The organism is Nostoc sp. FACHB-152, assembly GCF_014697475.1.
Lineage (GTDB): Bacteria > Cyanobacteriota > Cyanobacteriia > Cyanobacteriales > Nostocaceae > Nostoc_B.
The window spans coordinates 1-48,426 of the sequence record NZ_JACJRV010000053.1; the positions used below are offsets into that span (position 1 = coordinate 1).

General features: G+C 41.1%; 56 protein-coding genes. 45 read left to right on the forward strand and 11 right to left on the reverse strand.

The features are described 5' to 3' along the window. Positions 1-71: 71 nt before the first annotated feature. The 3 genes from H6G76_RS37275 to acsF form a co-directional block, all read right to left on the reverse strand. Positions 72-353 carry a hypothetical protein gene (locus tag H6G76_RS37275; RefSeq protein WP_242056513.1) on the reverse strand — a complete coding sequence of 94 codons (282 nt, stop codon included), beginning with the start codon at positions 351-353 and terminating at the stop codon, positions 72-74. Between the two features lie 2 nt (positions 354-355). Next, positions 356-1,426, reverse strand: a complete 1,071-nt coding sequence (locus H6G76_RS25270) for a DNA cytosine methyltransferase (protein ID WP_242056514.1) — start codon at positions 1,424-1,426, stop codon at positions 356-358. A 484-nt stretch (positions 1,427-1,910) separates the two neighbouring features. Next, positions 1,911-2,987, reverse strand: a complete 1,077-nt coding sequence (gene acsF, locus H6G76_RS25275; RefSeq protein WP_190707251.1) for a magnesium-protoporphyrin IX monomethyl ester (oxidative) cyclase — start codon at positions 2,985-2,987, stop codon at positions 1,911-1,913. A gap of 843 nt (positions 2,988-3,830) precedes the next feature. Here acsF and H6G76_RS37280 point away from each other — a divergent pair. After that, a complete protein-coding gene (locus H6G76_RS37280; protein WP_313934831.1) occupies positions 3,831-4,319 on the forward strand; it encodes a TM2 domain-containing protein in 489 nt (162 codons plus the stop codon). On the opposite strand, the gene H6G76_RS25285 is transcribed toward H6G76_RS37280, so the two are convergent. Together H6G76_RS25285 and H6G76_RS25290 are read right to left on the reverse strand one after the other, a co-directional pair. After that, on the reverse strand, positions 4,316-4,936 hold the full coding sequence (locus H6G76_RS25285; RefSeq protein ID WP_190707253.1) for a DUF2996 domain-containing protein: 621 nt from the start codon (positions 4,934-4,936) through the stop codon (positions 4,316-4,318). The two genes, H6G76_RS37280 and H6G76_RS25285, sit on opposite strands and share 4 nt — an antisense overlap. 290 nt (positions 4,937-5,226) lie before the next feature. Then, entirely contained in the window at positions 5,227-6,264 is a 1,038-nt protein-coding gene (locus H6G76_RS25290; protein ID WP_190707379.1) for a low specificity L-threonine aldolase, read from the reverse strand. A gap of 288 nt (positions 6,265-6,552) precedes the next feature. On the opposite strand from H6G76_RS25290, the gene H6G76_RS25295 reads away from it, so the two are divergent. Next, the gene (locus H6G76_RS25295; protein ID WP_190707256.1) at positions 6,553-6,900 is read left to right on the forward strand and encodes a hypothetical protein; all 348 of its coding nucleotides are present in this window, start codon (positions 6,553-6,555) and stop codon (positions 6,898-6,900) included. A 94-nt stretch (positions 6,901-6,994) separates the two neighbouring features. Here the strand turns inward: H6G76_RS25295 and H6G76_RS25300 are convergent, their stop codons facing one another. The 3 genes from H6G76_RS25300 to H6G76_RS37815 form a co-directional block, all read right to left on the reverse strand. Continuing rightward, positions 6,995-7,270, reverse strand: a complete 276-nt coding sequence (locus tag H6G76_RS25300) for a MoaD/ThiS family protein (RefSeq protein ID WP_190707259.1) — start codon at positions 7,268-7,270, stop codon at positions 6,995-6,997. Between the two features lie 69 nt (positions 7,271-7,339). Then, complete coding sequence (gene thrC, locus H6G76_RS25305; RefSeq protein WP_190707261.1) at positions 7,340-8,644, reverse strand: threonine synthase; 1,305 nt, start codon at positions 8,642-8,644, stop codon at positions 7,340-7,342. Beyond that, a complete protein-coding gene (locus tag H6G76_RS37815) occupies positions 8,641-8,772 on the reverse strand; it encodes a hypothetical protein (RefSeq protein WP_277883126.1) in 132 nt (43 codons plus the stop codon). The genes thrC and H6G76_RS37815 overlap by 4 nt, the downstream gene beginning before the upstream one ends. Positions 8,773-9,203: 431 nt before the next feature. Between H6G76_RS37815 and H6G76_RS25310 the strand changes: the two genes are divergently transcribed. The 7 genes from H6G76_RS25310 (at position 9,204) to H6G76_RS25340 (ending at position 22,471) form a co-directional block, all read left to right on the forward strand. After that, a complete protein-coding gene (locus H6G76_RS25310) occupies positions 9,204-11,762 on the forward strand; it encodes a hypothetical protein (RefSeq protein WP_190707264.1) in 2,559 nt (852 codons plus the stop codon). A 24-nt stretch (positions 11,763-11,786) separates the two neighbouring features. Beyond that, positions 11,787-12,350 carry a DUF11 domain-containing protein gene (locus H6G76_RS25315; protein WP_190707267.1) on the forward strand — a complete coding sequence of 188 codons (564 nt, stop codon included), beginning with the start codon at positions 11,787-11,789 and terminating at the stop codon, positions 12,348-12,350. A gap of 170 nt (positions 12,351-12,520) precedes the next feature. Next, positions 12,521-14,038: a DUF11 domain-containing protein gene (locus tag H6G76_RS25320; protein ID WP_190707270.1), complete on the forward strand. Its 1,518-nt coding sequence runs from the start codon at positions 12,521-12,523 to the stop codon at positions 14,036-14,038. Between the two features lie 3 nt (positions 14,039-14,041). After that, the gene (locus H6G76_RS25325; protein ID WP_190707273.1) at positions 14,042-17,713 is read left to right on the forward strand and encodes a TonB-dependent receptor; all 3,672 of its coding nucleotides are present in this window, start codon (positions 14,042-14,044) and stop codon (positions 17,711-17,713) included. A 75-nt stretch (positions 17,714-17,788) separates the two neighbouring features. Next, positions 17,789-18,133: a transposase gene (locus tag H6G76_RS25330; RefSeq protein WP_242056515.1), complete on the forward strand. Its 345-nt coding sequence runs from the start codon at positions 17,789-17,791 to the stop codon at positions 18,131-18,133. Between the two features lie 24 nt (positions 18,134-18,157). Then, positions 18,158-21,430, forward strand: a complete 3,273-nt coding sequence (locus H6G76_RS25335; RefSeq protein ID WP_190707276.1) for a lamin tail domain-containing protein — start codon at positions 18,158-18,160, stop codon at positions 21,428-21,430. Between the two features lie 99 nt (positions 21,431-21,529). After that, on the forward strand, positions 21,530-22,471 hold the full coding sequence (locus H6G76_RS25340) for a hypothetical protein (protein ID WP_190707279.1): 942 nt from the start codon (positions 21,530-21,532) through the stop codon (positions 22,469-22,471). Positions 22,472-22,599: 128 nt separating this feature from the next. Here H6G76_RS25340 and H6G76_RS25345 read toward each other — a convergent pair whose 3' ends face one another. Beyond that, on the reverse strand, positions 22,600-23,802 hold the full coding sequence (locus H6G76_RS25345) for a phosphoglycerate kinase (protein ID WP_190707283.1): 1,203 nt from the start codon (positions 23,800-23,802) through the stop codon (positions 22,600-22,602). A gap of 88 nt (positions 23,803-23,890) precedes the next feature. Here H6G76_RS25345 and H6G76_RS25350 point away from each other — a divergent pair, with 88 nt between their 5' ends. The 3 genes from H6G76_RS25350 to H6G76_RS25360 all read left to right on the forward strand — a co-directional run bounded on the left by H6G76_RS25350 (position 23,891) and on the right by H6G76_RS25360 (position 26,757). Next, entirely contained in the window at positions 23,891-24,298 is a 408-nt protein-coding gene (locus tag H6G76_RS25350; protein WP_190707286.1) for a universal stress protein, read from the forward strand. 286 nt (positions 24,299-24,584) lie between these two features. Further along, positions 24,585-25,574, forward strand: coding sequence for a DUF389 domain-containing protein (locus H6G76_RS25355; protein ID WP_190707289.1), 990 nt, complete (start codon positions 24,585-24,587; stop codon positions 25,572-25,574). Between the two features lie 169 nt (positions 25,575-25,743). After that, positions 25,744-26,757, forward strand: coding sequence for a mechanosensitive ion channel family protein (locus tag H6G76_RS25360; protein ID WP_190707292.1), 1,014 nt, complete (start codon positions 25,744-25,746; stop codon positions 26,755-26,757). A gap of 65 nt (positions 26,758-26,822) precedes the next feature. On the opposite strand, the gene H6G76_RS25365 is transcribed toward H6G76_RS25360, so the two are convergent. After that, on the reverse strand, positions 26,823-27,860 hold the full coding sequence (locus H6G76_RS25365; protein ID WP_190707294.1) for an NADP(H)-dependent aldo-keto reductase: 1,038 nt from the start codon (positions 27,858-27,860) through the stop codon (positions 26,823-26,825). Positions 27,861-28,244: 384 nt separating this feature from the next. Here H6G76_RS25365 and H6G76_RS37820 point away from each other — a divergent pair, with 384 nt between their 5' ends. Together H6G76_RS37820 and H6G76_RS25370 are read left to right on the forward strand one after the other, a co-directional pair. Continuing rightward, positions 28,245-28,367 (forward strand): hypothetical protein, encoded by a 123-nt coding sequence (locus tag H6G76_RS37820; protein WP_277883127.1) that lies wholly within the window; start codon positions 28,245-28,247, stop codon positions 28,365-28,367. A gap of 112 nt (positions 28,368-28,479) precedes the next feature. After that, positions 28,480-28,707, forward strand: a complete 228-nt coding sequence (locus tag H6G76_RS25370; protein ID WP_190707297.1) for an RRXRR domain-containing protein — start codon at positions 28,480-28,482, stop codon at positions 28,705-28,707. A gap of 160 nt (positions 28,708-28,867) precedes the next feature. On the opposite strand, the gene H6G76_RS25375 is transcribed toward H6G76_RS25370, so the two are convergent. Next, complete coding sequence (locus H6G76_RS25375; protein WP_190707300.1) at positions 28,868-29,356, reverse strand: NAD(P)H-quinone oxidoreductase subunit N; 489 nt, start codon at positions 29,354-29,356, stop codon at positions 28,868-28,870. A gap of 934 nt (positions 29,357-30,290) precedes the next feature. On the opposite strand from H6G76_RS25375, the gene rplC reads away from it, so the two are divergent. From rplC to prfA, 31 genes are all read left to right on the forward strand, one after another. Then, positions 30,291-30,926 carry a 50S ribosomal protein L3 gene (gene rplC, locus H6G76_RS25380; protein WP_190707302.1) on the forward strand — a complete coding sequence of 212 codons (636 nt, stop codon included), beginning with the start codon at positions 30,291-30,293 and terminating at the stop codon, positions 30,924-30,926. A gap of 90 nt (positions 30,927-31,016) precedes the next feature. After that, positions 31,017-31,649: a 50S ribosomal protein L4 gene (gene rplD, locus H6G76_RS25385; protein WP_190707305.1), complete on the forward strand. Its 633-nt coding sequence runs from the start codon at positions 31,017-31,019 to the stop codon at positions 31,647-31,649. Next, on the forward strand, positions 31,642-31,956 hold the full coding sequence (locus tag H6G76_RS25390) for a 50S ribosomal protein L23 (RefSeq protein WP_190707308.1): 315 nt from the start codon (positions 31,642-31,644) through the stop codon (positions 31,954-31,956). The genes rplD and H6G76_RS25390 overlap by 8 nt, the downstream gene beginning before the upstream one ends. A 6-nt stretch (positions 31,957-31,962) precedes the next feature. Further along, positions 31,963-32,826: a 50S ribosomal protein L2 gene (gene rplB / locus H6G76_RS25395; protein WP_190707311.1), complete on the forward strand. Its 864-nt coding sequence runs from the start codon at positions 31,963-31,965 to the stop codon at positions 32,824-32,826. Between the two features lie 97 nt (positions 32,827-32,923). Further along, entirely contained in the window at positions 32,924-33,202 is a 279-nt protein-coding gene (rpsS, locus tag H6G76_RS25400) for a 30S ribosomal protein S19 (RefSeq protein ID WP_190684187.1), read from the forward strand. A gap of 87 nt (positions 33,203-33,289) precedes the next feature. Next, positions 33,290-33,649: a 50S ribosomal protein L22 gene (rplV, locus tag H6G76_RS25405; protein WP_096584545.1), complete on the forward strand. Its 360-nt coding sequence runs from the start codon at positions 33,290-33,292 to the stop codon at positions 33,647-33,649. Positions 33,650-33,675: 26 nt separating this feature from the next. Beyond that, a complete protein-coding gene (gene rpsC / locus H6G76_RS25410; protein ID WP_190707314.1) occupies positions 33,676-34,431 on the forward strand; it encodes a 30S ribosomal protein S3 in 756 nt (251 codons plus the stop codon). A gap of 102 nt (positions 34,432-34,533) precedes the next feature. Further along, a complete protein-coding gene (rplP, locus tag H6G76_RS25415; protein WP_190707317.1) occupies positions 34,534-34,962 on the forward strand; it encodes a 50S ribosomal protein L16 in 429 nt (142 codons plus the stop codon). A 3-nt stretch (positions 34,963-34,965) separates the two neighbouring features. Beyond that, positions 34,966-35,193, forward strand: coding sequence for a 50S ribosomal protein L29 (gene rpmC, locus H6G76_RS25420; protein WP_190707320.1), 228 nt, complete (start codon positions 34,966-34,968; stop codon positions 35,191-35,193). Between the two features lie 6 nt (positions 35,194-35,199). Then, positions 35,200-35,448: a 30S ribosomal protein S17 gene (gene rpsQ / locus H6G76_RS25425; protein WP_015113422.1), complete on the forward strand. Its 249-nt coding sequence runs from the start codon at positions 35,200-35,202 to the stop codon at positions 35,446-35,448. Positions 35,449-35,487: 39 nt separating this feature from the next. Continuing rightward, positions 35,488-35,856, forward strand: coding sequence for a 50S ribosomal protein L14 (gene rplN, locus H6G76_RS25430; protein ID WP_062291728.1), 369 nt, complete (start codon positions 35,488-35,490; stop codon positions 35,854-35,856). After that, positions 35,856-36,200: a 50S ribosomal protein L24 gene (gene rplX / locus H6G76_RS25435; protein WP_190707323.1), complete on the forward strand. Its 345-nt coding sequence runs from the start codon at positions 35,856-35,858 to the stop codon at positions 36,198-36,200. The genes rplN and rplX overlap by 1 nt, the downstream gene beginning before the upstream one ends. Positions 36,201-36,298: 98 nt before the next feature. Beyond that, on the forward strand, positions 36,299-36,847 hold the full coding sequence (rplE, locus tag H6G76_RS25440) for a 50S ribosomal protein L5 (RefSeq protein WP_190707325.1): 549 nt from the start codon (positions 36,299-36,301) through the stop codon (positions 36,845-36,847). Positions 36,848-36,867: 20 nt separating this feature from the next. Then, complete coding sequence (gene rpsH / locus H6G76_RS25445) at positions 36,868-37,269, forward strand: 30S ribosomal protein S8 (RefSeq protein ID WP_190707328.1); 402 nt, start codon at positions 36,868-36,870, stop codon at positions 37,267-37,269. Positions 37,270-37,362: 93 nt separating this feature from the next. Further along, positions 37,363-37,911: a 50S ribosomal protein L6 gene (gene rplF, locus H6G76_RS25450; protein ID WP_190707331.1), complete on the forward strand. Its 549-nt coding sequence runs from the start codon at positions 37,363-37,365 to the stop codon at positions 37,909-37,911. A 2-nt stretch (positions 37,912-37,913) separates the two neighbouring features. Further along, the gene (gene rplR, locus H6G76_RS25455; RefSeq protein ID WP_190707335.1) at positions 37,914-38,276 is read left to right on the forward strand and encodes a 50S ribosomal protein L18; all 363 of its coding nucleotides are present in this window, start codon (positions 37,914-37,916) and stop codon (positions 38,274-38,276) included. A gap of 92 nt (positions 38,277-38,368) precedes the next feature. Continuing rightward, on the forward strand, positions 38,369-38,893 hold the full coding sequence (gene rpsE, locus H6G76_RS25460; RefSeq protein ID WP_096584530.1) for a 30S ribosomal protein S5: 525 nt from the start codon (positions 38,369-38,371) through the stop codon (positions 38,891-38,893). A gap of 45 nt (positions 38,894-38,938) precedes the next feature. Continuing rightward, positions 38,939-39,385 carry a 50S ribosomal protein L15 gene (rplO, locus tag H6G76_RS25465; protein WP_190707338.1) on the forward strand — a complete coding sequence of 149 codons (447 nt, stop codon included), beginning with the start codon at positions 38,939-38,941 and terminating at the stop codon, positions 39,383-39,385. A gap of 70 nt (positions 39,386-39,455) precedes the next feature. After that, a complete protein-coding gene (secY, locus tag H6G76_RS25470; RefSeq protein ID WP_190707341.1) occupies positions 39,456-40,769 on the forward strand; it encodes a preprotein translocase subunit SecY in 1,314 nt (437 codons plus the stop codon). Continuing rightward, positions 40,769-41,323 (forward strand): adenylate kinase, encoded by a 555-nt coding sequence (locus tag H6G76_RS25475; protein ID WP_190707343.1) that lies wholly within the window; start codon positions 40,769-40,771, stop codon positions 41,321-41,323. Before secY ends, H6G76_RS25475 begins: the two co-directional genes overlap by 1 nt. A gap of 202 nt (positions 41,324-41,525) precedes the next feature. After that, the gene (gene infA, locus H6G76_RS25480; RefSeq protein ID WP_006276978.1) at positions 41,526-41,750 is read left to right on the forward strand and encodes a translation initiation factor IF-1; all 225 of its coding nucleotides are present in this window, start codon (positions 41,526-41,528) and stop codon (positions 41,748-41,750) included. 135 nt (positions 41,751-41,885) lie between these two features. Continuing rightward, positions 41,886-41,999 carry a 50S ribosomal protein L36 gene (gene rpmJ / locus H6G76_RS25485; protein ID WP_015113411.1) on the forward strand — a complete coding sequence of 38 codons (114 nt, stop codon included), beginning with the start codon at positions 41,886-41,888 and terminating at the stop codon, positions 41,997-41,999. A gap of 120 nt (positions 42,000-42,119) precedes the next feature. Then, positions 42,120-42,500, forward strand: coding sequence for a 30S ribosomal protein S13 (gene rpsM / locus H6G76_RS25490; RefSeq protein ID WP_190707346.1), 381 nt, complete (start codon positions 42,120-42,122; stop codon positions 42,498-42,500). 54 nt (positions 42,501-42,554) lie between these two features. Continuing rightward, positions 42,555-42,950 carry a 30S ribosomal protein S11 gene (gene rpsK / locus H6G76_RS25495; protein ID WP_015113409.1) on the forward strand — a complete coding sequence of 132 codons (396 nt, stop codon included), beginning with the start codon at positions 42,555-42,557 and terminating at the stop codon, positions 42,948-42,950. Positions 42,951-43,269: 319 nt separating this feature from the next. Next, positions 43,270-44,217: a DNA-directed RNA polymerase subunit alpha gene (locus H6G76_RS25500; RefSeq protein WP_190707350.1), complete on the forward strand. Its 948-nt coding sequence runs from the start codon at positions 43,270-43,272 to the stop codon at positions 44,215-44,217. A gap of 33 nt (positions 44,218-44,250) precedes the next feature. Then, positions 44,251-44,601: a 50S ribosomal protein L17 gene (gene rplQ, locus H6G76_RS25505; protein ID WP_190707353.1), complete on the forward strand. Its 351-nt coding sequence runs from the start codon at positions 44,251-44,253 to the stop codon at positions 44,599-44,601. A gap of 63 nt (positions 44,602-44,664) precedes the next feature. Further along, positions 44,665-45,486 carry a tRNA pseudouridine(38-40) synthase TruA gene (truA, locus tag H6G76_RS25510; protein WP_190707356.1) on the forward strand — a complete coding sequence of 274 codons (822 nt, stop codon included), beginning with the start codon at positions 44,665-44,667 and terminating at the stop codon, positions 45,484-45,486. Between the two features lie 92 nt (positions 45,487-45,578). Next, positions 45,579-46,034 (forward strand): 50S ribosomal protein L13, encoded by a 456-nt coding sequence (gene rplM / locus H6G76_RS25515; protein WP_190707358.1) that lies wholly within the window; start codon positions 45,579-45,581, stop codon positions 46,032-46,034. Continuing rightward, positions 46,034-46,450 (forward strand): 30S ribosomal protein S9, encoded by a 417-nt coding sequence (gene rpsI / locus H6G76_RS25520; protein ID WP_190707360.1) that lies wholly within the window; start codon positions 46,034-46,036, stop codon positions 46,448-46,450. Before rplM ends, rpsI begins: the two co-directional genes overlap by 1 nt. 115 nt (positions 46,451-46,565) lie before the next feature. Next, complete coding sequence (gene rpmE, locus H6G76_RS25525; RefSeq protein WP_190707364.1) at positions 46,566-46,805, forward strand: 50S ribosomal protein L31; 240 nt, start codon at positions 46,566-46,568, stop codon at positions 46,803-46,805. Positions 46,806-46,901: 96 nt separating this feature from the next. Beyond that, entirely contained in the window at positions 46,902-48,002 is a 1,101-nt protein-coding gene (gene prfA / locus H6G76_RS25530) for a peptide chain release factor 1 (protein WP_190707367.1), read from the forward strand. Positions 48,003-48,426 lie beyond the last annotated feature (424 nt).

Below are 48,426 nucleotides of genomic sequence, written 5' to 3' on the forward strand. Positions count from 1 at the left end.
ATTCGGTTTATAGCTTGGGTTTTCTCTATTAACCAATCTAAATTATCTAAGTTTTATTTAATTTTCTTATATTATTTTACCATAGTTACTCTGGGAGAGCCATATTTTTTATCTAAATCTCTTCCTCCAAAACCGTTTGGCAGTTCAGCTTTGTGATACCTAATATCCTGAGATGGGTGTAAAATTTTATGCACTAAAAGAGTAATTAATACAGTATAGACTGCCTTTCTTTCAAAGCATTTTTTAGCAACTTCCGCTACATAATTTTGATATTCTTCAGGTAATTGAATTTGATTAATTTCAAATTCAGATAGATTTTGATAAATTTCTAGTAGTTTTTCTCTATGATTCATTATTAAAGGGGCGATTCTAGTTGAATAGGTGACTCAATATGAGAGTTTTCATAATCATGAGAGATGACATTTTCAATATCTGAATGGTAAAAAAATTGTTTCTTAATTTGATTAGCAAGTTCATACATTACTGGTATAGCAACGGAATTACCTATTTGCTTATAACACTCTCCTAAATTACTATGGATTTTAAAACTAGTAGGGAAACCCATAATTCTATAACACTCTTTAATAGTTAATTTCCGAACAGCTTTTTCTTCAGGGATATAAATAAAAAATCTACCGGAAGTCTCTTGAGAAGGTATTGTTGGATGTACACCTTTAATAGAATATATTCTATTCGGTTGATGATGAACCCTAGATAAATGTTCTGTGTTTGGTCTAATACCTGTTTTCCAAATATTTTTATTGCGATAACCTACAAAAATTAAGCCAGATGCTTGTTGTTTTGGGTTTTCTATCATTGTGTAGTCTTGAGGATTTAAATATTCAAAATCTCCCCCAGTACACAAAAATTCTTTTAGAGTAGGAAACGGATAAGTTTTTTTGAGAAGACCAAAATCAAATTTTCTATTTTTCGTAGCAACAAATACTACTCTTTCTCTATTTTGTGGAAGTCCGAAATCTTTAGAGTTAAGTATCTCATAATTTACTACATAACCTATATCTTCCAAAGAATATAATATAGTCTCTAATGTTCTTCCTTGATTGTGATGTAATATATGCTTAACGTTTTCAAGTACAACCACAGGAGGCTTAATATATTCAATAATTTCGCAAATATGAAAAAATAGAGTACCTCTAGTATCGTGAAATCCTTTTCTTCTTCCACAAATACTAAAAGGTTGGCAAGGAAAACCAGCTGTCAAAACATCGAAGTAAGGTAAATTGTGTATATCTATCTTTCTAATATCATGTGCTGGCATATCTCCAAAATTACTAAAGTAAACTTGTCGGCAAGCTTCATTAAGTTCACAGGAGAATACACATTCATATCCGGCTTGTTCAAATGCTAATCTAAAACCTCCAATTCCAGCAAACAAATCAGCAAATTTTAGTTTTGCTTCCTCCATAAAAATTACTAAAATAATCTTCTAAACACCTGAGTAAAAAATTATAACATAAGCTTTTTTTCATACAATGATTTTTCCCTAATTTAAAACGAGACAACATAAAGTATCTACATCCAAAAAAGCTCGTTCACTGTGCTAACTCATTCAGTACGTTTTTATATTTATCACTTTTCTGTAAGCTTCCATTGCCTTTGCAAAATCAGGGTTACAAGCAGTTTGAGTATTAGAGGGAGTTTCAGTGACAAACACATTGTCTATTTGTCTCACTCTCAACTTTTGCAGAGCTTCTTTAGGTAGTATTACACCTAAAGAGTCTCTAACTCTACGAATTTTCAAGGTGTACATAAATCAATAGGCTTTTAAAAGGAGTAATACTATTGTAATCAAAACTTTTGCGTATAAATTCATAAATAAAAGACACGGCATCCTTTAAGCAGAAACCGTGCCTTTGAAATAGAATCTTTATCTTTCTTTATCTTTCTATCTAACGAGCCATTCCGTGAGCATTAGCAGCATCAATTGGCTTCATTAAGTACAATTTCAAGAACTGCCAACCATTAGAAATGTATAATGGCAACTTCTGGAAGAATTGTAAGAATTTGGGTGTGTTAGAGTTAGCGATCGCAGTCAATTTTTCGTTATTCTGAATACATAGATCTAGGCGATCGTAAAACTCAGGATTGTCAACATCCAACATTACCGGGAAGACTCTACCTGCGGTTTCATTGGTTTTCTTGATGACGTAAATATCGTATTCACGTGCATCTAAACCAATAGAGGCGTAAAAGTCTTTGCGTTGGATGTCATTAAGATACATTGTCACAAACACAGACAACAGGAAGAACCGACTCCACAGTTTGGCTTTCCAGTCATTCAGCATTTGTGGTTGCGCTCTCATGATGGCATCAAAGAAGTCACCATGACGGTTTTCATCCTGACACCAATTTTCAAAGAACCGGAAAATTGGATAAATTCTGTCTTCGGGATGCGCTTCTAAATGGCGGTAAATGGTGATGTAACGCCAGTAACCGATTTTTTCGGAAAGATAGGTAGCGTAGAAAATGAATTTTGGTTTAAAGAAGGTATAATTGCGGCTCTTTGTCAAAAACCCTAAGTCTAGAGACAAGTTAAAGTCTGACATCGCTTTGTTCAAAAAGCCAGCGTGACGTGCTTCATCCCGTGACATCAGGTTGAAACATTCTGCTAGGACGGGGCTTTTATCTTTTAAGCGGCGGCCTAACTCCTTGTACAACAAGAAGCCAGAAAATTCTGCTGTACAAGAACGCTCTAGAAATTCGATGAACAACTGGCGAGTTTCCCCGTCGATGTGATCCCAGGATTGTTCAAACTCGGCATCCCGAACGAAATGATGGCGGTTATAGTCAACGCGGAACTCTTCTAAGATGGCTCTTAACTCATCTTCGTTTACAGAGATGTCCATCCGCGCCATCTCATCAAAATCGGTAGTATAAAACCGTGGTGTTAATAAGGTTTCTTTTGCCGGGACTTTAATCCCTGGCCGTATTTCTTCAAAGCCTGGTTTTTTGAGGGAATCTACCATGTCTTGATTGCCACGAGTGTATTATCTTGATTACGCCAGAAAGCCAAAAGTAATGCTCTCATAAGGCGCAGCAAAGGACAATAATTAATTTGTATAAAATTCAGTCTACCAAGGCATAGCGGCAAACTGGTATGTGAAACGTTAAGAGTTGCAACAATACTTCAAGCTTTCGGGGATTGCACAGCCAGTGTCGGTAGTTGTGATTTGTATAGTTAGCGAACTTTAGCTCGCTTATTTCTAAGAGTAATGCTGTATCCTACCTGAAACATCTCACACAATTTTTGTCTTTTTTGCAACTAGTGATTCGTTAGAATTTTTAGAGAAGCTACAAAAGCGATAGGGCTATCAATGAGTAATCATTTGAATAAGCTGCATTTAGGCTGGGAAAGATTACAAAAAGCCGGGGATGACCCAGAATTGCTAGGTTATGCACTGGTAAGTTTTCATGGTGCTTTGGAAGACTATTTTCGAGACTGGCTGGCTACAAACCATTCTTTGCCTATAGAACAACGTCAAAGGGTACAAGACAGACAGCAAGTTCAATGGAGAGAATTAGCTGATCTCATGCAACAGTATGGCGGTTTGAGTGATGAAGCTCGTCGTACTATCTTCACCGCCAATAGGCAGCGTCAAGAGGTTGCTCATGGAAATCAATTTCAGGGAACGCGTGCAGATGTAGAAAACTACGGCAAATTTGTACAAGAACTTATAGATAATCCCTACTCGCCAACGCCTGCTTCACGAAATAGGTATGCTGCGTCTTACGAGACAAACCAAGGCATCTCTGAAGTATCCAAAGTTTTTACAACAATCAGCAATGGCATCAATCGTTTAGATAACGAGATTAATCCTACAGGAAATAACCGTTTAACTATTTCTTATCTCTTGTGTGGAGTTGGGTTTATTGGTTTGGGAGGGTTACACCGTTTATACAATGGCAAGATTGGTACAGGCTTGCTTTGGTTGTGTACAGGCGGTTTGTTTACTGTAGGGCAAATTTTTGACTTGTTTCTCTTGCCTAACATGGTAGAAGAATACGAACAAAAATTACGTGCCAAAGCTGGTATATCTTCTTTTGGTGTGCCACAGAATCAACCAGTTGTTGCTTCCCAAGTTTATCACCCCAGTGGAAATCAACTAATGATTAAACTCATAGAAGTTGCAGAAAGTCGAGGTGGTAGTCTAACTGTGACGCAAGGTGTGAAAGCAACAGGAGCCAGCTTTGCTGATGTGGAACTGGCACTTAAAGAAATGCTGAAATCAGGCTACGTAAAAATAGATAACGACCCCATTACTGGAGCCGTCACCTACTATTTTCACGAACTGGGCTAATTTCTGCCTAGCCACTTTTGGCTGTTTAAGCGTCGTACTAAGCCAAACACCAGCAAATCAAGTGTGGTTTTACGCTCGTCGATTAAAAAGGATTCCAAAGTGCTGGTTTTTTTGCCTTCATTACAAGAAAAACCCTTTTTCCCTTGAATATCTTCATCGGGGAAGTAGACATTAAACTGACGCTGACCACTTTGCCAACTGCCGATAACTTGCCAGTATTCTTCATTTGAGGAAAAACCAGCAATAGGAAGCTTCTGCTTGGCAAAAGATAATTGTAAATCTTTTACACCTTCTTCGGCGATCGCTTTTTGCAAAGCTGGTAAGTAGTCTTGCTCAATAAATTGTTGAAATGGCTTATCTTCAACAGATGGGGCTTTCTCTTTTTTCGCAGCTTTAGCGGCGGCTGGTTTATCTTCTGTAGCTGCGGCTGGTTTAGCAGCGTTGGGGTTAACTTTTGGGTTGGCTGCTTTGGGATCTGGAGTATTGGCAGTAGGTAAATCTGTCGCTACTGGTTCGCTGGTGCTGGGGGCATTTTCTTCGGCGACAGAGGGAGCTTGTTTGTCTACAGTGCTGGGAGCTACTTCTCCCGCTTGATTGTGATTGGTTTCGTCTGCCATTGCTCAGGTCAATCCTTTATCTAGCTTTCGGAGCGATCGCTCACCTTTCAGTACTAATTTATCTTGATTTTGACATAGGAGAGCTAGTTGATAGTCAAGAGTTTATCGTTCATAGTCAATAATCAATAGTCAACAGTTAAATCTCTTATGTTGATCAAGAGAAAACTTGTATTATTGAGTACTACTTATGCCAATATTTAAAATTTTAAATATTTTACTAGTGCAGCTTGACAGCAATCAGGATTGAATGAAAAAGCTAATTATAGAAACAGTTGTATCCTTGTGCTATTTTAGGCGATCGCTTCCTCAATATCCCTGATTAATTCATCCATTCTGGCTCTAGTTGTGTTCCAAGAACACATAAAACGTACTCCTCCTACACCAATAAATGTATAAAATTGCCAGTTTTTACCTTTTAATTTCTGAATAACCTCCTCAGGTAATTTTGCAAACACAGCATTGGCTTCTCGCGGAAACATAATTTCCACACCATCTATTTGTAATAATTTATTTTCTAAATATTCTGCACATTGGTTAGCGTGTCGGGCATTTTTTAGCCATGCACCAGTTTCTAACAAACCCAACCAAGGAGCCGAAATAAAACGCATTTTAGATGCTAATTGTCCGGCTTGCTTACAGCGATAATCAAAATCTTCCGCTAAGGCTTTATTAAAGAAAATAATTGCTTCTCCTAAAGCCATGCCATTTTTAGTACCACAAAAACACAGCACATCTACGCCACTTTTCCAACTAATCTCGGCAGGGCTTTTATTGGTAGCAGCAACGGCATTCGCAAATCTAGCACCATCCATATGAATCTTTAATTTATATTTATTAGCAACTTCTTTAATCGCCAAAAGCTCGTCAACAGAATATACAGTGCCTAACTCTGTTGCTTGGGTAATACTAACAACCTTAGGTTTAGGAAAATGGATATCTGTACGCTTGATAACTATCGCTTCTATATTTTTCGCTGTTAACTTGCCGTTTTCTCCGGAAGCCAAAAGTAATTTAGAACCGTTAGAAGCAAATTCAGGCGCACCACATTCATCTGTTTCTATATGGGCTGTCTCATGACAAATCACACCATGATATGACTGACATAATGCTGCTAAAGATAGAGAATTAGCTGCTGTACCGTTAAAAGTAAAAAACACCTCACAATCAATTTCAAACAATTCCCGAAAATAGTCACTTGCTTTTTGAGTCCATATATCATTCCCGTAAGCTGGCGCACTACCAAGATTAGCTTGCAGCGTATATTCTAGTGCTTCTGGGCAAATACCTGAGTAATTATCACTGGCAAACTGTTCTACATTAATACTCATATTATTTAATTCCATAACGTGAACTATATTCATGAGTTTTCTGCCATTCTAAAAAGCTCATGATTTATCACAAGTAAAAATCTAATATAACAATCCTATTTAAGTTGTGTTCAAAGAATACTTTGTAACATCAGTAGAGCTTGTTATGTCTTAGGCTAACGTACCTATGTAAATAATATAAAGATAGTTGGTGGTGCTAAATAACAAAGAACCAATTTTACATTCAAAGTTAGCAACAGTAATTGTTGGGGAATACTAGAAGACACATTATTGAGAGACAGATTAATTATGCAGTTAAGTATAGTTGAAGAAAAATTGCAAATTGAATTTACTTGGAAAGAAAAACTTTTGGCTGCTCGTTTTCACAAACTTTGGCAAATACCATTAGCTAATATTAAAAATGTGACAACAGCCAAGCCTCAAAGTACCTGGAAAGAACTACGCGCCCCCGGTACATTAATTCCTGGTGTAATTAAAGCTGGAACTTACTACACTGACCGAGGCAAAGAGTTTTGGTATGTAAATAAAGATAGCGATTATTTAAATATTGAATTACAAGATGAATCCTATGAGAGGATTATCCTGACAGTTGAGAACAATAATTACTGGCAACAACAACTTACCCAGCTTTCCTAGCTAGCTGGGCGATAGTTTTTCTCCAATGACCAGGAGAATTGAGAATATATTTTATTTTAAAAAGTCGTGTTTTACTAATCTAAATTTCACCCTATTAACCACCTGCAACAGCAGGGACAATACTTACTTCATCACCATCTTTTAATGGCGTATCTGTGCCATCTAAAAAGCGGATGTCTTCGCTATTAACATACAAATTTAAAAAGCGTCGTGGCTGCCCTTGTTCATCACACAAGCGAGATTTAATACCAGGACAATTTGCTTCTAAAGAATCGAACAACTCAGAAATACTACTACCATTACATTCTATGGTAGCTTGATTGTTTGTGAACTTTTGGAGAGCAGTGGGAACTAAAACAATTACAGACATAGTTGAAGTATGAAGTGTGAAGTATGAAGTAAAAAAAATCAGCTTTTTTAGCCTTGAGCTTTCATACCTTTAGACTAGAACTTGTTGCCATTCCAAGCGGTCAAGTGTACGAGAACGCTCTAGCGCACGTTCAAAACTATCGAGTTTAGCATCAATTGTCAATGGTTCACCAATGTAGCCTTGAACTGCTTCTTGGGTTTTCAAACCATTACCGGTAATGTAAACAACGGTAGTTTCATCTGGATCAATCTTGCCAGCTTCTACCAATTTTTTCAGCACAGCGACAGTTGTACCACCAGCTGTTTCTGTAAAGATACCTTCGGTTTCGGCTAATAGCTTGATGCCTTCAATGATTTCTGCATCGGTGACTGATTCTATATTACCGCCTGTTTTCTTAGCGATTTCGACAGCATATACACCATCTGCTGGATTACCAATTGCGATCGATTTAGCTATTGTATTTGGTTTTACGGGTTTGATGAAGTCGCGCTCTTCTTTAAATGCTTGGGCGATAGGCGAACAGCCTTCAGCTTGCGCGCCACTGAAACGTACTTGTTTACCTTCTACTAAACCAACTTCCACAAATTCTTGGAAGCCTTTATAGATTTTGGTGAATAGCGAACCAGAAGCCAGAGGTGCAACTATATGATCTGGTAGTTCCCAACCCAGTTGTTCAGCAACTTCAAAGCCTAAAGTTTTGGAACCTTCAGAATAGTAGGGACGTAGGTTGATATTTACAAAACCCCAACCATGTGTATTCGCAACTTCAGAACACAGGCGGTTAACTTGGTCGTAGTTGCCTTTGACAGCCATAAGAGTTGGGCTATAAATCAAGCTGCCTAAAACTTTTCCTGCTTCTAAGTCAGAGGGGATAAATACGCAGCAATCTAAACCTGCATGGGCAGCGATCGCTGCTGTAGAATTTGCTAAGTTGCCGGTGCTTGCACAAGATACTGTAGTAAAACCTAATTCTCTAGCGCGAGAAAGTGCCACTGATACTACCCGATCCTTGAAGCTGAGGGTGGGCATATTGACGGCATCATTTTTAATGTAAAGCTTATTTAAACCCAGGCGACGGGCAAGACGGTGAGAACGTACTAAAGGAGTCATCCCAGTTCCCACATCAATTACATTATCAGTTGCAACAGGTAAAAATTGACGATAACGCCAAATAGAATTTGGCCCTGCTTGAATTTTTTCGCGGCTAACACTCAGGCGTAAGTTGTTATAGTTGTATTTCACTTCCAACGGCCCAAAGCAAAACTCACAAACATGGCTAGCTTTGAGTTCGTATTCTGCACCACATTCCTTACACTTCAAAGCTTCTAAGGTAGCGGTGGTTGTTTGGGTATGTGTGGAGGTTGCCTGAGTCATAGCGATCGCTTTCCCTGTTTGTCCGTCAACTGTCGCTTGATAGTAGCACGGGTAAAAATACCAGTCAAACATACCCGATAAAAATTGTCGGGTATTTTGTGGCTGACTTCGTAAATACTTATTTTCATCAGTCTGAAAATAAGTATTACTGAATCCTTATGTTTTTAGTATAAAAAAACAGAAAACTTTCTTAAGTACTTACGTATTAATATTTAGTTTTTGTAAGTATGAATTTTTGACATACCAGTACTCTAACTGTTTTATAAACATATATACTTGATTTAACGTTGTTATTATTCTAATTTTGCTTTGTAACAACTAACTCATTGATATATCAGTAAATCAAACTGATTTACCTAAAAGCGTTACACCATGTTTATACGTTTTTAGATGAAATCAATAGTATTCCGGAGTAATTAAAATTGCTTTGGAATTTTTTCGTCTTGCAAAAAAAATAAGGCAATATACATCAAACCTGAATTTGAAAGATCAACTTATTACTTTGCATTGATGTTGAGTGAAATTAATCAGTCTGCACTACATAAAGCAACGGAATTAAATGAAATCTCGTTATAGTTACAAAATTAATAAGACTAAAAATCGTGTATTTTATCGAAATTTAATAGCAATAGCCATACTATCTAACGGCTGGTTTCAATTTCTCCAACCAGTCTTAGCTCAGACTACATCTACAGCTGCCGGTACAGCTATCAACAACCAAGCGACAGCCACCTACGAAGATCCTAACAATCCAAACGTACCAATTAATAGTACTTCTAACACTGTAACTGTCACCATTGCGGAAGTAGCTGGTATTTCTCTTGTAGCTGGTACACCCGTAGACAACAACGGTGGAAATCTTCAAGCAGGTGATCTCGTATATTTTCCTTTTACTATCACTAACGTTGGTAACGACCCAACCCGTTTTCAAATTCCTACCCAGGCTGGGATTACCGGCCCAGGCACAATAGGCACATTACAATACAATAACAACGGAACATGGACAGATGTTCCTGCTGGGGGCTTCACTACATCTTCTATACCTGTTAATGGTACGGTTCAAGTAAGAGTCCCCGTAACAATCAATTCAGGTGTAACATCTGGTCAACAGATTAAAGTTACTTTAGGAGAAACTAACCCGACTGAGACTGCAAGCAACTCTCCAAGAGCAGGATCTGTTAATGATACTAGAGATGTTTACACTGTTGATAATCCTGATGGTACATCTGGAGAAGTGGCAGGTACACCTGTTAACGGTGTAGTAGAAGGTAGTACCTCAGCGACAATAACTATTGATCCAAAATATTATTCTTTGGCTACGATACTCAAAACTCGTGGCGTTTATAGCAATAACAATACATCAGCAGACATCACAGACGATACCATCAACTACAACTTGAGTTTGCGTGTAGAGTCTACTGACGTTACAGGACAAAGCATCACGCCTTCGCCTTTAGCAGGTTCTAGCTTACCTGGTATTCCTGGCACAAATATCTTAGTTTCCGATGCTATTCCACTTGGGACACAACTAGCAGCAGCACCAACACCTCCCACTGGTTGGCAAGTCGTTTACTCCACTACTGCTGTCAGCACATCTGCAAATGCAGCCACTTGGACAACCACGCAACCAGCAGATTTATCTACAGTTACTCGTGTTGGTTTTATTAAACCAACTATAGATGGTGATGCGGCAACATACCTACCTGCTGATGGACAACTGACGCAATTTTCTATTCAGGTAAAAATCAGAACAGGACAGACTGCACCTTTAACCATAGCTAATATCGCTCAGGTATTCGGTAAAACACCACAAACAAATACTCCTGTACTTGATGAGTCGGGTGATGCAAATCCCAGCAACTTTGACGGGACTCCTGGTAACATGACACCTCCGCCCGATACAGATACTAATGGGGATAACGTACCAGATCAGTTACCGCGCACTGTGCCAGATGGTTATATCAACGACCCGACTGATCTTAATACAACAGGAACTGATACTGCTGGGAATAATACGGGTGATACGAATAACTCAACAGCAAACCAAGGTGGTGAAGCTAACGTATTTACAATCAGCTTGTTCTCACTCCTGAACGGGCCAAATGGTTTTCCTAGCGCAGTTGGGCCAACAAATAATAATGATGACTTTACTAATAAGTCTAGCAATGTACCGGCTAATACTACTCCGGGTTCAACATTTGATCCAAACGTAGTGAGTTTTAGTAATACTGTTAGCAATACAGGTAATCAAGCAGCTAATATCTCATTACTACCCACGCCACCAGCTAACACAGCTGATCTGCCTACAGGCACCATCGTGACAGTATCTTATAACAACGGTACTACGACAATATCAGCTACTTATACATACAACGGCACAACTTTTGCATTCACTAGTGGTACTGGTACTGTAGGAGGCAACCCAATTAGTGCAACAAACCCCATACGTATTGATGGAGTAGCTTCAAATGGTACAGCTAACTATACTGTCGTCGTTGATTTACCTGCTGGTACTCCACTTTCAACAGATACTAATATTCAACGTGGCTTCCCTGTCCCAATCACCGCATTCATTGATGGTAATAGCAATGGTTTGCTAGATGATGGAGTCACAAACATCTCTATTGATCGCGTGTATACTGGCTATTTGCAACTGATAAAACAGTCACGGATTTTATTAGGAACTGGGCCAGCAGTTCAAGGTACTGATGGCACTTTGAGTACTACACCAAAAAAACCTGCACCAGGAAACATTATTGAGTACGTTATCCAGTACAAAAATATTTCTGAATCACAACCAGCAAGTGGTAACAATAATGTGATTTTGAATGCAGGCAGTGTAGTAATAACTGAAGACGGTACTGTAGCTCCTAATAACTGGGCGAAAGATAATACACCTACCAATAATGTAATTGATACGAGCCATGTTGCTAATTCGGCTCAAGATTCTGGAGGAACAATCACATTCTTTAGTGGTGATCCTGCTACAACTCCTGCTACTAATGCCACTAGCGGTACTACTGCGACCACTGATGTCACTAAATATGTAGATACTTTGACTAATCCGGTTGCTCCTGGTGAGTCAGGAACATTTACCTTCCAACGCAAGGTTAACTAAAAGTAATTTATTAGGGTGATAAAAATGAAACAGCTTTTGATAACTGGAATAGGAACAATTTTAATCCTGGGAACCGCTTCATTTATTACTTATTTACCAGGGGTAATTCATGGATTACAATCTAACAGCGCAGTTGCACAAAATACTCAAAATAAACAGGCTTTAAAGCTAATTTTAACAGCAGAAAAGCAAGTTTTGCTCAAAGATAAACAAGGTAAGCAAAAAGTTATATGGCAAGCCTTGAAAGATAAACAAATTGTCAAACCAGGAGATATATTACGTTATACGTTAACTGGAGAAAACACAAGCGATCGCCCTTTGAAAAACATCATTCTCAATCAACCGATTTCCCAAGGTATGATTTATATTTTGAAATCTGCCAATTTTATAGGTAATGCCAAAATTACTTATAGCATTGATGGCGGACAGAGTTTTTCAGAAAATCCCACTATTAAAATTCCTCTACCTAATGGCAATGTAGAAACTAAATCTGCACCTGCAAGCGCTTATACTTCTATTCGTTTTTATACCCCAAATGTAGCAGCAAAAACTACAGTCAAAGCGACTTATCAAACTCAAGTACGTTGAAAAATCAATATAAAGAAGGATAAATCCTGAAACTCATATTTCAATATCATCCTTTTTTAGCCAACTTATTTCCTAAATCCAATTATTTTATTAAACAGATAAATCTTTAGTGATCAAAATTTAATGAAATTGAAAAATGTTTGTTTCCTACATAAAAAATATATAAATAAATGAATGTCTTGATTATTTATAAAAAAGCAAAGCAGACTATCTTTAGGAGTATTTGGTATAAGCAGTTAGCTACCACTCTTGTATTAGGAAGCTTTATAACAACAGGATTACAGCTAAAATTAACAGCACAAGAAGCCCCAACTATTATTACTAATCAAGCTAGTTATACTTATACTGATCCAAATAGTAGTTATAAATACCAAGGAATTTCTAGCCAACTACAACTAGTACCCGCTCCATTAATTAGTAAATTAGGAAAAATTTTAGGTTGTGCTGGTACAATCTTACCCGACTATACAGGTGTCTCTGTAGGACTATATGAAACTAATATCAATGATCCCACAGGAACAGAATTAGGAAAGTTAGTTGCCTTAACTCGTACAGAACTACCAGATACGCCTAATAATAAAGTTCCGCAAGGAACTGCACCAAATATCGAAAATTCTAACCCTTATTTTCTGAGTAACAACCCAGCAGGTGTTTATAATTTTCTGCTTGATGCGAATAGAGGACAAACTACCTCAGGTAAAACTTATATTTTGGTAGTCTATTCTCCACCAAATTCTATATACCAACAAAGACGGGTAAAAATTCAGATTGTTGGCAATGACCAAACTAATAACAGTGTGAAGTATATAGCTTCCTCTTTAGATGGGCAACCTTTAAATAGTACAGGTGCAACTACAGTAGAGGATACATTGTTTGCTATTTCTAACGGGGAAAGACCACAACTTAACTTATTGAGTTTGGCATTTACGACCAATTTGTGTCAGGCGCGGCAATTGCAGATTATCAAAACAGGCGATCGGGCTACAGCCGAACCAGGAGATACAGCTATTTACCGCATATCAGTGCGAAATTTGACTGATATTGGTCTAAAGAACACAGTTGTTACAGATAACTTGCCTCTGGGTTTCCAATTTATACCTAAATCGGTGCGTGGAGAGTTAGAAGGTCAAGCTATCAACATTACCACCGATCGCAATGGCAATACAATTACTTTCCGTACAGATGCGACTATCCCACCAGAAAAAATTCTGAATATTGCCTACGCTGCACAATTAACACCTGATGCACTGCGCGGTAATGGTCGTAATAGTGCGATCGCTAATGCACTCAGAATTGACAACCGTCTCAGCACTAAAGATGGCCCTGCCACTCACCAATTATTGATTCGTCCTGGAATTGTCGCTGACTGCGGCACAATTATCGGTCGTGTGTTTGAAGATAAAAACTTCGACGGTGAACAGCAAACTGGTGAACCCGGAATAGCGAATGCAGTAATTTTCCTGGAAGACGGTAATCGCATTACTACAGATCCTAACGGCTTGTTTTCTGTCGCTAATGTTCTACCCGGAAGCCATAGCGGTGTCCTCGACCTCAGCAGCATCCCTGGCTACACCCTAGCGCCCAACCGTAAATTCCGAGAACGCAATAGCCAATCTCGTTGGGTACGTCTTGAACCAGGCGGCTTAGTCAGAATGAACTTTGCTGTCACCCCCAGCAGGAGTAAATAAAGTATGAAACTTAAACTGCACAGTGCAACTATCTTTAATCTCAGGCTGATGGGTGCTGTAGCAGGTACAATCAGCTTTGTGGTCTATCCAACTGTAGTGAAAGCAGAAGCATTCATTCCTGAACCAGAAAATATTGTTCAGGAGGATTTTCAGGCTTCTACCTTGGATATTGCCCAATCTGAAACTGAGCAAAAGCTTTATCTATTTGATACATTTTTAAATGAGCCTTCTGTCAATACATCAACAGAAGCTCAAAAAGTATATGAAAAGGATTCTTCAGATTCGGATAATAGCAAACTCAATGTCGTTGAACCTCCCTTAACAAAAATCACCCTACAACCGTTCCAACCAGCAACTGATATTCAATTGCCTAAAGGGTTACAGAAAATTTCCGCCTCTGTAGACAATCAGCAAAAGCCTGCTTCGGTTCCTACAGCCATCAAAATTCTCAGCCCAGCTACTGATAGTGTAGTTGATGTGCCGGCGGCTAGTGTCAGTGTGCAATTTCCTAGTGGTAGCCCAGTAGAATTGCGGGTTAATGGTATTTTGGTAGACTCTTCTTTAATAGGAAGGACAGAAACTGATAGTAATACCAACTTAGTAACGCAGACATGGTACGGGGTTTCACTTAAAGAAGGAGAAAACCTCGTTTCTGCACAAGAGACAGGTAAAACAGAGTCATCTGTAACAGTACGGATATTAGTGCGGAGTGCGCCAACAAAACTCACGGTAGAAACAGTAGAGTCCCGTATTCCTGCTGATGGACGTTCGACTGCAACTGTGAGGGGTCAGTTAATTGATAAGAATGGCAATCTGTCTAACCACGATGCTGTTGTGACTCTGATACCTACTGCTGGAGAGTTTGTTGAGAAAGATTTCAAACCTGATGAACCGGGATTTCAGGTAGAAGCCAAAGCTGGAGAATTTACAGCAACATTACGATCGCAGTTGCAAGCGCAAACAGTGAGAATACGCGCCCTAGCGAATAATTTAGAAGCATTTACTCAATTCCAGTTTGAAACAGCGTTGCGTCCTAGTCTATTGACTGGTGTTGTAGATGTACGTCTGGGTGCTAGAGGTACAGATTATTACAGTAGTTTTCGAGATTTTATCCGTCCTGACAAAGATAAAAGCACTCAATTAGATTTTCACTCAGCTGTATTTGCTACGGGTGCGTTAGGAGAATGGTTGTTTACAGGTGCATATAACAGTTCACGCAACCTTAACGAAGATTGTAACTGTGATAATCGCCTGTTTGGAACCTACCAATTTAACGAGCAAAACTATCCAGTCTATGGTGATAGTTCCACAGTAGATGTTGTTGCACCTTCCATTGATAGTGTATTTTTGCGGTTTGAACGAACCTCGAAAATTCCTAATGCTGCTCCTGATTATTTCATGTGGGGTGATTACAACACAGAAGAGTTTGCCCACACATCTCAGCAATATACTGCTATCACCCGTCAATTGCATGGCTTTAAAGCTAACTACAACTTAGGGAATCTGCAATTCACAGGTATTTATGGCAATCATCTAGAAGGATTTCAACGAGATACAATTGCGCCTGATGGTACCAGTGGTTATTACTTCCTCTCTCGAAGGCTATTGGTTCCTGGAAGTGAAAATGTCTTTGTTGAATTAGAAGAATTGAATCGTCCTGGTACTGTACTGAATCGGAAACAACTGAATCGCGGCCCAGACTATGAAATCGACTATGATCGCGGTACGTTAATATTCCGCGAACCTATTCTGCGTACAGATATAGATAGCACTGGACAAGTCTTAGTAAGACGTATTGTTGTTAGCTATCAATACGAAAGCCAAAACTCTGACAGCAATCTATACGCAAGTCGGTTGCAATATAATCTCTCGCGTAGCTTGAACCAAGAAAGCTGGTTAGGTGCAACCTACGTCCAAGAAAATCAGGGGGCGCGTGACTTTCAACTTTACGGTGCAGATGCTCTGATTTCTTTAGGTTCTAATGGTAAGTTAATTGCTGAATATGCCCATTCTACGAATGATTCAGAAGTTATGGGTAAAGTCAGTGGTAGTGCTTACCGTTTGGAAGCTGATGGACAAATTACCAATGCTATTCAAGGACGTGCTTATTATCGTTTTGCAGATACAGGCTTTGCTAATAATGCCACAGTTAGCTTCGTCCCCGGACAAACCCGCTATGGAGCGCAATTAACAGGTAGACTTTCGACAACAACAAATCTCCGAGCGCAATACGACCACGAAGACAATTTTGGGATTGCGCCTCAACCTCTAGATACTTTTGAAGAGCTATTTGCACCACGTTCTGAAGCTATACCAGGGAGTAAAGTTGATAACTCTTTAACAACGATTTCAGCTGGGGTTCAACAACATTTAGGTAAGGCTACGGTTGACGTTGATTGGATTCATCGCCATCGAGAGGATAGGATTCCAATCAATGCTTTAACTAGTGATTCTAATCAATTGCGATCGCGTCTGGCTTTTCCTCTTGCCAAAAACCTGACCTTCGCAGCTCAAAATGAACTGACTCTATCTTCTAGTGCGGATGCTGTTTACCCAGACCGTACTATCTTAGGACTAAATTGGGCTGCAATCCCTGGTGTGAATATCAGTCTCGCCCAACAGTTTTACAGTAGTGGTCAATTAAGTGGGAATTCGATCACCAGTTTAAGTATTAATGGTGAACACAAGCTCGGCACAGATACTACTTTGACCGCTCGTTACTCAATTTTAGGAGGTGCTAACGAACTCACCACTCAAGGAGCGATTGGTCTGAATAATAATTGGACAATAGCTTCTGGTTTACGGCTGAACCTTGCTTACGAACACGTATTTGGCAGCTTCTTTAATCGCACTGCAACAGGGCGACAATATGCCCAACCTTTTACAGTCAGTCAAGCCGCTTCATCTATTGGTTTTGAGAGTGGCGATAGTTACAGTGTGGGTTTAGAATACAGTGATAACCCTGAATTTCAAGCGAGTGCGCGTTATGAGCATCGCACCTCTGCTAGTGGTTCTAATACTGTAATTTCAGCAGCAGCAACCGGGAAAATTTCGCGCTCTATTACTGCCTTAGCACGTTATCAACAGGCAAACTCTGCCAATCAAAAGCTAACAGGCTTGGGAGATACGGTAAACTTCAAGTTGGGTTTAGCCTACCGCGACCCAAGCAATGATAAATTTAATGCTTTGCTACGTTATGAATACAGAGAAAATCCCGCAATCATTCCTGACACCCTTCTTTTAGGCAGTGGTACAGGTTCTCAAGACCATACCTTTGCTTTAGAAGCTATTTATGCGCCTAACTGGAAGTGGGAATTTTATGGCAAGTATGCCTTGCGTAATAGCACTTCTTACTTAGCTAACGATTTGATAGGGACTAGTACCGTTAACTTAGGTCAACTTAGAGCTACCTATCGCTTGGGATACAAGATGGATGTAGTAGGAGAAGCACGTTGGATAGGACAATCTGATTACAGCGAAACGGGCTTTGTTATCGAAACTGGTTATTATTTATCTCCTAATCTGCGCCTAGCTGCTGGATACGCCTTTGGCAATGTTGATGACCGTGATTTTTCTGGTACACGTTCCGCAGGTGGGCCTTATTTAGGGTTGACGTTGAAACTCAACGAATTGTTTGACGGTTTTGGACAGCAAAAAATTCCACCACCACGGTAGTAGAGACGTTGCATTTGTAGAGACGTTGCAATGCAACGTCTCTACAGGGTAGAAATTTTGGAAATTTGAATAACTATGACACAGCCAAAATTTAAGGGTAAATACCGAGTCGAGTCCACTCGTTTAATGAATCGTAATTATGCTGCAAATGGTTGGTATTTTGTCACCGTTTGTACAGGCGATCGCAACCCTTTTTTTGGGAATGTTAATAATAGTCAAGTCCAACTATCCGCAATTGGCGAAATAGCTCAAAATTTTTGGGCAGATATTCCCAATCATTTCGATTACACATACATTGATACCTACGTCATTATGCCTAATCACGTACACGGCATCATTATTATTGACCGACCCAACCAAATCAACGAAAATACGCCACCCGAAAATCTAGAGACGTTGCATTGCAACGTCTCTTTGTGATCGTACAAATTATAAAAAATATTTATGAAAAGAAAGTTAAAAAATATATTATCTAACAGCAACCTACAACAATTAATTACCAGACTTACCATTGGTTTCTGTATTCTGGGACAGGGAATACAGCCAAGCCAAGCTGAAGGTAGCCGTACACTTTACCCTAGTTCTGCCACTGGCAATAGAGCTAACCTAGAATGGAGTACTGATTTATGGGGCAATCTGATTAGGCGGCGAACTATACTGAAAGTATATGCCCAAAAAGATGAATATATTCTTTTAGGATCTAGTGCTGTCAGAGTCAATAATGGCGATATCCTAGTTTTTAAACCTGGTAACAACGTCTCTGGTAGCATTGGTAGTGAAAATATTCCCGCAACACCAGATTTTCAATGTTCTACTCAAACAGGACGTGGGGTTATTTCATCTCGCAACCAAGAATTAGCAGGGCCTAAATCTATTTCTGGTACAGGTAACACTAATGGATATACACCCTGTTACTATCAGGCCCCGTCAACGGGCATATATGACATCATTTTTTATGGCCCAGCTGGCAGTAACAGTACCACATCGACAAATATTTTGCCTACTGGTGAGATTAGTTTAAGTGATAGCAAAAATTTTAATACTAATCAGTCAACTACTATTGCAGCGTGGGATGTCACTGTACGCAGTAGCGACCAAAACTCCATAATAGATATAAATGGTAGATTATTCAGTTACTATCTTTCACTATTTACTGGCCTCAACGGCCGACCGCTCAACTTTTCTGTCTATCCAGTCACGACAGATGGTTATCGCTACAAAATAGATTTAAGAGGTACAGATCCAAATGGATTCGTTCTTTACGGTAATCAAGTAGGATTTTTTGATAGTGATGGGAAAACACCCCTCTATCATGATATCCTGGCGAATGATGCTGTACTTACTAACATAGACGGCAGTACTAGCTTATCTCGTCCTCAATTTCCGACATTTTTTACTACCCCAGATACTAACGTACTTCCATATATTGATCGCTACAAACCTGATGGCGCATTTGATAGCACTGGGATTCCTCTTATTCCAATCGCACCCACTGTAAACAATTTAAACTTTACAGGTACCGTTGTGGGAAGTACCAGTTCTTTAGGCACAGGTGGTACTTTTACTTTTAACACTAATGTAGCAGGCAACTACGAAATTATTATCAGTCGAGACGGTGTAAATTTTGATCCCACTAACAGCCAAAACCGTGTACTGCGAGGTGTTATGAACACAGCAGGCGCACAGTCAGTTACTTGGAACGGTAAGGATAATAGTGGCGATAATTTTCCGGTTGGTACTAACTATCCAGTCCGGGTTAACATTCATGCAGGTGAATACCATTTTCCCTTGCTGGATGCAGAGAATAATTTTTCTGGTGGCCCTAGCATTACGCTTCTAAATGCTAGTAATCCTTTGGGAAATACAACAGCATTTTATGATGATCGCGGATACACAACTATTGGTGGTACAAATGTTGGTACTCCAGGTACTGTACTTTGCGGTACTAATCCGCCAAATCCAACCTTTAGCAACACAATTTCTGGGTTTGACAGTACAACCAATAATAGAAAATTTGGTCAGTCTGGTAATAGTGGCAATACCAATACAAAATGCACTGGTTCTTTTGGAGATACTAAAGGGCTGGATTTATGGACTTTTTTCCCTAGCAACACTGAACAAACCCCAATAAATATCGTAGACTTTGGTGTCACCATCTCCGGCACTTTATATCAAGATCTTGATCATGGAGATGACTTTGATGCAGGTGAACCTACTTTACCTGCTGGTATTAATGTCAAATTACTGAGATCTAGCGATAACTCAGTTGTTACTGTTACTAGCACCAAAGCCGATGGTACTTATACCTTTACAGGTGTGGTAAATGGTAGTTATAAAATTCAAGTTGATACTACCAATAGCAACATTCCTAATGTGATGTCTTTGGGAACACCTAATGACTTAGCTATTACTGTCTCTGGAAGTGCAATAGGAAATCAAAACTTTGGCTTTGATGTCTACAAAGTTTCGCCTCAAGCAGGTAAGGTGATTATCAATGAAGTGCTGTACAACGAAACAGGGACAGGAAGTAATGCTAGTACAAACGATGAGTTTATTGAACTCTACAATGCTTCTTCTTCACCCGTTGATTTAAGTGGTTTCAAGTTAGCAGATAGTAATCTCATAGCTAACGATAATGTTAGTGAAAGTAAATTTAATTACTCATTTCCTAATGGTACAACTTTACAACCAGGACAATACGCCGTTATTTGGATAGGTAGTTCTAGCAACACCAACGCCCAGGCTTCTGGAGCAGCTTTTCAAGCTTGGGTAGGGCTTTCTGCTACACTGAGTAACTCTGGTGATGATGTTTGGTTATACGATAACCAAAATCAGATTATTGATTACATTGCTTATGGTACAGGCAGTGCTATTAACACACCCCCCCCAAGTTCTCTTAATCTTTGGGACAGTACTTATCAGTCTTCCTTATCAGGGGCAGCAGATGCTCAGTCTATTAGCCTAACCCGCAATGGCAACGATACCAACATTAGTGCTTGTTGGGAACAAACTACTAGTACCAACGCCAGCCTTAGATGTCCTAGCTATTTACCAACTATAGATACTGATAATACAGGTAATCGAATTACTAGTGTTGGTTACAACAACAATGGTAGTAATGCAAAGCTGTTATTAATCAAACGTATTACCCGCATTAATAATGTAGATTTAACTGATATTGTGGATGGTCGTAGTGATGTGGCCACAAATGCTAACAATTACGTTCCATCACCTTATGATGTTGATGATGATAATTCCAAATGGCTTACCAATTACTTGCGAGGACAGATAAATGCTGGTGCTGTTAAACCAGGAGATGAACTGGAATATACTATTTATTTCCTCTCAGCAGGTTTGAATAGTGTTAGTAATATTAAATTCTGTGATTTAGTTCCACCTAATACTACTTTTATACCTACAGCTTTTAATGGACAAACGCCTAATGATGGTATTTCAGGAGCAGATCAAGGTATTGCACTAGCTGTTGGTTCTACTACACCCACAGTCTATTTCAGCAATGCGGCAGATTCAGACCGTGGAGTATTTTACGCAGCAAATGCTCCAGCTACGCCTGCAAGCTGCGGTAGTAATACTAATGGGGCTGTAGTAGTTAATATTACAAAAAGTTCTGTTTTGCCTAATTTACCTGCGGCTACTGGGCGAGGAACACCAGCTAATTCTTATGGCTTTGTTCGCTTCCGTGCTAAGGTCAAATAATGAAAAATTGAGAATATTAAGTGGTAAGCGATCGCCATACCCATATACTCTATTGTGGTATTAGTTAGCTCAAATAGCTAACAATCAAGTCTACAGGGTATGGCAAAACCAATTCGGATTCTTTTGCAAACTACAATTCCCACTACTGAAGACGACTGGAGCATTTTTCGTTTCTCAATGCTACAGGATTATTTGGCATCTCTTCAAGATGAAGCGGGTAATTATTTATTTTCGGTTGTAGCGCGCGATGTCTGCCGACAAGCCGCTTCTCCGATAGGAGACGCTTCGCGAACGCGTCTACGCCAATCAGACGCAGAAGGTAATGATCCTATTTTAGGTAGCCTTGACCAATCTGATTTTGATGAACTTTGGTTATTTGCTTTAGATGTTGGTGACGGTTTAACAGCAAAAGATATTGCTGGAATTAATGCTTTTCGCCGACGTGGTGGTGGTATTTTAACCACACGCGATCATCAAGACATGGGCTGTTCCATGTGCAGTTTAATTGATATTGGCGACATTCATTATTTCAATACCAAAAATCCTGACCCTGATGAATCTCGGTGGAGCCGAGATGACCCTTACACAACTTATATTTCTTGGCCTAACTATCATTCGGGTGCAAATGGCGACTATCAAAAAATTACTGTTGTTGAACCTGTTCACGAACTATTAAAAAATCCCAACTCACCTTCAGGAGTAATTGAACTTTTCCCTGCACATCCTCACGAAGGCGGTATTGGCATACCTCCCAGTAACCCAAATGCACGAGTCATTGCTTTAGGAAAAAGCTTAGTCACAGGTCGTGCATTCAATCTCATTGTGGCAGTTGATCATCATCCCGATGCAGAAGGTAACATTTTAGGACGTACCGTAGCTACTTCTAGTTTTCATCATTTTGTTGATTACAACTGGGATATTACAAAAGGCTGTCCTAGTTTTGTTGATGAACTACCAGGTGAGGGCATGAAAAACGAGCCACGCGCTTTAGAAGATATTAAAACTTATGTTCGTAACCTAGCTTTGTGGTTGGCAAATTAAAACGCAAATTGCGAAGTATGAAGTAGAAAATTTTCTACTTCATACTTCATCCTAGCCTGCGGCAAGCCTTGACGCTCCTACGTCACTACCGCTACGCTAACACCACTGCACGTCTACAAACTTCTAAATTACGCATCATTTAAAGCCGCGATACCGGGCAGAACTTTGCCTTCGAGTAATTCTAAGCTAGCACCGCCTCCGGTGGAGATATGACTCATTTGGTCAGCCAAACCTACCTTTTCTACAGCCGCTACAGAGTCACCACCACCAATAATAGTGGTTGTGCCTGTTTTGCTAATATCTGCAAGAGTATGAGCGATCGCTTCTGTACCAGCAGCAAATTTATCAAACTCAAATACACCCATAGGCCCGTTCCAAATTACAGTTTTGCAATCAGCTAAAGCTTCTTGGAAGACTTTTACAGAGTCTGGGCCAATATCCAAACCCATACCATCGTCAGGGATGTTGTCAATGCTAACGGTGGTTGCATTTGCATCAGCAGCAAATTTATCAGCCGATACAATATCTGTAGGTAGTAAGAAGGTAACACCTTTTTCCTTAGCTTTTGCTTCCAAAGATTTCGCTAGTTCCAGCTTGTCTTCTTCCACCAAAGATTTACCAACATTTAAACCACGGGCTTTGTAGAAGGTAAAAATCATCCCACCACCAATGATTAGCTTGTCGCACTTCTCTAGCAGAGTTTCGATAACACCGATTTTGCTAGAAACTTTGGAACCACCGACAATTGCTGCCAAAGGACGTTGGGGATTTTCAATCGCACTTTGGAGATATTGCAATTCTTTTTCGATGAGATATCCAGCAACAGAAGGACTCAGATAATGAGTCACACCTTCTGTAGAAGCATGGGCGCGGTGTGCTGTACCAAAAGCATCATTTACGTAAAAATCAGCATTAGATGCTAGTTTCTTCGCAAATTCTGGTTCGTTTTTCTCTTCTTCTGGATAAAAGCGGACATTTTCTAATAAAAGCACTTGGCCATTTTCTAACGCCGCTACTTTAGCCGCCACTTCATCACCAATACAGTCATCAGTTTTAACGACTTCTTGCCCTAACAACTCAGAAAGACGCTTGGCAACAGGTGTTAGGCGCAGTTTCTCATCTACGCCTTTGGGACGACCAAAATGGCTTGCTAGAATGACCTTAGCACCCTTCTGCGTCAAATCTTTAATGGTTGGTAGAGCGGCACGAATGCGAGTATCATCTGTAATGTTGCCTTGGTCATCCACAGGCACGTTAAAGTCAACCCGCACGAAAGCGCGTTTACCAGAAATATCAGCCGCAGATAAACTTGCTAAAGTTTTTTTGGACACAGCCAAACCCTCCTGATTGCCTTTTTGTTATTGTTTTGAAAGTAGAACCATCAAGATTTTACCGGAGTCTGGGGTGCGGAGGAGAGATATGTTTAAGACAGTATTATTTCCAATCGATCAAAGTCGGGAAGCACGAGAAGCTGCTGATGTAGTTTCTAACATCGTGCAGAAGTATGGAAGCCGCTTGGTATTGCTATCTGTGGTAGAAGAACCGCCCGCAGAGGCGACCAGTGCCGATCCAATGGTGTCACCAGAGGTAGTTGCTAAACTACTAGAAAATGCTCAAGTCTTGTTTTCTCAGGAGGGTATTCAGTCCGAAGTTCTGGAAAGACAGGGTAAACCAGCCTTTACTATCTGTGATGTCGCTGATGAAATTGGTGCAGATTTAATAATTATGGGCTGCCGAGGTCTAGGTTTAACGGAAGAGGGTGCAACTGATAGCGTGACAACACGGGTGATTAATCTTTCTCCTTGCCCGGTGTTAATAGTGCCTTAGTAGGGTTAAGCACTAAATTCTTAGTGTGTCAATTTGACTTTAAAGCAATCAGAAAAATCATTTTAAAAACTCTGAGTTTTCAGAGTTTTTTTAATCACGATTTTGGGTTGATCGCTCAGAGGATTTAAATATTGTCTTGCTTGTTGGCAAAAAATCAGGTTTTTTTCTGTCAAAATTGCTGACATTAATTTAATTAGGGCTTAAGTTTTAACTTTAGATGGATATTTTTATTCAAGCTTTTGTTTAAAGTCCAGAGTCTAAAATTCTTTGATTTTAGGAGTATGCTTTGATCAACAATATCCGTAATCGCTTTAGGAATTTTAAGCAGACAAGGGTTGAACCTGCACGATTAAAACAACTGGTGGATGAGTTGTTGGAAGAATCTACTCCTGATGCCACATATTTGATTTTAATTGTTTGTTCTTGTGCGATCGCTACTTTTGGACTACTCACTAATAGCACTGCTGTAATTATTGGCGCAATGATTATCGCACCCTTGATGTTGCCAATCAGAGGTTTAGCTTTTGGTGCATTGGTTGGCAATGTCAATCTATTTAGCCGAGGCATAATAGCAGTATCATTAGGTACATTCTTGGCACTGGTAATTTCTTGCAGTGTAGCTTGGCTAGTTAATATCTCTAGTTTTGGTAGTGAAGTGCTATCTCGCTCTCAACCTACTCTGCTGGATTTGGGTATTGCCGTTGTGGCAGGTGGTATCAGTGGCTATGCCAAAGTGAATTCCAAAATTTCTGGTAGTGTGGCAGGAACGGCAATAGCAGTTGCGCTCATGCCGCCAATTTGTGTTATCGGTTTAGGCCTAGCAAAATTTGATTGGTCTCTTAGCTTAGGCGCAACTCTACTATATCTAACAAATCTTTTGAGTATTAGTCTTGCCTGTATGCTGACATTTTTAGTCACCGGCTATTCTCCCTTACATCGCGCACGCAAAGCACTGTTGTGGGCGTTGGGATTAACGGGTGCTTTACTTGTACCTCTAACTGTGAGCTTTACCCAATTAGTTACACAAGCACGACTCGAAACCAATTTAAGAAAGGCTTTGCTAAACCGAACTGTAACTTTTCAACGCTTGGCATTGCTGAAAACAGATACTAATTGGTTGAGTACACCGCCTCAAGTTCGTTTGAGTGTTCGCGCACAGAAAACTGTAACTTCTAAACAAGTAGGTCTTTTAGAAGCTTTTTTAGAAAAGGAGATGGGGCGACCTTTCACTCTAATTTTTGAAGTTAGTCAAGTGCAAGAAGTCAGACGAAAATAATAACAAGCAAGGATCAAAGATAAGAATTCTAACTCATAAAATTAATTTTATTTGGATTACAATTTGATTTTTCATCCTATTTATAGACAATAAAAACTTACTGTGGAGGGAATTAAACAACAAGTATTTATTTTTATTATCAGCAATGCTGAATCACTAAGCAAGTTTCATGAAAGCTGATATATCCGCACTCTGGAATAAAATCCAGGGAATGATTAACGGATTGATTATCCTGCTGCCGAATATCGTGCTGGCCTTGATTGTTTTTGCAATCTTCTTCTTTATTGCTAGATCAATTAAGAGACTGGTCAAACGATTAACTCGCGATCGCCATCAAGCCCGGAATCTAGGCTTGGTACTAGGACGATTGGCTCAAGGTACAACACTGTTGGTAGGGTTATTTGTAGCTTTGTCAATTGTGATTCCATCCTTCCGCGCCAGCGACTTAATACAATTGCTGGGAATTAGTGGTGTCGCAATTGGCTTTGCCTTCCGTGACATTTTGCAAAACTTTTTGGCTGGCATTCTGATATTATTGACTGAGCCGTTCCGCATCAATGACCAAATAGTTTTTAAAGACTTTGAAGGAACTGTAGAAAATATTGAAACACGGGCGACAACACTTAAAACTTACGATGGTCGCCGCATTGTGATTCCTAATTCAGAATTGTTTACTAATTCCGTGACAGTGAATACTGCTTTTGAAAGTCGTCGACTACAGTACGATGTTGGGATTGGTTACGGCGATGATATTGACTATGCAAAGCAGCTAATGCTTGCAGCATTACAAAGCATTCCAGAGGTAATGAAAGACCCTGCGCCTGATGTGTTGGTCATGGAACTTGCTGAAAGCACTGTGAATCTTCGCGTTCGCTGGTGGATTAAACCGCCTCGACGAGCGGATGATCTGGTCTCGCGTGACAAGGTACTGTCAACAATTAAGAAGACTTTAGTCGAAAATGGTATAGATTTACCCTTTCCGACGCAGCAAATTTTGTTCCACGACCAAACAGAAGACACAGATGGCGATCGCTCCCGTCAGCGTGAAGGTTGGCCTGCTGGTAAAAAAGAAGTACCAAAACCCCGCTCGATCAGTGATTCACTGCGGTTAGTTGCCCAAATGCGATCGCAAAGAGATGGTAACGGTAAGGTAGATTCTGCAACAGCCAAAAAAGATAACTAAACAGCAACTAGTATAGTAAATCTCTTGTGCAGAATTACCATAACTATAACCAACAATCAGCACTTCTAAGGTGCTGGGTTAGGATTTTGCAGGTGAATTGCATCCAACTCTGCCAAAATTTCTTTGTCGAGAATAACATTCACACTTTCTAGATTTTCTTGGAGTTGTTCTAGGGTTGTTGCACCAATAATTGTGCTACTAACAAACCAGCGACTCCGCACGAATGCTATAGCTAACTGTGCAGGACTAAGTTGGTGATGTTTGGCTAGTTCTACATAAGCTGCTATTGCTTCGGTAACTTTTGGTTTAAGGTAGCGTTGACCAAAGTTTTCAAACAATGTAATTCTCGTATTCTCTGGCTTGCCGTTAAGATATTTACCAGTTAAAAAACCAAAAGCCAAAGGACTGTAAGCTAATAAACCAATGTTTTCGTAATAGACTGCTTCAGCTAAAGCTCCATCAAATACGCGATTAATTAAGTTGTAAGCATTTTGAATAGAAATGACTTTGGGTAATCCTAACTGTTTGGCAGCACTACTAAATTGAGTAACTCCCCAAGGTGTTTCATTACTTAATCCTAGATAACGAATTTTTCCAGCTTGGATAACATCAGCAAATGCTTCTAATTGTTCAACGATGGGAACTGATGGCTTTACTTGAGTAGGATCAAAAACTGTTTGACCAAAACGTGGAACATAGCGGTCGGGCCAATGAATTTGGTATAAGTCGATATAGTCTGTTTGTAATCTTTTCAGACTATCATCTACAGCTTGTTTAATGTTATCGCGCTCTATAGCTTCGGCTCCTCCACGCAACCATTTAAAGCCTCTACCAGGGCCAGCAATTTTGGTAGCTACGATGACTTTATCTCGCTGTTGATTTTTTAACCATTCGCCAATATATGTTTCCGTTAAGCCATAAGTTTCGGCTCTAGGTGGTACTGGGTACATCTCCGCAGCATCAATAAAATTAACGCCGTTAGCAATAGCATAGTCTAGCTGTTGATGGGCTTCTTCAATACTATTTTGCCGCCCATATGTCATAGTCCCAAGGCAAATCTCCGAAACTTTTAAGTTACTCTCGCCTAATTGGTTATAACGCATATTTTTGTGTTATGTACCTTTGTAGATTATTAGGAAATGATTACAGTATCTTGATTTTTAGAGTTTTAATTACAGGCTTTCTTTGAAGATTTTTCAAAAAATCCTGGCTAAATACTGTATAACTACCGATTTATCGTAGATTTTATCAGAATTTGTCAATATTTTTCATTTATAAAAATTTTTCCAGCTTCCAGAAGAACGTAAAAAAGCAATAATGCTTTTTTTCAGCAACTATACAACGCAGTTGGTTTTATAAGCTTTTTAGCGACTTCAGACGCAGATTTATTGATCTGTGCTGCAATAACTTTTTTACAAGCAGCTGCTGCATTTTACAGAGTTCTGCTTATTTGCTTGCTTTTTTAAATGGTATGTGATAGATTTTGCATGAAAACAAACAACGGTAAACCAATCGATAAACCGATGTTTGGCATCACTGATAACACAATGGGCGGTAATTTAAGAGAGTACTGGAGTTTATCTCTAGACTCTCATCTTTCTGATCAATAGTAGAGATTATGCTACATGGCTAATAAGATGCGTTGCCTAAAAGCAGAAGTACAACCATGAAACAAGCAACTGCGAGCTTGTAAGAACTTGACCTTACAGTATTTTTTTACCCATGACTAAAGTTTTAATTCTTGATGTCAATCAACAACCGCTATGTCCAGTACGTATTAGCCATGCTAGGTTACTGTTATCTAGAGGTAAAGCTGCTGTCTTTCAAAGATACCCCTTCACAATTATTTTGAAAGAATCTGTTTCACAAATTAAGTCAGAGCCACTTGGCTTGAAACTCCAACTTAGTGCTGTTGCTGTCAAAAACAAAAAAGCGATCGCTGATAATTGATTAACGCATCTGATATCAGTCATCACCAGAGTCAACACTTTTAAATCTTCAACAACTACTAGTAAATAGTTAAATTCCAAACAAAGCGCGAGCGCAATTTAATTAAAAAAGGCGATCGCACTCAGAACTAAAAGTAGCGATCGCCCATTTAATCAAGCAGTTACACAGCCTGATAACTAGCAGAGAATGTAGCGGTTAGAGGCTTCCAGGTGAAAGCGCGATCACCCCCTCTTTCAACAACCACCTTTACACGAGGTTCTTGATTAGGTAATCCTGCTAAAAAGTCAACTTCTTGATCAGAAAGAATATGCCCTTCAATGATCCACAGCACCAAACCCTTAGATTTTGGTGGTAGTTGTTCTAGCTGGTAGTTAACAATTGGCGGAAGATACAAGACATTACCTACAGCAGCACCATTACTACTATTTTTCTTACCCAGATGGGCCGGTCTAACCCCATGAATACCTGTGAGATAGGCGGCTACATCGCCTAGTCCCCTAGCACTCATGTGTAGAGTTATATAGCCAGCTGCACGCAGCCGGCGGCGATATCGACCTTCAAAACCGCCTTCCAAAGGAACATACACACCAAGAGCGCCAAATTTCTGCAAATCTCGGATTAAAGCATTGCCAGTGGTAATCAGTGCCATAGATTTTTGTTTATCCTATCCCACTTACATATCTCTATTATTTACTGTTAAGTAAAATATTTAAGTTACAGTAAAAGAGCAACTAGCCTAAAAGTTTCTGAAACACTGGCTAATCAAGCAAGTCGCTTGAGTAAATTTCCAATTTCTATTGGATATGGTCTTTGCTTTCCACAGCGTTGTCAAAACTCTGGAAAAATTTATCGACAAATGTTACACATCTCATCTATAATTTGAGATTGTGACCAAATAGCCAAGTTCAACTTTTCTCTTTACAGCACTTAATTTAGTGTTATCATCTACAACGGATATAAAAAATCGGGTGTATGATTCTGACCTAAGCTAACAAGAGACTGGTAAACTAAAAAAGCTTAAGGTACACTAAAGAGCTTATGGCTAAATAAATCATAGCCAGATCCTAGCTCCAAATATAGATTCACTCCTGTAGCCCGGATTAACCAGGCAAAACCTTGAACATTAGTTTAAGGTATTCATTAAAGTAGAAACTGAGCAGCAATATTAGCACTGTAGTATTGCAAAAGCCTTAGTCAAAGGATACTGAGTAGTAAATAACTACTTAAGTCCTACTACAAAACGGCAGTAGCCAGTTGAGAAAGCCCACAGGTGCTGCCTTAAGAGAGTGCCTAAGCAATTGCTTGGACGAGAGCATTGCTGCACAAAGTGCAAAGCTTTAGAGCATTGCCTTAAAGTCAAAAGTTTGCACTTCCCCTTGGGAAGAAACTTATGGCTGCCTTAGTAAGCAACAGAATCAAAGTAAACGGATTCAACCAAAAGTAAGGGAACGGTTTTTGTTTTCCGGATAAGAGAAAGCAGAATTAGCTGCTGGAATTTGCTGAGGATCGTCCTCCCTCAGTCGGAGCATCACCAAAGTATCCCGATGAATCTGCTCAGTAAGTAAAAAGGAGAACCAGGAACTGTGTCTGTAGGCATTCTCGGCACCAAACTGGGCATGACCCAAATATTTGACGAGGCAGGAGTATCAATTCCTGTAACTGTTATTCAAGCGGGTCCATGCACTGTCACACAAGTTAAAACCAAACAGACTGATGGCTACGCCGCCATTCAGGTTGGTTATGGCGAAGTCAAGCCAAAAGCACTGAACAGACCCCTGTTAGGACACTTAGCAAAATCATCTGCTCCAGCATTGCGACATTTAAGTGAGTATCGCACAGAAAATTCTAGTGAATATACTCTAGGTCAAGAAATTAAGGCAGATATATTTAGTGCTGGCCAAATTGTAGATGTAGTCGGTACTAGCATTGGTCGCGGTTTCGCAGGCAACCAAAAGCGCAATAACTTTGGTCGCGGGCCGATGTCCCACGGTTCTAAAAACCACAGAGCACCCGGTTCAATTGGTGCGGGTACAACACCAGGTCGTGTTTACCCTGGCAAAAGAATGGCTGGGCGTTTAGGCGGTACTCGCGTCACTATTAAAAAATTAACAGTAGTGCGTGTAGACGCTGAACGTAACTTATTACTCATCAAAGGTGCAATTCCTGGTAAACCAGGTGCCCTAGTGAGTATCGTCCCTACAAATAAAGTTGGTAAATAGTCAAAAGTCAAAAGTCAATAGTCATTAGCAGTTGAACTATGGACTATTGACTATGGACTATGGACTAATGACAAAGGACAAATAACTAAAATGGTTGAGACTGTAGTTAAAAACTGGCAAGGAGAAGAAGTCGGACAAAAAACGTTCGACTTACGGGTTGCCAAAGAGGAAACAGCGACTCATATTGTACACCGCGCCTTGGTCAGACAAATGACCAACGCTCGCCAAGGAACCGCTAGTACCAAGACTCGTGCAGAAGTTAGAGGTGGTGGTCGCAAACCCTGGCGGCAAAAAGGTACCGGACGCGCTCGTGCGGGTTCTATTCGTTCGCCACTGTGGCGTGGTGGTGGTGTAATCTTTGGGCCAAAACCCAGAGACTACAACTTAAAAATGAACCGCAAAGAACGGCGGTTAGCACTGCGGACAGCTTTTGTCAGTCGTACTAACGACTTAATTGTGGTAGAAGACTTTAGCAACGAACTGTCCCGTCCAAAAACTAAAGATTTAGTAGCAGCTCTAACACGTTGGGGCGCAAGTCCAGAACAAAAAAGCTTACTAATATTGTCGGAAATTGCAGACAACGTTTATTTGTCAGGCCGCAACATCGAAAATTTAAAGATCATTGCCGCAGATCATCTAAATGTTTACGACTTGCTGCACGCTGACAAAATTGTAGTCACAGCATCAGCACTAGAAAAAATTCAGGAGGTCTACAATGCCTAAGATTGACCCCCGCGATCTGCCTGACTTAATCCGTCGTCCAATCGTCACCGAAAAAGCGACGATTATGATGGAACAAAATCAATACACATTTGAAGTTGTTCCCAAAGCAACCAAGACAGATATTAAAGCAGCGATCGAAGACTTATTCCAAGTCAAGGTTGTCAAAGTTAATACAGCCATGAAGCCACCCAAAAAACGTCGGGTTGGTAAATTCATTGGCTATAAACCCCAATACAAGCGAGCTATTGTTACCGTCGCACCTGGGGACGAAGAAAAGATTAGACAAGTTCTATTCCCAGAGGTCTAAAGTAAGATGGGTACTCGTTCTTATCGCCCTTATACCCCTAGCACTCGCCAAGTTACTATCTCGGACTTTGCAGAAATTACCAAATCTGAGCCAGAGAAGTCATTAACGACCTATAAACATCGTGTTAAAGGTCGTAACAATCAAGGGCGGATAACCAGCCGTCGTCGGGGTGGCGGACATAAACAACTTTATAGAATTATCGATTTTAAAAGAGATAAACGCAACATTCCTGCAAAAGTAGCAGCAATTGAATACGATCCCAACCGTAATGCTCGTATTGCTTTGCTGTTTTACCAGGATGGGGAAAAACGTTATATCCTTCAACCTAATGGTTTGACAGTAGGAAAAACTTTGATAGCAGGCCCAGAAGCTCCTATTGAAGATGGAAACGCCCTACCTTTGTCAAACATTCCCTTGGGTACGAGCGTTCATAATGTCGAATTGACTCCTGGTAGAGGTGGACAGATTGTTCGGGCTGCTGGTGCTACTGCCCAAGTAGTTGCTAAAGAAGGTAATTATGTAACTCTTAAATTGCCTTCGGGAGAAGTGCGGATGATCCGGCGTGAATGCTACGCCACAATCGGGCAAGTGGGCAACACCGACTTTAGAAACCTGAGTGCTGGTAAAGCAGGACGCAATCGCTGGAAAGGTCGCCGCCCGAAAGTTAGAGGTAGCGTCATGAACCCAGTAGACCACCCACACGGTGGTGGTGAAGGTAGAGCGCCAATTGGTAGACCAGGGCCAGTAACACCTTGGGGTAAACCAACATTGGGAGCCAAGACACGCAAACCCAAGAAACCTAGCAGTAAGTTGATTGTGCGTCGTCGCCGTAAATCTTCTAAGCGCGGTCGTGGTGGTCGTCAGTCTTAAAATTTTAGATTTTAAATTTTGGATTTTAGATTACTCAATTATCTAAAGTCCAAATTAATAAATCCAAAATCCTAAATCCTAAATCCAAAATTTAACTATGGGTCGTTCACTAAAAAAAGGGCCTTTCGTTGCCGATCACTTACTCAGCAAAATTGAAAAGCTGAACGATAAAAACGAAAAGCAAGTTATTAAAACTTGGTCAAGAGCCTCAACAATTCTGCCCCAAATGGTAGGACATACGATCGCTGTTCACAATGGCAGACAACACGTCCCCGTTTTTATCAGCGATCAGATGGTAGGCCATAAGTTGGGAGAATTTGCCCCAACACGCACCTACAGGGGTCATGGCAAAAGTGACAAAAAAGCGGGTAGATAGTTTGTCCTTTGTCTATTGTCATTAGTCCTTTGTAGCTGACAAATGACGATTGACAACTGACGAATGGCAAACGACAAGGAGAAAAACATGGCAACTAATACTACAGAAGTCAAAGCGATCGCCCGTTATATACGCATGTCTCCCTTTAAAGTGCGTCGTGTACTCGATCAAATTCGGGGACGGTCTTATAGAGAAGCGTTAATTATCCTGGAATTCATGCCTTACCGTGCTTGTGAACCAGTACTGAAACTAATCAGAAGCGCAGCCGCAAATGCTGAACATAATGCAGGTTTAGACCGCGCTCAACTGGTAATTACCCAAGCATATGCTGATCAAGGCCCAGTCCTAAAACGTTTCCAACCTAGAGCGCAAGGTCGAGCTTACCAAATTCGCAAACCTACGTGTCACATTACAGTAGCTGTTGCTGCTGGCGACACTGCGGAATAATTACCAGAACTTTAGAGGAAGCATTTGTGGGACAAAAAATTCATCCAGTTGGCTTTCGCCTCGGAATTACCCAAGAACACCAATCCCGTTGGTTTGCAGATCCTGAACGCTATCCAGAACTTTTACAAGAAGATCACAAACTTCGGAAGTACATTGAACAAAAACTGGGTAGACTCGCTCAAAATAACGCTGGAATTTCCGAAGTCAGAATTGAGCGCAAAGCAGACCAAATTGATCTCGAAGTGCGTACAGCACGCCCTGGTGTAGTAGTAGGTCGCGGTGGACAAGGTATCGAGTCCCTACGCACCGGACTACAAGATTTATTGGGCGGTACTCGCCAAATTCGGATCAACGTTGTTGAAGTTCAACGAGTTGATGCTGATGCTTATTTAATTTCAGAATACATTGCTCAACAATTAGAACGCCGCGTTTCCTTCCGTCGCGTAGTTCGCCAAGCAATTCAACGGGCGCAACGTGCTGGTATTCAAGGAATTAAAATTCAAGTCAGTGGTCGGCTTAACGGAGCAGAAATTGCGCGGACAGAGTGGACACGTGAAGGTAGAGTACCTCTACATACCTTACGGGCTGATATTGACTACGCTTACTGCACAGCAAAAACCGTTTACGGTATTTTGGGCATCAAAGTGTGGGTATTTAAGGGAGAGATTATTCCTGGACAGGAAGAAACTCAACCTCAACCCGCAACCCGTGAACGCGAACCTCGTCGCCGTCAACAACAGCGCCGTCGCCAGCAGTTTGAAGACCGTTCAAATGAAGGATAGTTAATAGTCCAAAGTCCATAGTCAAATTTTCACAACCGAAATTTTTGACCATTGACCACTGACCATTGACCACTGACCATTGACTTTTGACCCTGACAAATCATGTTAAGTCCTAGAAGAACTAAATTCCGCAAACAACAGCGCGGGCGGATGGCGGGTCTAGCTAACCGTGGTAGCACCCTTAACTTTGGTGATTTTGCACTTCAAGCCCAAGAACCAGCTTGGATTACCTCCCGACAAATCGAGGCTTCCCGTCGGGCGATGACTCGTTATATTCGTCGGGGTGGCAAAATCTGGATTCGGATTTTCCCCGATAAACCTGTTACCATGCGTGCGGCAGAAACCCGGATGGGTTCTGGTAAAGGAAATCCAGAATTTTGGGTAGCAGTAGTCAAACCAGGGCGGATTTTGTTTGAAATCGCTGGTGTTTCTGAAGAAATCGCCCGTGAAGCTATGCGCCTAGCTGCATTCAAACTGCCAATTAAAACCAAATTTATTGTGCGCCCTCAAATAGAAGAGGAGCAGGAGTAGGTCATGCCGCTTGCCAAGATTTCAGAAGCTAGAGAATTAAGTGACGAACAATTAGCAGCGGAAATTGTCGCCACTAAAAAACAACTGTTTCAGTTGCGCTTGCAAAAGGCAACCAGACAACTAGAAAAACCTCACCAATTCCGCCATGCTCGCCATCGCCTCGCCCAACTGTTGACAGTAGAGGGAGAACGCAAACGGGCAGCAAGTCAAACTCCTAAAAAAGAGAAGTAAGAGATTATGGCAATCAAAGAACGAGTTGGCTTGGTAGTGAGCGACAAAATGCAAAAAACGGTAGTAGTTGCCATTGAAAACCGCGCTCCCCATCCCAAATACGGCAAGATTGTAGTTAAAACCCGCCGCTATAAAGCTCACGATGAAGAAAACAAATGCAAAGTGGGCGATCGTGTACGGATTCAAGAAACCAGACCCCTAAGCAAAACCAAACGCTGGCAAGTCACAGAAATCCTCAACACTAAAAATTCATAAGTTGTTACTTAACTAACAACTGCACAAGGGAGACCAATTGTGATTCAACCCCAAACTTACTTAAATGTGGCAGATAACAGCGGCGCGCGGAAACTGATGTGTATCCGTGTGTTAGGTGCAGGTAATAGCCGTTACGGTTTTATCGGCGACAGAATTATTGCTGTTGTTAAAGATGCCATTCCCAACATGGCTGTGAAAAAATCAGATGTTGTGGAAGCTGTGATTGTTCGCACTCGCCATAACATCCGTCGTGATAGCGGTATGACTATTCGCTTTGATGATAACGCCGCCGTGATCATCAATAAAGAAGGTAATCCTAGAGGCACACGGGTATTTGGCCCAGTAGCAAGGGAACTCCGCGACAAGAACTTTACTAAAATTGTTTCTCTGGCTCCGGAGGTGCTGTAATGGCTATCCAAAAGGAAAAAGTATTCCATAAAATGCACGTTAAAACTGGTGACACTGTGCAAGTGATTGCTGGCAAAGATAAAGGCAAAGTTGGCGAAGTAATAAAAGCATTACCCCAACTGAGCAAAGTCGTTGTTAAAGGTGTCAACATTAAGACTAAGCACGTTAAACCCCAACAAGAAGGGGAATCTGGACGGATTGTTACCCAAGAGTACCCAATCCATAGTTCAAATGTGATGCTCTATTCCACAAAACAAAACGTCGCTAGTCGCGTTTGCTACACCTTCACCCCAGAAGGCAAGAAGGTGAGAAAACTCAAAAAAACTGGCGAGATTATTGATTAAGGATGAAGCTAAAAGACTGAAGTATAAATATTACTTATTTTATCTTCATCCTTCATAATCTTCCCTGACCAAGCCCAGGGATATCAGGACAAAAAATTATGGCGACAACAAGACTCAAAACCTTATATCAAGAGACAATCGTCCCTAAACTCACGAATCAGTTCCAATACACCAACGTTCATCAAGTACCGAAGGTAATAAAAGTTACTGTTAACAGGGGTTTGGGCGAAGCGGCACAAAATGCTAAGGCATTGGAAGCTTCGATCAACGAAATTGCATTAATTACAGGTCAAAAACCTGTAGTTACAAGAGCGAAAAAAGCGATCGCAGGCTTTAAAATCCGTCAAGGTATGCCTGTCGGGATCATGGTCACTCTCCGAGGCGAGAGAATGTATGCTTTTCTCGACCGCCTGATCAGCTTGACACTGCCTAGAATTCGTGACTTTCGTGGTATTAGCCCTAAAAGCTTTGACGGCCGCGGCAACTATACTCTAGGCGTAAGAGAACAGCTAATCTTTCCAGAAGTCGAATACGATAGCATTGATCAAATTCGCGGTCTGGATATTTCAATCATTACTACAGCAAAAAATGACGAAGAGGGCCGCGCTTTACTCAAAGAATTGGGAATGCCCTTTCGCGATCAATAAGTTCATCTAAAGAGGGAACGATGGCGGCTAACGACACAATTGCAGATATGCTGACGCGCATCCGCAATGCCAACATGGCAAGGCATCAAACAACACAAGTGCCAGCCACTAAAATGACCCGTAGTATTGCCAAAGTACTACAGGAAGAAGGATTTATTTCTGAAATTGCAGAAGATGGAGAAGGCGTAAAACGTCATCTGGTGATTTCCCTAAAATATAAGGGTAAAAATCGTCAGCCTTTGATTACTGCCCTTAAACGGGTGAGTAAACCTGGTTTACGCGTTTATTCCAACAGAAAAGATTTACCCAGAGTACTAGGCGGCATCGGTATTGCCATTATTTCTACTTCCAGTGGCATAATGACCGACCGTGAAGCTCGCCGTCAAAACTTGGGTGGTGAAGTACTTTGCTACGTCTGGTAGTCATTAGTCATTTGTCATTAGTCATTGGTCACTAGTAACTGGCAAATGGCAAAGGACAAATAACAAAGGACAAATAACAAAGGACAAAAGATCATGTCTCGTATTGGTAAACGACCAATTACTATTCCCGCCAAAGTGCAAGTCACCATTGATGGCACAAAGGTTGTGGTAAAAGGCCCCAAAGGTGAACTTTCACGAGATCTACCTGTTCATGTAACAGTGAGCCAAGAAGGGGAAACCTTACAAGTAGTTCGTAAAGATGATTCCCGTACCTCTCGCCAAATGCACGGTTTAAGCCGGACATTGGTTGCCAACATGGTAGAGGGAGTTTCCCAAGGTTTTCAACGTCGTTTGGAAATTCAAGGGGTTGGTTATCGCGCACAAGTACAAGGGCGTAACCTAGTTTTGAACATGGGTTTCAGCCATCAAGTACAAATTGAGCCACCAGATGGAATTCAGTTTGCTGTAGAAAACAACACTAACGTTATAGTTAGTGGCTATGACAAAGAAATAGTAGGTAATACAGCAGCTAAGATTCGTGCCGTCCGACCACCAGAACCTTACAAAGGTAAAGGTATTCGCTATGCGGGTGAAGTAGTCAGACGCAAGGCTGGTAAGACCGGAGGTAAAGGTAAGAAGTAAACATGAAACTTACTCGTAGAGAATCAAAACAGCGTCGTCATCGCCGCGTTCGTGGTAAGGTTAGCGGTTCTCAAGAACGCCCACGCCTAGCCATATTCCGCTCTAACCAACATATTTATGCTCAAGTAATTGATGATACTCAGCATCATACTTTAGTGGCAGCATCTACTTTAGATGCAGAGTTAAAAACAAATTTAGCTTCTGGTGCTAATTGCGAAGCATCAGCACAAGTTGGGAAGTTAATTGCAGCGCGCGCACTCGAAAAAGGCATTACTAAAGTAGTCTTTGATCGCGGTGGTAACTTATATCACGGTCGAATCAAAACACTAGCTGATGCAGCACGCGAAGCTGGTTTAGATTTTTAAAGTTGTCAAAAGTCCATAGTCCATAGTCAACAGTAATGACTATTGACTCTTGACTCTTGACTGTTGACTCTTGACTTTTAAAGGCATTGATTATGGCAACAGGTCGTCGTAAAGCTAACCGCGCAAAGAAAGAAGAAACCAACTGGCAAGAGCGTGTAATCCAAATCCGACGCGTGAGCAAGGTCGTTAAGGGTGGTAAAAAACTCAGCTTCCGGGCGATCGTCGTTGTTGGAAATGAACGCGGTCAAGTAGGTGTTGGAGTAGGTAAAGCCTCAGATGTAATTGGTGCTGTTAAAAAAGGTGTAGCCGATGGCAAAAAACACCTTATTGACATTCCTATTACTAAATCTAATTCGATCCCCCATCCTATTGATGGCATTGGCGGTGGTGCAAAAGTCATTATGCGTCCAGCCGCACCTGGTACTGGTGTAATTGCTGGTGGTGCGGTGAGAACTGTACTGGAACTAGCAGGAGTTCGTAACGTTCTAGCTAAACAACTCGGTTCTAACAACCCGCTAAATAATGCTAGAGCCGCAGTTAATGCTTTATCTACACTGCGTACTTTAGCTGAAGTTGCGGAAGATCGTGGTATTGCTATTGATAAACTCTACATTTAGTAGGGTTTTGGTTACACAGTTCTTGTAAAAAATATTAATAACATCATGAGACTCAACGATGTTAAGCCTCAAAAAGGCTCTAAAAAACGCCGTCGCCGTGTAGGTAGAGGTATTTCTGCTGGTCAAGGTGCTAGTGCTGGTTTAGGTATGCGGGGTCAAAAATCTCGCTCTGGTAGCAGTACAAGACCAGGGTTTGAAGGTGGTCAACAGCCATTGTACCGCCGTATTCCTAAGCTGAAAGGCTTTCCAGTTGTGAATCGCAAGATTTACACTACGATAAATGTAGAGAAGCTAGCCTCTCTTCCTGCTAATACAGAAGTAACATTGGATTCCTTAAAAGCAGCAGGTATTTTAACCTCTGCCAAAGGGCCACTGAAAATTCTAGGTAATGGGGAATTGAACGTTGCCCTCAACGTTAAAGCGGCAGCTTTCACAGGTCAAGCTCGTAGCAAAATTGAGGCAGCTGGAGGAAGTTGTGAAGTTTTAGGGTGAAGCCCAACCGCGCACTTAAATACCTGCCAACTAGCTTCCAGTGCCTGGTTCACGATAAAGGTAGCACTCTATGATCAGTCGAGATAAAGCCCCAACGGCTCAAGAAACTTTTATGCAGATGGCACAAGCAGCTGGGCTAAGAGGCAGGCTGCTTGTCACTGTCGGTATTTTAATTTTGGTTCGCCTAGGTATATTCTTACCTGTCCCAGGAATTGATAGAGCTAGATTTCACGATGCTATTTCCGGCAACAATTCCATATTTGGTTTATTGGATATCTTTTCTGGACGTGGACTTTCTACTTTGGGAGTCTTTGCTTTAGGGATTCTGCCCTTTATCAATGCGTCAATTATTATCCAATTGCTGACTGCGGCCATCCCATCTTTAGAAAATTTACAGAAAAACGAAGGTGAAGCAGGACGGCGGAAAATTTCACAAATTACTCGCTACGTGACTGTAGGTTGGGCGATTATCCAAAGTACAGCTTTTTCTGCTTTTTTCCTGCAACAATTTGCCTTAACTCCAGGCCCGTTATTTGTAGCTGAAACTGCGATCGCTCTTACCGCAGGTTCTATGTTCGTTATGTGGGCATCCGAACTGATCACAGAACGAGGTATTGGTAATGGTGCATCACTGTTAATTTTTGTCAACATTGTCGCTTCGCTACCTAAATCTCTAGGCGACACCATCGACTTAGTACAAGTTGGCGGTAGAGAAATCGTGGGTCGGGTAATTGTCCTAGTGTTGGTATTTCTAGCAACCATCGTTGGGATTGTGTTTGTACAAGAAGGTATCCGCCGCATCCCGATTATTTCGGCTCGTCGTCAAGTAGGGCGGAGAGTGTTGGCAGAACAGCGTAGCTATCTACCACTACGTCTCAACTCTGGTGGTGTTATGCCCATTATTTTTGCGGCTGCTATCCTCAGTTTGCCACTATTAATCGCCAACTTTACGAAGAATCCTGAGTTAGCGAATATCGTTAACACTTATCTCAGTCCTGGTGGTTCTGCGCCTTGGGTATACGCTCTGGTTTACTTAACTTCGATTGTTTTCTTTAGCTACTTCTACTCTTCATTAATTGTTAACCCAGTTGATGTAGCTCAGAACTTGAAAAAAATGGGTTCTAGTATTCCCGGTATTCGCCCAGGTAAAGCTACAAGTGAGTATATCGAGCGGGTAATTAACCGATTAACTTTTTTGGGAGCGATATTTTTAGGCTTGGTTGCGATCATTCCCACAGCCGTGGAAAGTGCTTTGAAAGTACCAACCTTTAAGGGACTAGGTGCTACTTCATTACTCATCCTAGTTGGTGTGGCAATTGACACAGCAAAACAAGTCCAAACTTACGTTATCTCTCAGCGATACGAAGGAATGGTGAAACAATAGTGACGCGACTAATCTTCTTGGGTCCACCTGGAGCGGGTAAGGGAACTCAAGCTCAAGTTTTGGCAGAACACCTGCACATACCTCATATTTCAACTGGTGAAATATTGAGGCAAGCCATGAAAGAGCAAACTCCTTTGGGAATTAAAGCTCAAGGTTATGTTGATAGCGGTGAGTTAGTTCCAGATCAGTTGGTGCAAGACTTAGTAGAGGAACGTTTAGACCAACAAGATGCAAAATTTGGTTGGATTTTAGATGGTTTTCCTCGCAAAGTTACACAAGCAACTTTTTTAGAAGAATTGCTGACAAAAACTGCTCAAGGAGGCGAAAGGGTAGTTAATTTAGATGCACCAGATGACGTTGTGATATCACGTTTACTAGCTAGAGGACGAAAAGATGATACCGAAGAGGTGATTCGTCGTCGGCTAGAAGTGTACCGTAATGAAACTGCGCCTTTGATTGATTACTACAGTCAGCGCGAAAGGCTACTGACAGTCAACGGTAATCAATCCCAAGAAGAAGTCACTACTGAATTGAAACACATTTTAGCTTCCTAGCTTGAGTTCAAGGTGTAGTCATTGGGAAGTAGGAGATTCACTAGTCACTACTCCCAATTTCTCACTCCCATTTGAAAATAGAATGCGAATCAATTTTAGCTAAGATATATTAATAAACTGTTGATATATTTCTCAAATTATGTTCTTTTGCAGATGAGTGCTGCAAGCGAACGGGAAATTGTTGAGTTGAGGAACAAAAAAATTGTCTAAGCAAGATTTGATTGAAATGGAAGGTACAGTTACTGAGTCCTTGCCAAACGCCATGTTTCGCGTTGACTTGGACAACGGTTTTAACGTACTAGCACACATTTCTGGAAAGATTCGCCGCAACTACATCAAGATTTTGCCAGGCGATCGCGTCAAGGTCGAACTAACTCCCTACGACCTGACAAAAGGCAGAATTACTTATAGATTGCGGAAAAAATAATAAAATCCAGAAAAAATTAGTTATATAAAGGGGATCTTACCATACAACTAAATTGTTGGGGGATTCTGAATTACTTAACTGAAATATTTTTCCAGAAATGCTATAATTTTATATTTGGAGTCAATTACGAAAGGCATGAAAGTCCGAGCCTCTGTCAAAAAAATTTGTGAAAAGTGTAACGTGATTCGCCGTCGTGGTCGCGTTATGGTGATTTGCTCTAACCCTAAGCACAAACAACGTCAAGGATAACACTCTCCACAATTGGGGAGTTAACTGTGACCCGAAAAATCACCACAAAGATTATAGATGTGGTTTTTAGTCCACATCTAAGCTAACAGAAATTGCGAGAACAACAGGGAGAGATTAATTGTGGCACGTATTGCCGGCGTAGACCTGCCACGCGACAAACGCGTAGAGATTGGTCTAACTTACATTTTTGGAATTGGATTATCTAGATCGCAGGAAATTCTTGCGGCTACAGGTGTCAATCCAGACACTCGTGTTAAAGACTTAAGTGATGCCGATGTAGCAAGCCTACGTGCAGAAATAGAAAGTAACTATCAAGTAGAAGGTGACTTGCGGCGCTTGGAAGCCATGAACATCAAGCGCTTAGTTGATATTGGTACCTACAGAGGTCGCCGTCACCGGATGGGCTTACCAGTTAGGGGTCAAAGAACTCGTACTAATGCTAGAACCCGTCGTGGGAGAAGGCAAACAGTGGCTGGGAAGAAGAAGGCTCCTGGCAAATAATTGTTCATTGCTTGCTTATTCGAGCAAGTTTTTCTCTAAATTAACTAAACAAATATGGCGAGACAACCAACTAAAAAAACTGGGAGCAAAAAGCAAAAGCGGAACGTACCCAACGGACTTGCTTATATCCAATCTACTTTCAACAATAGCATTGTCACCATCACCGATCAAAATGGCGATGTCATCTCCTGGGCAAGTGCTGGTTCTAGTGGTTTTAAGGGAGCTAAAAAGGGAACTCCCTTTGCTGCACAAACTGCTGCTGAAAGCGCAGCCCGTCGAGCTATTGACCAAGGAATGCGCCAAATTGAAGTGATGGTTAGTGGACCCGGTGCAGGTAGAGAAACTGCGATTCGCGCCCTTCAAGGAGCAGGACTGGAAATTACACTGATTCGGGATATTACTCCAATTCCTCACAATGGTTGCCGTCCGCCAAAACGCCGCCGAGTCTAGATTCGACCTGTTGGGCATAATCAAAATTCACCTGTAATAGCGGTTGAAGCTTTTTTCTTTTAGCTATTATGCAGAGTGAATTTTAAATAACTACTGACGGCTTGGGCGGTAAAAGCCAGTTAGCTCTTCCTAAAGGGAGAGCTGCTGTACTTTCCAAAACGGCATATTTATCATGGATAATCGCCCGCAGGCTTAATAAGGAGGTCAATTACCGCCATTGGATGTTGGCAGTTTGATAAGCCTGAAAGAAGCTTAGGGCAGAAGTAAATTGAATAGGCAATTAATTGCTAGCAGCACCTGAATTAAGGGAGGCTACTCCGTGGCGCAGTTTCAAATTGAATGTGTAGAGTCTAGTACAGAGGAAAGTCGGAGCCATTACAGTAAGTTTGTCTTAGAACCCCTAGAGCGCGGTCAAGGCACAACTGTTGGTAATGCGTTGCGGCGGGTGTTACTTTCCAATTTGGAAGGGACAGCCGTTACCGCAGTGCGAATTGCAGGTGTTTCACACGAGTTTGCCACAGTTCCGGGTGTGCGGGAAGACGTGCTAGAAATCTTGATGAGAATGAAAGAAGTTATTCTCAAAAGCTATTCTTCTCAACCCCAAATTGGTAGATTACTCGTTACCGGGCCAGCAACAGTGACAGCAGCCCATTTTGATTTGCCTAGTGAAGTCGAAGTCGTTGATCCTACCCAGTATGTTGCTACTCTGGCTGAGGGCGGTAAGCTGGAAATGGAATTTCGCATCGAACGTGGCAAAGGTTATCGCACTGTAGAAAGAGGACGTGAAGAAGCCACTTCTTTGGACTTCTTACAGATCGACTCGGTATTTATGCCAGTGCGAAAAGTCAACTACAGTGTCGAAGAAGCCCGTGCAGATGGCTCGATTACAAAAGACAGACTGTTATTAGAAGTTTGGACAAATGGCAGTGTCTCTCCTCAAGAAGCACTATCTTCAGCTGCTGGTATTCTGGTAGATTTATTCAACCCTCTGAAAGATATTTCTTTAGAACCGACAGATATTGGTTCTGATGTTCCAGATGACCCAACTGCTCAGATTCCTATCGAAGAATTGCAACTGTCTGTACGGGCATATAACTGTCTCAAACGCGCACAAGTCAATTCTGTAGCAGACTTATTGGACTTTACCCAAGAAGATCTGTTAGAAATCAAAAACTTTGGTCAAAAATCAGCAGAAGAAGTTGTAGAAGCACTGCAACGACGCTTGGGGATTACTTTACCTCAAGAAAGAAGTTCCAAACACAGCTAAAGCAAAACCTTTCATAGTTCATAGTCCACTATTATGCGTCACCGTTGTCGGGTTAAAAAACTTGGTAAGCCAGCTGACCAGCGCCGCGCTCTGTTGCGTACCTTAACCACTGAGCTAATTCGTCATGGTCGAATTACCACCACTTTGATCAGAGCGAAAGCTTTGCGAAGTGAAGTAGATAAAATGATTACCTTAGCTAAAGACGGTTCCTTAGCATCTCGTCGGGCAGCTTTAGGTTATATGTACGACAAACAACTGGTTCATGCTTTATTTGAGCAAGCTCCTACTCGGTATGGTAATCGCAGTGGTGGTTATACCCGCATTCTGCATACCATACCTCGCAGAGGAGATAATGCTGAAATGGCAATTATTGAACTAGTTTAAGTCAATGGTCAAAAGTCAAAAGTATTTATACAAATGACGAATGACAAATGACACAAAATCTGTATGTTAGAAACTGACCAGCCGAAACAAACTCAAAGAGTAGCCTTGGTAGTTCAATATCTTGGTACTCACTTTCATGGCTGGCAACGACAAAAGGGGCAGCGTACAGTCCAAGAAGAAATCGAAACAGCGATCGCTACTATTCTTGGTCATCATGTTACCCTGCATGGTGCAGGTCGCACTGATGCTGGTGTTCATGCTGCTGCACAAGTAGCCCACTTTGACGCTACAGGTTTAATTCCCGCTCATAAATGGGCAACAGTTCTCAATAGTTATTTGCCGCAAGACATAATAATCAGGGCTTCAGCACCCGTGAGTAACGCCTGGCACGCTAGATTTAGCGCAGCTTATCGGCGATACCGTTACACGATATACACTGAAAAACGACCAAATTTGTTCGTTAAGCCCTTCAGTTGGCATTATTATCTTGAGCCTCTGGATGAATTATTGATCCAGACTGCCATGAAACCTCTCTTGGGTAAGCATCATTTGGCGGCCTTTCATCGTGCAGGCTCCAAAAGAGCGCATTCTTGGGTAGAGGTACAAGCCGCAGAATGCCAGCGTAATGGGTCATTGATCCATTTAGAAATCCAAGCAGATGGATTTTTATATGGCATGGTTAGGCTATTAGTGGGAATGCTAGTACAAGTAGGTACTGGACAGCGATCGCTTGCTAACTTCACCGAAATTTGGCAAGAAGAGCGTCGAGAAGAAGTAAAATACGCCGCACCTGCTCAAGGTTTATGCTTGTTGCGAGTCGGCTATCCTGATTTTCCTTTTTCTCCTGATGTTTGGTACGATACCCAGCCGAAATTTAGTTTTTAGTCAATAGTCATTGGTCAATAGTCAAATATTTCTACTATGGACTATGGACTATGGACTATGGACTCCGAAAAAATGACAAAGGACAAACAACAATGAATAAAACCTACCTTCCTGCTCAAGATGCTCTTGAGCGTGATTGGTACGTAGTAGATGCTACAGACCAACGCCTGGGTCGCCTCGCTACCGAAATTGCTATGATTCTTAGAGGCAAAAAGAAAGCTGAATACACTCCTCACCTAGATACTGGTGACTTTGTAATCGTTGTTAACGCTGAGAAAGTCGCAGTTACAGGTAAAAAACGTACTCAAAAAGTTTATCGTCGCCATTCTGGCCGTCCTGGTGGGATGAAGACTGAAACTTTTGCCAAGCTGCAACAGCGTCTACCCGAAAGGATTGTAGAACACGCTGTTAAAGGTATGTTACCTAAAAGTAGCTTGGGTAAGCAGTTGTTTACCAAGCTGAAAGTTTACGCTGGGCCTACTCATCCTCATGATGCTCAGAAACCCAAAGAACTAAAAATTAGTACAATTCCTGGAGCAGAAAGTTAATGGTAGTAGCAGAAGCAAATAGCGGTCGCGCCGTGTACTGGGGTACAGGTCGCCGTAAGTCAGCAGTAGCACGAGTACGCCTTGTACCTGGTAGCGGTCAATTGACAGTAAATGGCAAATCGGGAGAGTTGTACTTCCAATTCAATGCTAATTACTTGGGAGTCATCAAAGCCCCTCTAGAAACTTTGGGACTAGAAAGCGAATATGACATCCTAGTAAAAGCTGAAGGTGGCGGCTTAACTGGTCAAGCTGATTCTATCCGTTTGGGTGTTGCTCGCGCTTTGTGCCAGTTAGACCCAGAAAATCGCTCACCTTTAAAGACTGAAGGCTATCTAACTCGTGATCCTAGAGCTAAAGAGCGCAAAAAATATGGTTTGCACAAAGCTCGCAAAGCTCCTCAGTACTCAAAACGATAAGTTACTGGGTTTGGGTATGGAAAAGTCAAAAGTATTTTACCTTTTGGCTTCCTAGCCTTAATCTCTAACCACATCAAAAAGTTATAATTTATATAGATTCACCACAAAAGGAACAATGGCTAAACCTGATATTCATCCCAAGTGGTATCCAGATGCTAAAGTCTACTGCAACGGTCAAGTTGTCATGACTGTTGGTTCTACCAAGCCAGAATTGCACGTAGATGTTTGGTCTGGAAATCACCCTTTTTATACTGGTACTCAAAAGATTATTGACACAGAAGGTCGTGTAGAACGCTTCCTGCGGAAATACGGCAAGTCAAGCGAGCAAGGCTCTGGCGACAAGAAGAAAAAGTAGCGGTTTGGCTCTGCTGTTAACGACGACCCTGCGAATGCTGGGTCGATTGTCATTTTTTGAGCCAAGTTGTTATTTTAAGGAGCGATCGCACTCGTCATGGCTGAAACATACCTGCTGGAAAAACTTAGATCTGTTGAACAAACTTTTAATGAATTGACTCGTCGCTTGGCCGACCCAGATACAGCTAAGAACCCCGATGAGTATCAAAAAATTGCCAAGTCTCGTTCTTCTTTAGAAGAAGTAGTCAATACCTACGAAACTTGGAAAATAGCCCAAGAAGAATTGGTAGGGGCGCGTCAAGTCCTCAAAGAGTCAAATAGTGATCCAGAGTTGCAAGAAATGGCAGCTTTGGAAGTCGATGAATTAGAGCAGAAAGTAGAATATCTCGAAAGTCGTTTGAAAGTCTTGCTACTACCCCGTGATCCTAACGATGATAAGAACATCATGTTGGAAATTCGTGCTGGGACTGGTGGTGATGAAGCGAGTATCTGGGCTGGAGATTTACTACGGATGTATTCTCGTTATGCTGATACTCAAGGTTGGCGAGTCAAACTAGTGAGCGAGTCACTAGGGGAAATGGGCGGTTTTAAAGAGGTAATTCTAGAAATTCAAGGTGACAGCGTTTACAGTAAGCTGAAGTTTGAAGCTGGAGTCCATCGTGTGCAGCGTGTACCAGCAACGGAAGCTGGTGGACGAGTTCACACCTCAACCGCAACTGTAGCGATCATGCCAGAAGTGGATGAAGTAGAAATTCACATCGACCCCAAAGATATTGAAATGACTACGGCTCGTTCTGGCGGTGCTGGTGGGCAAAACGTCAACAAGGTTGAAACAGCCGTTGACTTAATGCACAAACCGACAGGAATTCGGATTTTCTGTACAGAAGAACGTAGCCAGTTGCAAAACAAAGAACGGGCGATGCAAATTTTGCGGGCGAAACTGTATGAAATGAAGTTACGGGAACAACAAGAAGAAGTAACTTCGATGCGGCGATCGCAAGTTGGTACAGGATCGCGATCGGAAAAAATTCGCACTTATAACTATAAAGATAACCGCGCGACCGACCACCGCTTAGGTCAAAACTTTTCTCTGAACCCTGTGCTTGAAGGTGATTTAGAGACGCTGATTCAATCTTGTATCTCTCAAGATCAGCAGGAACGTTTGGCAGAGTTAGCGGCTTCGGGAGCGATGAACTAATCTTTAGTTTGAGATTAATTTAATTTGAAACCGTCTAGTGTGTTGCTATATTTAACGCGCAGGCGGTTTTTTAATGCAGTGCAAGATATTAGCTTTTTGTCAATAAGTAATAGAAATTAGTTTTTCAAATTCTTGAGAATTAAAGCTTTGCTTCTTTTTGGGAGATTTACCGTATACATAGCATTCTACCTTCTCGCCGTGAATTTCAAAGAAATAACCCGATACTAGTAATTCTTGTCCTTTAAGTTTAAAAATTATGGTGTTTAACTTATATTTTCCATACTTATTAGCAAGATAAGTAAAGCTGTTAAAATTTCCAGTTATACAGCACTTCCTGCTGTTATGGGGTACAGTTAATAAGAATAAAAATATTATCTTTTTATGAAAGCATATTCAATCGATCTGCGCGAAAAAATAGTTGCAG

Bases quoted from the DNA above. Each gene is read 5' to 3' on its own strand.
- H6G76_RS37275 (WP_242056513.1), bottom strand. From the start codon at position 353: ATGAATCATAGAGAAAAACTACTAGAAATTTATCAAAATCTATCTGAA.
- H6G76_RS25270 (WP_242056514.1), bottom strand. From the start codon at position 1,426: ATGGAGGAAGCAAAACTAAAATTTGCTGATTTGTTTGCTGGAATTGGA.
- acsF (WP_190707251.1), bottom strand. From the start codon at position 2,987: ATGGTAGATTCCCTCAAAAAACCAGGCTTTGAAGAAATACGGCCAGGG.
- H6G76_RS25285 (WP_190707253.1), bottom strand. From the start codon at position 4,936: ATGGCAGACGAAACCAATCACAATCAAGCGGGAGAAGTAGCTCCCAGC.
- H6G76_RS25290 (WP_190707379.1), bottom strand. From the start codon at position 6,264: ATGAGTATTAATGTAGAACAGTTTGCCAGTGATAATTACTCAGGTATT.
- H6G76_RS25295 (WP_190707256.1), top strand. From the start codon at position 6,553: ATGCAGTTAAGTATAGTTGAAGAAAAATTGCAAATTGAATTTACTTGG.
- H6G76_RS25300 (WP_190707259.1), bottom strand. From the start codon at position 7,270: ATGTCTGTAATTGTTTTAGTTCCCACTGCTCTCCAAAAGTTCACAAAC.
- thrC (WP_190707261.1), bottom strand. From the start codon at position 8,644: ATGACTCAGGCAACCTCCACACATACCCAAACAACCACCGCTACCTTA.
- H6G76_RS37815 (WP_277883126.1), bottom strand. From the start codon at position 8,772: ATGAAAATAAGTATTTACGAAGTCAGCCACAAAATACCCGACAATTTT.
- H6G76_RS25310 (WP_190707264.1), top strand. From the start codon at position 9,204: ATGAAATCTCGTTATAGTTACAAAATTAATAAGACTAAAAATCGTGTA.
- H6G76_RS25315 (WP_190707267.1), top strand. From the start codon at position 11,787: ATGAAACAGCTTTTGATAACTGGAATAGGAACAATTTTAATCCTGGGA.
- H6G76_RS25320 (WP_190707270.1), top strand. From the start codon at position 12,521: ATGAATGTCTTGATTATTTATAAAAAAGCAAAGCAGACTATCTTTAGG.
- H6G76_RS25325 (WP_190707273.1), top strand. From the start codon at position 14,042: ATGAAACTTAAACTGCACAGTGCAACTATCTTTAATCTCAGGCTGATG.
- H6G76_RS25330 (WP_242056515.1), top strand. From the start codon at position 17,789: ATGACACAGCCAAAATTTAAGGGTAAATACCGAGTCGAGTCCACTCGT.
- H6G76_RS25335 (WP_190707276.1), top strand. From the start codon at position 18,158: ATGAAAAGAAAGTTAAAAAATATATTATCTAACAGCAACCTACAACAA.
- H6G76_RS25340 (WP_190707279.1), top strand. From the start codon at position 21,530: ATGGCAAAACCAATTCGGATTCTTTTGCAAACTACAATTCCCACTACT.
- H6G76_RS25350 (WP_190707286.1), top strand. From the start codon at position 23,891: ATGTTTAAGACAGTATTATTTCCAATCGATCAAAGTCGGGAAGCACGA.
- H6G76_RS25360 (WP_190707292.1), top strand. From the start codon at position 25,744: ATGAAAGCTGATATATCCGCACTCTGGAATAAAATCCAGGGAATGATT.
- H6G76_RS25365 (WP_190707294.1), bottom strand. From the start codon at position 27,860: ATGCGTTATAACCAATTAGGCGAGAGTAACTTAAAAGTTTCGGAGATT.
- H6G76_RS37820 (WP_277883127.1), top strand. From the start codon at position 28,245: ATGAAAACAAACAACGGTAAACCAATCGATAAACCGATGTTTGGCATC.
- H6G76_RS25370 (WP_190707297.1), top strand. From the start codon at position 28,480: ATGACTAAAGTTTTAATTCTTGATGTCAATCAACAACCGCTATGTCCA.
- H6G76_RS25375 (WP_190707300.1), bottom strand. From the start codon at position 29,356: ATGGCACTGATTACCACTGGCAATGCTTTAATCCGAGATTTGCAGAAA.
- rplD (WP_190707305.1), top strand. From the start codon at position 31,017: ATGGTTGAGACTGTAGTTAAAAACTGGCAAGGAGAAGAAGTCGGACAA.
- H6G76_RS25390 (WP_190707308.1), top strand. From the start codon at position 31,642: ATGCCTAAGATTGACCCCCGCGATCTGCCTGACTTAATCCGTCGTCCA.
- rplB (WP_190707311.1), top strand. From the start codon at position 31,963: ATGGGTACTCGTTCTTATCGCCCTTATACCCCTAGCACTCGCCAAGTT.
- rpsS (WP_190684187.1), top strand. From the start codon at position 32,924: ATGGGTCGTTCACTAAAAAAAGGGCCTTTCGTTGCCGATCACTTACTC.
- rplV (WP_096584545.1), top strand. From the start codon at position 33,290: ATGGCAACTAATACTACAGAAGTCAAAGCGATCGCCCGTTATATACGC.
- rplP (WP_190707317.1), top strand. From the start codon at position 34,534: ATGTTAAGTCCTAGAAGAACTAAATTCCGCAAACAACAGCGCGGGCGG.
- rpmC (WP_190707320.1), top strand. From the start codon at position 34,966: ATGCCGCTTGCCAAGATTTCAGAAGCTAGAGAATTAAGTGACGAACAA.
- rpsQ (WP_015113422.1), top strand. From the start codon at position 35,200: ATGGCAATCAAAGAACGAGTTGGCTTGGTAGTGAGCGACAAAATGCAA.
- rplX (WP_190707323.1), top strand. From the start codon at position 35,856: ATGGCTATCCAAAAGGAAAAAGTATTCCATAAAATGCACGTTAAAACT.
- rplE (WP_190707325.1), top strand. From the start codon at position 36,299: ATGGCGACAACAAGACTCAAAACCTTATATCAAGAGACAATCGTCCCT.
- rpsH (WP_190707328.1), top strand. From the start codon at position 36,868: ATGGCGGCTAACGACACAATTGCAGATATGCTGACGCGCATCCGCAAT.
- rplF (WP_190707331.1), top strand. From the start codon at position 37,363: ATGTCTCGTATTGGTAAACGACCAATTACTATTCCCGCCAAAGTGCAA.
- rplR (WP_190707335.1), top strand. From the start codon at position 37,914: ATGAAACTTACTCGTAGAGAATCAAAACAGCGTCGTCATCGCCGCGTT.
- rpsE (WP_096584530.1), top strand. From the start codon at position 38,369: ATGGCAACAGGTCGTCGTAAAGCTAACCGCGCAAAGAAAGAAGAAACC.
- rplO (WP_190707338.1), top strand. From the start codon at position 38,939: ATGAGACTCAACGATGTTAAGCCTCAAAAAGGCTCTAAAAAACGCCGT.
- secY (WP_190707341.1), top strand. From the start codon at position 39,456: ATGATCAGTCGAGATAAAGCCCCAACGGCTCAAGAAACTTTTATGCAG.
- rpmJ (WP_015113411.1), top strand. From the start codon at position 41,886: ATGAAAGTCCGAGCCTCTGTCAAAAAAATTTGTGAAAAGTGTAACGTG.
- rpsK (WP_015113409.1), top strand. From the start codon at position 42,555: ATGGCGAGACAACCAACTAAAAAAACTGGGAGCAAAAAGCAAAAGCGG.
- rplQ (WP_190707353.1), top strand. From the start codon at position 44,251: ATGCGTCACCGTTGTCGGGTTAAAAAACTTGGTAAGCCAGCTGACCAG.
- truA (WP_190707356.1), top strand. From the start codon at position 44,665: ATGTTAGAAACTGACCAGCCGAAACAAACTCAAAGAGTAGCCTTGGTA.
- rplM (WP_190707358.1), top strand. From the start codon at position 45,579: ATGAATAAAACCTACCTTCCTGCTCAAGATGCTCTTGAGCGTGATTGG.
- rpsI (WP_190707360.1), top strand. From the start codon at position 46,034: ATGGTAGTAGCAGAAGCAAATAGCGGTCGCGCCGTGTACTGGGGTACA.
- rpmE (WP_190707364.1), top strand. From the start codon at position 46,566: ATGGCTAAACCTGATATTCATCCCAAGTGGTATCCAGATGCTAAAGTC.
- prfA (WP_190707367.1), top strand. From the start codon at position 46,902: ATGGCTGAAACATACCTGCTGGAAAAACTTAGATCTGTTGAACAAACT.